Source organism: Promicromonospora vindobonensis, assembly GCF_042685865.1.
GTDB lineage: Bacteria > Actinomycetota > Actinomycetes > Actinomycetales > Cellulomonadaceae > Promicromonospora > Promicromonospora vindobonensis.
This window is the reverse complement of sequence record NZ_JBHUOG010000001.1, coordinates 955738-1013150: the sequence shown is the minus strand read 5'-3', so window position 1 is coordinate 1013150 and position 57413 is coordinate 955738. Positions and strand designations below refer to the sequence as shown.

Below are 57413 nucleotides of genomic sequence, written 5' to 3'. Positions count from 1 at the left end.
GGTGGAACGTCCTGCGGTAGGCGGTCGGGGTCACGCCGAGCGCAGACTGCACGTGGGCCCGTAGGGACTGCGCCGTGCCGAAGCCGCACTCGCGCGCGATCTGCTCCATCGGCAGGTCGGTGGACTCCAGCAGGGTCCTTGCGTGCTCGACCCGTTGCCGGGTGAGCCACTGGCCGGGGCTCTCGCCGGTCTCGTCGCGGAACCGCCGGGTGAACGTCCGCACCGACATGGCGGCGTGCCGCGACAGCTCGGCCAGCGTCAGGGGTTCGGCGAGCCGCTCCGTCGCCCACGCACGGGTCGCCGCGGTGCCCGGTCCGTCCTGGTCGGGCAAAAACCGCTGGATGTACTGCGCCTGCCCGCCCTCGCGGTGCGGTGGCACCACGGTGCGGCGAGCGACGTCCTGCGCGACGGCGGCCCCGTGGTCGCGGCGCACGAGATGCAGGCACAGATCGATCCCCGAGGCGACGCCGGCCGAGGTGAGCACGTCGCCGTCGTCGGTGAACAGGACCTCCGGGTCCAGCCGGACCCGTGGGAACAGCTTCCGGAACCGGTCCGTCGTCGCCCAGTGCGTGGTGGCCGGCCGGTCGTCCAGCAGCCCGGCGGCCGCCAGCGCGAACGCCCCGGTGCAGATCGACACGATCCGCGTACCCGGCCGGATCCTGCGGAACGCCTCCGCGAGCTCCGGCGTGAGCAGTCCCTTCTCGTACACGGGCCCGTACTCGTGCGACGCCGGGACCACCACCGTGTCCGCGTCCTCGACGGCCTCAGGGCCGTGCGTCACCTGGACCGCGACGTCGGAGTCCGACTGCACCAGCCCCGGGCCGCCTGGCGTGCAGGTCACCACCTCGTACAGGGGCGCGAGCGCCGCGTCGCGTGCCGTGCCGAAGATCCGGTGCGGGATGCCCAGCTCGAACGGGATGAACCCGGGCCGGATCAGGACTGCGACGCGGTGGATGCCCATGACCCACATCCTATGGCCTGATCCTAGCGATGTGTGTCCTCCCGGCCACTGGTTCGGGCGGCAGTGCTCGCCCATGCTGGCGCCATGACGCAGACTGCCGCAGTGCCGGCGCCCCAGGGACCGCCCGAGCGCCCGGCTCCCGTAGCCGCCCCGCCGCGCCGCCCCACCCCGCGCATCCACCCGGCCTGGTGGGTGGCCCTGGTCAGCTTCGTGACCATCATGTGCGCCGCCGCGTTCACCGCGGTGCCCGGCCTCTTCGTGGACCCGCTGCATGCGGAGCTCGGCTGGTCGCGCGCGACCATCGGCCTCGCGGTCGGCCTGCAGTCGGTGCTCTACGGGCTGACGGCGCCGTTCGCCGCCGCGCTGATGGACCGGTTCGGCATGCGGCCGGTGGTCACCGTCGCGCTGGTCGTCATCACGGGCGGCGCGCTGTCGACCGTCTGGATGTCGGAGCCCTGGCAGTTCGTGCTCGGCTGGGGGCTCCTCGTCGGCGTCGGCAGCGGCAGCATGGCGCTCGCCTTCACCGCGACGATCACCGGGCGCTGGTTCGTCGCCCGGCGCGGTCTGGTCAGCGGCGTGCTGACGGCGGCGACGGCGTCGGGGCAGCTCGTGTTCCTGCCCCTGCTGGCCTGGATCATCGAGAGCCAGGGGTGGCGTCCGGCGTCGGCCACCGTGGCCATCGCCGCGCTCGCGGCGGTCCCGCTCGTCCTCTTCCTGCTGCGTGACCACCCGGCCGACCTGGGGCTCGCGCCCTACGGCGGCGAGTACACGCCGAAGCCCGCGCCCGTGCACGACGTGGCGCGACGCACCGTCACTGCGCTGTTCGACGCCGCGCGCACCGGCCCGTTCTGGCTGCTGGCCGGCGCGTTCGCGATCTGCGGCGCGACGACGAACGGGCTGGTCCGGACGCACTTCGTGCCGGGTGCGCACGACCACGGCATGCCGATAACGGTCGCGGCGAGCCTGCTCGCGGTGATCGGCGTCGTCGACGTGATCGGCACCATCGGGTCCGGCTGGCTCACCGACCGGTACTCGCCGCGCGTCCTGCTGGGGGTCTACTACACGCTGCGTGGCGTCGCCCTGCTGTTCCTGCCGTCGCTCATGGCGCCGCAGGTCGAGCTGCCGATGGTGTTCTTCATCGTGTTCTACGGGCTGGACTGGGTGGCGACCGTGCCGCCCACCCTCGCCCTGTGCCGCGAGTTCTACGGCGACGACGCACCGATCGTGTTCGGCTGGGTGCTCGCCTCGCACCAGATCGGCGCCGGGGTGGTGGCGTTCGCCGGCGGCCTGGTGCGCGACGTCACCGGCTCGTACGACGCCGTCTGGTACGGCGCCGGCCTGCTCTGTGCGGGGGCCGCGCTCATGTCGCTGATGATCCGGAGACGGCGAGCGTCGGAGGCGCAGTCCCTCTGACGGCCACCGCGCCATCGCGACCCCTACACGCTGCACGCGACACGCCGATGATGCGATGCAGTGTGTAGGAGTCGCAATGCCGGGGGCTCCGTCCGGTTGCGGACGGGTCAGCGTCCCGGGCCGGGACCGCCGTATTCTCGCCGTCATGAGCACCACCCCCGAGCCTCACGAGGCGTCCGAGCTCTCGCCGGCCACCGTCGTCGTCTCCGCCGGGCGTCCCGCCCGCGTCCAGGGCGGGCACATCAACCCGTCCGTGCCGATGAACTCCACGTACGTGTCGCAAGGCGTGGTCACGTCCGGCGAGCTGTCCTACGCGCGCGGCGACAACGACGCCTGGCACCCGTTCGAGGAAGCGCTCGCCACGCTCGAGTGCGGCGGAGGAGAGCCGGGCGAGGCGCTCGTGTTCTCGTCCGGCATGGCGGCGATCGCTGCGGTCTTCGCCCTGGTGCCCGACGGCGGCACGATCGTGCTGCCGCGGCACGCCTATCAGGCGGGCATGGTGCTCGCCGGCCAGATCAGGGACCGGCACGGCGTGACCCTGCGCCACGTCGACATCGCCGACACGGACGCCGTGGTGGCGGCTCTTGACGGCGCTGACCTGCTGCTCGCCGAGTCGCCCACGAACCCGATGCTGGAGGTCGCGGACCTGCCGGCCGTGCTCGGTGCGGCCCGCGCGCGCGGCGTGCGCTCCGTCGTCGACAACACGTTCGCGACGCCGCTTGGCCAGCGGCCGCTGGAGCACGGCGCCGACATCGTGCTGCACTCGGTGACCAAGTACCTGGCCGGCCACTCCGACGTCGTGCTCGGTGCGCTCGTGACGCGGGACGCCGAGCTGTCCGCCACCCTGCGTGAGCACCGCACGCTGCACGGCGCCATCGCCGGGCCGTTCGAGGTGTGGCTCGCCCTGCGGGGCCTGCGCACTCTGGCACTGCGCTTCGAGCGTGCGCAGGCGAACGCCGCAGAGCTGGCCCGACGCCTCGCGGACCACCCGGACGTCGCCGAGGTGCGGCATCCCTCGCTGCCCGGGGACCCCGGGCACGAGCGTGCGACGGCGCAGATGAACGGCTTCGGGGCGATCATCGGTGTCCGGCCGGCCGAGCGGTCGGGGGTCGGGCGCCGTCGAGCGGGCGGACGCCGTCGTGGACGCCGTGCGGCTGTGGCTCCCCGCGACGTCGCTGGGCGGTGTGGAGTCCATGCTGGAGCGCCGCCGCCGCTGGGGCACAGAAGCCGTGACGGTGCCGGAGGACCTGCTGCGCCTGTCGGTCGGCATCGAGGACGTCGAGGACCTCTGGCAGGACCTGGACCGGGCCCTCCGCGCCTGACCCCCTGGTTGTGGGCGCGACCGTTGCGACCTCGCGTCCGATATAGGCGCAATCGTCGCGCTCACAACCAAGGGGGGTCAGTCGAGGGGGCCCAGGAGGGACTGGGCCACCGTGCTGTGGGCTGAGTCGTCGCTGGACGGGTGGAAGATCCCCGCGAGCACGTCCCGGTAGAGGCGGCCTAGCTCGGACGAGTTGAAGTAGGTGGAGCCGCCGGACACCCGCACCGCCTGGTCCACGACGTCCCGGGCTGCCTCCGTGACCCGCACCTTCAGGCCCGCGGTCGCCCGGAACCAGCCGGCGCCCCGGTCCAGCGTGCTGTCCGACGCCGAGGCGTCGAGATCGCGGGTGATCCCGTCGATCTGGAGCCAGACGCTGTCCTGCGTCAGTGCCATGTCGGCGATGCGGCGGCGGACGTCGGGGTCCTGGGAGTACGGCTTGCCGGTCTTCATGGACGTGCGGCGTCCCACCGCCTCGACGGCGAGCTCCAGCGCGCGGTCGGCGATGCCCGCGTACACGGCGGCGAGCAGTACCTCGAACGACGTGAAGATGCCCAGGACGTACGGGTCCAGCGACGGCCCGGGGGGCAGGAGGCGCAGTACCCGGTCGGCGGGCGCGTGGGCGCCGTCGAGCATCGTGGTGCGCGACTGGGAGGCGCGCATGCCGATCGTGTCCCAGTCGTCGAGGATGTCGAACCCGCCGCCGTCGCGCGTGACGAACGCGTGCACCAGTCGCGGTTCGCCGCCGCGGCGCCCGTTGCCGCCCGACGGGTCGAGGCCCAGCACGCCGAGCCGCGTCCACGCGGGGGAGTTGGACGTGAAGATCTTGCGGCCGTGGAACGTGTACCCGCCGTTGCCGTCGGGCCGCGCCTCCGTGCGGGAGCCGAGCAGCACCAGGTCGTTGCCCGGCTCGGAGTAGCCGAAGCCGAACACCTCGCCGGCCGCCGCCTCGGCGAGCAGCCAGTCCAGCGACGAGTCCCCGCGCTCGTGCAGGTAGCGCCCCACGCCCACCCACACGTGGTGCATGTTCACGGCCAGCGCCGTCGCTGGTGCGTGCGCGGACAGCCTGGCCTGCTCGCGCGCCGTCTCGCGCAGCGAGAGGCCCGCGCCGCCGAGCGCGGTGGGCACCATGGTGCCGAGATAGCCGGCGGCCTGCAGGTCGGCGAGGTCCTCGGCGAAGAAGGCGTTGTCGCGGTCGTAGTCGGCGGCTCGTTCGCGAAGGGTGGCGAGCAGCTCGTCGGACAGGAGGTGAGTCACCTCCCGAGGCTAACGCTGCCGGACGGCGTCGTGGGCGGAACGCGCAGGTGACCACGGCCACCGTCGTCGCGCCGGACCGCGCCGGAGCCGGCTGGGCTCACCCCGGGTCCCGCTGCAGCCGGCGCGCCCGCACCGCGGCGTACAGCTCGGCGGCGGCGCGCGGGTCGTTGATGTCGCGGCCCGTCAGGTCGGCGACACGGGCCAGCCGGTTCAGCACCGTGTTCCGGTGGCAGTGCAGTGCTGCGGCAGCCCTGGTGCCCGACCCGCCGTGCTCGAACCATGCCTCGATGGTGCCGAGCAACAGCTCCTCGTCCCGCGCGTCGCGGTCCCGCAGGCCGCTGAGCACCGCGCTGGCGAGCTCGGCCGCGCGTTCGCCGTCGGCCACCAGCAGGGCGTCCAGCGGCCGGTCGCCGTAGCGGGCGAGCCCTACCGCGCCAAGGGGCAGGGAGCGCACGGCGGTGCGGGCCTGGGCGAGGGCGGCCGGCGCGTCGGCAAGGCTCGTGAACGGCCGGCTCGCGCCGGTCGGGGCGTGCACCGCCAGGCAGGCCACGGCGTCGTGCGCGTCCTGGGAGGTGGGTGCGGCCACGAGCGTCAGCCGGGCGCCCTCGTGCGTGAGCCAGCGGGTGACCACCCGGGAGGCGTCCGCGCCGGCGTCCTCCGGTACGGGCGATGCGCCGGGCAACGGTGCAGGGGGCAGGCCGGGCCCCGTGACAGCGACGACGAGCATCACGTCGGTGGGCAGGCCGAGCGCGCGACGTGCGGTGTCGAGGTCGTGCACCGCCCCCGTGAGGACCCCGCGCAGCAGCTCGGTGCGGGCCATGTTCTCGCCGAGGCCCGCCGCGGTCTCCAGGTGGGCCCGCACGGCGACGTTCGACGAGCGGTCGATGGCGAACCAGACCCGCGAGGAGGCCCGGAGCAGAGCCGCGGTGTCGTTCTCGGAGCGCAGCCGGCGGGCGAGCTCCTCCCAGATCCGCAGGCCGGCCAGCCGGTAGGCGTGCTGCAGCAGGTCCAGCGGCATGCCCTCGGCGGCACTGACCCGGCCGGCCTCCCGCGCGGGTTCGAGAGACGAGGTCTCACCGGCGAGCGCGGCGAGGATCTCCGCCACGTTCGCCCGGACGAGCGGCTGGACGGCGGCTGCCGGGAGCCGGGTCTCCTGGTAGGTGGGTTCCGCGTGCAGGATGCCGTCGGCGACCTGCCCGCTCAGTAGGTCGAGGGCATCGCGGAGGTCGTGGCGCCCTTCTCCAACGATGTCCGACATGTGAGGCAGCGTAACCGCGGGGCGCCGACTGTGCACTCAAGGCCAAGATGTAAACCCGGTACTGGGTCTCGCATCAGACCGGTGCGGACCCATAGGCTATTGGAGTCCGGGTCAGCGATGCCCGGACGGTCGGATGCCGAGCGGTCGAAGGAGACAGCTGATGAGCGTGACGGACACGCGAGCCACCACGGAGCGCGAGCTCGACCGGGCGGTCGAGGAGCTCAAGGTCGGTGCGGAGCGGTGGGCGCAGCTGCCCGTCGCGGACAGGGGAGCGCTGTTCCGGAGGGTGCACTCGTCGATAGCCGAGGTCGCCGAGGAGTGGGCGACGACCGCCGCAGAGGCCAAGCACGTCGCGCCGTCCGCCCCGTACGCGGGCGAGGAGTGGATGACCGGCCCGTACGGCGCGCTGGAGAGCGCTGCCACCTACGCGCGGTCGTACGAGGCGCTCGCGGGGGGCGGGTCGCCGCTCGACGGGCTCGCCGTCGGCACGGCACCGGGCGACCGCGTGGCGGTCCGGGTGCTGCCGCGCACCGTCAAGGAGTGGGTGCTGTTCAACGGCTTCAGGGCGGAGGTCTGGATGCCGCCGGGCGCGACCGAGCGGCAGGTGCGCGACGGCGCGGGCCTGGGAGCAGGGAAGGTCGGCGAGTACGGCGGCGTCGGGCTCGTGCTGGGGGCTGGCAACATCTCGTCCATCGCGCCGCTCGACGCCTTCTACGAGCTCGCCGCGCACAACCGCGCCTCGCTCGTGAAGCTCAACCCCACGTTCGGTGCCCTGCTCGGGGTCTACCGCAGGGCGCTCGCGCCCCTCATCGAGGCCGGCGTGGTCCGGGTGGTCACCGGCGACGGCGCCACCGGTGCCTATCTCACGCGGCACAGCGGCATCGACAAGGTACACATCACCGGTTCAGCGGTCACGCACGACGCCATCGTCTGGGGCACCGGCGAGGAGGCAGAACGGCGTCGGGCGGCGGACGACCCGCTGCTGCCGGTGCCGATCACGAGCGAGCTGGGCGGCGTGGCGCCCATGATCGTGGTCCCCGGCCGGTGGAGCGCCGCCGACCTGCGGTTCCAGGCCGAGCACCTGGTCTCCATGCGCCTGCACAACGCGGGCCACAACTGCGTGGCGGGGCAGGTCGTCGTGCTCTCGGCGGACTGGGCGCAGAAGGACGCGTTCCTCGCCGAGCTGCGCCGTGCCCTCGCGACCATGCCGGCCCGCTCGCCCTGGTACCCCGGTACGGACGCCAAGGTCGCGCGCGCCTCCGATGCGCACCCCGGCGCCGAGCACGTGAGCGGGCGCATCCTGGTCGAGGTCGCCCCCGGCGACCCGGCGTGCACCGACGAGTACTTCGCGCCGGTGCTGGCGTGGACGCAGCTGCCTGGCGAGGGTGCCGAGTTCCTGCGCGCCGCCGTCGGCTTCGCCAACGACTCCCTGTACGGGACGCTGGGCGCCAACCTGGTGGTGCGGCCGGAGGACCGCGCGGCGCTGGGCACGGACTTCGACGCCGCGATCGCGGACCTGCGCTACGGCACCATCGCGATCAACGCGTGGACGGGCGTCGGCTTCCTCCTGCCGGGGGCCACGTGGGGCGCGTTCCCCGGGCACACCGTTGCCGACGTCGGCTCAGGGATCGACGTCGTGCACAACGGGCACCTGCTGGCCGACCCTGAGCGCAGCGTCGTGACCGGGCCGTTCCGCCCGTTCCCACGCAGCGTGCTGCACGGCGAGCTCTCCCTCTTCCCGAAGCCGCCGTGGTTCAGCGGGTCCCGCAGCGGGACGGAGACGGGCCGACGGCTGACCCGCTACGCGGCCGCGCCGTCGTGGGGCCGGCTCGTGCCGGTCCTGCTCGCCGCGTTCCGTGCGTGACGGGGCGGTGTGGCTGCACAATGCTTGTGCGCCGGGCCAATGGGGGTCCGGCCGGTCCGGACCGACGGTGGTCCGGCACCTGAACAGTGCGTATCGAACACAGGGAGACCGATGATGGTTGTCCGGAGCCCGCTGCCCGACGTGCAGATCCCGTCCGTCAGCGTCTACGAGTACCTGTTCGGCGATATCGAGCCCGGTGACCTGGACCGCGTGGCGGTGGTCGACGGCGTCAGCGGCACGGAGACGACGTTCCGCTCCCTCCTCGCGCAGATCGACGCCGTCGCCGGCGCCATGGCCGCGCGCGGGTTCGGGGTGGGCGACGTCGTCGCGCTGCACGCCCCCAACGTCCCCGCCTACGTCACCGTGTTCCACGGGTTGCTGCGGGCGGGGGTCACGGTCACGACCATCAACGGCCTGGCCACCGGCCCGGAGATCACCAAGCAGCTGGCCGACTCCGGTGCTCGGCTCATGATCACCGTGTCGGCACTGCTCGAAGCGGGCGAGGCAGGGGCACGGGGCGCCGGCCTCACCGAGGAGCAGATGGTGGTGCTCGACGGCGGCACCGGTGCCGCAGAGGGCTACGCGTCCCTGGCCGACCTGCTGGCAGAGCCGCGCCCGGCTCCCGACGTCTCGTTCGACGCGGCGACCCACCTCGCGGTGCTGCCCTACTCGTCCGGCACGACGGGCCGCCCCAAGGGCGTGATGCTGACGCACACCAACCTCGTCGCGAACGTCGCGCAGTCCCTCGCGATCGGCGTGGGGCCCGACGACGTCGTGCCGTGCGTGCTGCCGTTCTTCCACATCTACGGGATGACCGTGCTGCTCAACCTCGCGCTCAAGACCCGGGCGAAGCTCGTGACGCTGCCACGGTTCGACCTGGCGCAGTACCTCGGGATCATCCAGGAGCAGCGGGCGACGTTCCTCTTCGTCGCGCCGCCCATCGCCCTCGCGCTGGCGAAGCACCCGCTCGTGGACTCCTACGACGTCTCCAGCGTGCGGGCAGTGCTGTCGGGGGCCGCGCCGCTCGACGAGAAGCTCGCGCAGGCAGTGCTCGACCGGCTCGGCGACAGCGTGCGGGTGCTGCAGGGGTACGGCATGACGGAGATGTCGCCGGTCTCGCACTGCATCCCGTTCGACCGCCCGGACATCTCGCCGGGGACCGTCGGGCTGCTCGTCGCCGGCATGGAGGCGAAGATCGTCGACCCGGCGACCGGGGCGGAGATCGAGCAGCCCGACGACGGCGTCTCGGCCCCTGGTGAGCTGCTGTGCCGCGGACCGAACGTGATGGTCGGCTACCTCGGCAACCCCGAGGCGACCGCCGACACGCTGGAGCCGGACGGGTTCATGCACACCGGCGACATCGTCACCGTCGACGCGGGCGGCGTGTTCCGGGTGGTGGACCGGCTCAAGGAGCTCATCAAGTACAAGGGCTACCAGGTCCCGCCGGCGGAGCTGGAGGCGCTCCTGCTCTCCCACCCCAAGATCGCGGACGCCGCGGTGATCGGCGTGCCCGACGACGAGGCCGGCGAGATCCCGAAGGCGTTCGTCGTGACCGCGCAGGGGCAGTCGCTGAGCGAGGGCGAGGTCATCGCGTACGTCGCGGAACAGGTCGCCCCCTACAAGAAGGTGCGGAGCGTGGAGTTCATCGAGGCGGTGCCGAAGTCTGCCTCGGGGAAGATCCTGCGCAAGGACCTCAAGGTGGCCCCGTAGGGCCCTCCACGAACGGGTCTTGCACGGCAGTTCCGGTAGGGTCGGGCGCGATGTCGCACCACACACCTGAACCAGCCTCCGCCGGGGACTCGACGAGCCCCGCACCGACGCCGGACGCTGCCGGCAAGACCCGCGTCGTGATCCTGTTCGGCGGGCGCTCCGGCGAGCACGGGATCTCCGTCGCCACCGCGGGCGGCGTGATGAGCGCCATCGACCGCACGAAGTACGAGGTGGTGCCCATCGGGATCACCCCGAAGGGCCAGTGGGTCATCGCGGCGGACGAGCCCGAGCGCTGGGCCATCACCGACGGCAAGGCGGCGGAGGTTCCGGAGTCCGCCGCCGAGGTGGTGCTCCCGCTGACCGTCGGCGACGCGGCGCTGCGGGTCCTGGAACCCGGCCGGGTGCCGTCGGCGCTCGCCGACGTCGACGTGGTGTTCCCGCTGCTGCACGGCCCGTACGGCGAGGACGGGACTGTCCAGGGCCTGCTCGAGCTCGCCGACGCACGGTACGTCGGCTCCGGCGTGCTCGCGTCCGCCGTCGGCATGGACAAGCACTTCATGAAGATGGTGTTCGCGGGGCAGGGCCTGCCCATCGGCCCGTACGCCGTGATCAAGCCGGGCGACTGGGACCGGCGCCGTGACATCGTCCTGCAGAGCGTCGAGCCCCTCGGGCTGCCCCTCTTCGTCAAGCCTGCCCGCGCCGGGTCCTCGCTCGGCGTGTCCAGGGTGGACTCGCTGGACGACCTCGACGCCGCCGTCGAGGAAGCACGCAGGCACGACCCCAAGGTGATCGTCGAGGCGGGCATCGCCGGCCGGGAGATCGAGTGCGCGGTGCTCGGCGGCCGCGGCGGGGAGCGCCCGCGAGCGTCGCTGCCCGGCGAGATCCTCGTGACCGACGAGACCAAGAACGGCTTCTACGACTACGAGGCCAAGTACTTCGACGAGGCCGCGGTGCAGCTCTCGTGCCCGGCCGACCTGCCGGACCACGTCATCAAGGAGGTCCAGGAGATCGCCGTGCGGACGTTCGAGGCCGTCGGCGCCGAGGGCCTGGCACGCGTTGACGTGTTCGTGACGCCCGAGGACCAGGTGGTGGTCAACGAGATCAACACCATGCCGGGCTTCACGCCGTTCTCGATGTATCCGCGCATGTGGGACGCCTCCGGACTGAGCTACCCGGACCTGATCGACGAACTCATCCAGCTCGCTCTCGAGCGGCCCACCGGCCTGCGCTGATCGCCTGTACTCTGCCTCTCACCACCGGTCTTCCGCATCGATCGTCACCTCGGTCTGCAGGGCCGGAAATGGCATCTGAGGAGGCAGGATGTGGGGCGGGCCGCGCTACAGGTACGCCGCGCGTGACGTGCGGGTCGCGAACGGGACGCTCACCATCGGGCTCACCACCTTCGCCCTGAGCAACGTCATGCGGGTCGAGGTGGTGGGCGTCGCAAAACCCCAGCCCATCGGCGCCTGGGCGAACCAGGTCGCCTACCCGTTCTGCATCATCGCGGTCGTCATCCTGCTGCTCCGCATGGTGGGGGCCGACGCCGTCCCGTGGGAGGCCGCCCTCGCCACAGCCTGTGCAGGCCTCGGGTGGCCGGCGGCGCGCGCGTGGCAGCAGACGCAGTTCTGGAAGCCGGTGTGGAAGTACCCGGTGTTCGCCCTGCAGCTGGTCACCGCGACGCAGCACGTGCACCGCATCTGCGCGCACGACGCCAGGCACCTCGCGGCGCTCGCGGCCCTGCTGGGCGCGGCGATGAAGGACCCGGCGATCTCCTACCACGGGACCATCCAGCTGATCTCGAACGCCGACGCGCTGCACACGATGGAGGCCAGCAGGGACTCGATGGTGCGCTGACCAGCACCGGACCTTGTGCACGGCGCTTTCGTACGCCTACTATTTCGGTATGTCGCGAAATACCGAAGAACCGGGAGACGGGCTCTTCTCCGCCCTTGCCCATGGGGCGAGGCGGGAGATCCTGCGCTACCTGCGCGACAAGGACTACGTCCGGGCCGGTGACATCGGCGCCGCGCTGGGGATCGCTCCGTCGACCCTGTCCGGCCATCTCAAGGTCCTGCGCCAAGCAGGTCTGGTCGAGACCCGGCGTCGCGCGACCGAGGTCCAGTACCGGCTGCAGATGAGCCTGCTGGACGAGGCGATAGTCGCCCTGGCCGGGCTGCGGCGCCCCGGGTCGTCGACGGCGGAGGGCGGCCCGGTGTCAGAGCCGGCCGAGAGCGACACCAGCACAGCGCACCAGACTGCCAACCAGGAGGGCACGCCATGACTGCGACCGGCTCCACCGAAGTGTCTCCGCACGAGAACCCGCCGCCGCCCCCGTGGGTCATGATCCCGTGGCCCGGTGCGGCAGTGGCGCTGGTCGCCGTCGCGATCATGATCGTGGCATCGGTCGTCGCGTGGCCGGAGATGGCGGTCGAGATCGTCACCAGGGAGGCTGACGGCCGCCATGGGGAGAGCGTGGCGCACCGCGCGGTCACTGCCGCCGCCGCGCCGAGCGCCCTGCTCGGGCTCACGGTCCTGTTCTCCGTAGTGCTGCGAGCGGACCATGAGCTGCTCAAGCGCACGCCCGTGGGACTGGACCGTTCGCCCGAACGGGCCCGGCGCGTGCTGAGCTGGACACTCATGGGCCTGTCGGTGGTCCTTGTGGTGCTCCACCTCGGGCTGCTCTCCCTGCACACCGGGGACGCGTATCCGCTCGAGAACGCCGTCGCCGCAGCCGGCGGCCTTCTCCTCGCCTGCCTCGGCGTGGCAGCGCCCCTGTTCGCCCCGGGTGGCAGCTACACCGGCGGGCTCGAGCGGTTCAGGGCCGCGCAGGGCCGGCTGTACCGCGGGGCGGGAATCGCCCTCGTCCTCGCGGGGATCGCGACGGCCGTCGCTGCGGCATTCGACCCCTGGGTGGCGATGGGCATCGCCGTCGTGTCGGTCGGTGCGGTCTTCGTCGTCGTCGGGCTGGTCGCAGCGATCCGGGCGGCGCGGAAACCGTCGGAGTGACGTCGTCGCGGGCGTGGCCCCCAGTGGCCTGCCGTGACCTCGCGGGCTCGGCGGGCCGCCCGGCGGCGCCGGCTCAGCGCACGGTCGGGTGCGGCTCGAGGCCCATCTGGGCCAGCAGCGAGGCGACCAGGTCCTCGTGCAGCGCCACGTGGTCGCCGAACGCGAACTCCTGGTGCCCGTAGACGGCCATGCACTGCAGGCCGTAGACCTGCCGCCAGCTCGTCACCATGAGGTGCGCGACACCGAGCGGCAGGTCGTGACCGCCCACCGCGTCGCGGTACCGGCGGACCTGTTCGGCCAGCTCTGGAGTGATCTCGTCGTCGGCAGGGCGCGGGACGCCCGACGCCGCCAGCTCACGGAAGAGGGGCACGTAGTGGCCCCCGACCATCTCGGCCATGCGGCGCTGGAGGGCGTGGCTGTCGGGCAGCTCCGCGCGGATACCGGACCCGATGACGAGGTCGAACTCCGCCGGGTTGCGGACCGCCCAGTCGAGCGAGGCACGCGTCGAGGCGACCAGTGCTGCGGCGATGTCGCCGGGCTCCTGCCGGCGGACGGCGGCGCTGAGCTCCGCCAGCACCTCCTCGACGATCAGCACGCAGAGCTGCGCGATGACGTCCTGCCGGTTCTCGAAGTGCCGGTACAGCGCGGGTGGCGTGACGCCGACCTCCTTCGCGACGGCGGCCATCGTGAGCTTGCTCAGGCCGTGCTGCCCGGCGAGCTGGTGGCGCGCGGCGGTGAGCACCTCACGGCGCAGCTCGTCGCGCAGGCGCTCCCGCCGCGACTGCACCGGGGCGGGTTCTGTTGCTGCTGGCACTGAGATTGCCGGGCTCACTGGCACTCCTTCGTGGCAGGTACCTGCGTCACGGCGCCGGCGAGGTCGGCGATGAACGACGTCGAGTGGTTCTCGGTGACCGCAGGCGGCACGATCACCTCGACAGCGGGCTCGCGCCCGTACGTGACGAACGACCAGGTGCCGGCGTCGTCGGTCGTGACGATCCAGTCGACGGCGGTCCCGTCGCCCGAGTCGACGTGCTGGCAGTCCGCTGAGGGCCCGACCTGGGCCACGCCGCACCGCATGGTGACCGCGGCGCCCGGCTCGCCCCACGCCGCCGTCGCCTGCGCATCGGTCGGCACCTTCGGCAGATCGCCGCCGAGCTCGTCCGGCACGGCGAGCATCACGTCGGCGCACAGCGGGTCGGCGGCCTCCGGCGCGACCTCCACCCCGATCGTTCGTGCGCACCCGGCCAGTGCCACGACGGCGAGAGCAGCGGCGGTCAGTGCGGTGACGAAACGGGCGGGAAGCACGGAGATACGTTACCCGTCTCGGATAGTGCCCGTCCCCGATGCCCGTTTCCGGGCGGTGTGCGGCTCGCGCGGCGGCTGATCTGCCGCGCCCGGCCGGGCTGGCCCTTAGGGTCTACCAGTGACCCGCGTCCGTGACCTCTCCGAGGAGCAGATCCTCGAACGCATAGTGCCCCTGCTGCCCCGGGGGAGCGCCACGCTGCTCGGTCCCGGCGACGACGCCGCGGTGCTCGCCGCATCCGACGGCCGGTTCGTGGTCTCGACCGACGTGCTGGTCGAGGACCGCCACTTCCGCACCCGCTGGTCCACGGGGTACGACGTCGGACGGCGTGCCGCCGCGCAGAACTTCGCCGACATCGCCGCGATGGGGGCCCGGCCCACCGCACTGGTGACCTCACTGGTCGTGCCTGGTGACACCGAGCTGGACTGGGTGACCGGACTGGCCACCGGCCTGGCCGACGGCTGCGCGCCGGTCGGTGCCGGTGCGGTGGGCGGTGACCTGTCGGGCGGACCGTGCCTGGTGGTGAGCATCACCGTGCACGGCGACCTGGAGGGGCGCCCGCCGGTGCTGCGGTCGGGCGCTCGGCCGGGCGACGTCGTCGCCCACGCCGGGGTTCGCGGGTGGTCGGCCGCCGGGCTGGCGCTCCTGGAGGCGGGCCTGGTCCGTACGCCGCTCTCCCCAGCACCGCTGGAGGTCACCGACGGCGTGCTGCTGGAGGACGCCTGGGAGCGGCTCGTCGCCGCGTACCTGCGGCCGGACCCGCCGCTCGCCGCGGGCGTCGAAGCGGCCAGGGCGGGAGCCACCGCGATGCTCGACCTGTCCGACGGGCTCCTGCGCGACGCCGGGCGGCTCGCCCGTGCGAGCGGTGTACGGCTGGACTTCGACGCAGGGGCGTTCGCGAAGGACCGGGACGCCCTGCACTCGGCGGCACGGGCCGTGGCGGCGGCGACCGGGCTGGGCGACCCCGGCTGGGGGCCGGGGACCTCGGACATCGACGGGCTGACCGGGCGCTGGGTCTGGGCCGGGGGAGAGGACCACGGGCTGCTCGCGACGTTCCCGGCGGGAGCTCGGCTGCCGGCGGGCTGGACCGCCGTCGGCCAGGTGCATGGGTTGGGCGAGGTAGGGGTGGGCGAGGCAGGGGTGGTTGAGGCTGTGGTGGGCGAGCCTGGGCCGGCCGTCACGATCGGTGGCGAGCTGCCCGCGGATCAGCCTGGCTGGGACCACTTCCGCGCATGACAGGTGCCTGAACCCGCGACTTCGGTCGGATGGGATGAGATCGGTCGTTTGATTGACCGATCTCATCCCATCCGACCGAAGTCATCTGGGTGGAAGCCGAGCTCTCTCAGCGCTTGCGGAAGCGGAGCTGCTTGAGCGGGCGGCCGCCGAAGTCGTCGATGCGCTCGGTGCCGTCGTGCTGGAACCCGTGCCGCCGGTAGAAGTGCTGGGCGCGCTCGTTGCCCGCGAAGATCCAGAGACTGACGACGGTGCCAGGTGCCAGACCGTCGAGCGCCGTCCGCATCAGGTCGCGAGCGACACCGGTGCCCCACGCGCGCGGATGCAGGTAGATGGCGTAGATCTCGAGGTCGCCGGGCTCGGCGTCCTCGTCACGGGACGGGCCGACGCTGGTGAAGCCGATGGTCCCCCCTTCGTCCTCGGCGACGAGCACGTTGGTACCCCGGGCGGTCAGGGCAGCAGACCAGTGCCCGGCCCTGTCGGCGACCTCGAGCGAGGCCAGGTAGGAGTCGGGCAGAATCTCTGAGTAAGCACCACGCCAGGAGGCGATGTCGACACGAGCGATGGCTTCTGCGTCGGTCGTCGTTGCTGGGCGGATGGTCACGTCTTCCGGTGCCATCATGACTTCACCTTTCCACCACCGGGTGCTGGGCGCAACTACTTCTTTGGTCCGAGATGAATGTCCGGGAACGCCGAAGACGCCTACCGGGACAAACCCGGCAGGCGTCTTCATCAAGCATTACGGGTCGCGTCAGCGACCCGGCTGCGGCGGCGTCAGGCCGAGACCTTGCGCGTGACCTTGCCGGCCTTGAGGCAGGAGGTGCACACGTTGACGCGCTTGGGAGTCCCGCCCACAATCGCACGGACGCGCTGGATGTTCGGGTTCCAGCGGCGCTTGGTGCGGATGTGAGAGTGCGAAACGCTGTGCCCGAAGCCCGGGCCCTTGCCGCAGACGTCGCAGTTGGCAGCCACGGTGTCTCCTGAATGTCGTGCACGCCTGTGCAGAAACGACAGCACGACGTGAGTGATGGTCAAAAAGGGGGAGCCTGGACGCTTCAGAGCAAGCAGCGCTTCTTAGCGGGCCAGGCAACTTCCACAGAGTACCCGATCGCAGGCCGGGCCCTCAAACCGTAGCCGCGGGGTGGTGCGTCACACCGGGTTGACGCACCCGTGCCGCCTGGTCAGGCCTGTGGACGGCCGCACGCGATCTGCCCGGCCGCTCGGTACGGTGGATCCGTCCGGGCGGGCGCCCGGTCAGTTGTCCAGCCACGTGCAGGAGGGCAGAGCGTGACCGACGTCGACAGCGGCAGCCGGACCACTGGTTCCGGACCGGAGCCGTTCCCGGCCGGCGTCCGTCTCGAGGACCCTGGACTGGTGCGCGCCTGGACCCGCGGCGCGACGGCGGCGCTGCGCCGGGAGCGCGCCGCGATCGACCGCGTCAACGTCTTCCCGGTGGCGGACGCCGACACCGGGACCAACCTCTACCTGACGTTCAGCGAGGGCGACCGGGCGGTTGCCGGAGCGCCCGCAGAGGCGACCGGACCGCAGCTCCTGGCGACGCTGGCCCGGGCGGCCCTGCTGGGCGCCCGCGGCAACTCCGGCGTGATCCTCAGCGAGTGGCTGCGCGGGCTCGCGGTGGCGGCCCGCCGTGGGGCGGGCCCGGCGGACCTGCTCACGCGGGCGGCGACGTCGGCAAGGGCGGCGGTGGCGCAGCCGGCCGACGGCACCATCCTCACGGCGGCGGACGCAGCGGCCGCCGCGGCGCGGGCCGCCGAGCGCTCTCTGGAGACCGGTGAGGGGCCGGGTTCGGTGGCCGCCGCCGGCGCGCTGCCGGTCGTGACAGCTGCCGCCGCTGCCGCGCGCACCGCTGCCAGGGCGAGCCGTGACGAGCTCGACGCCCTGCGCGCCGCGGGCGTGCTCGACGCCGGTGCCCTCGGGCTGGTCCTCGTGCTCGATGCCCTGGTCGTCGCCACGGCCGGGGCAGAGCCCGGGGCAGAACCCGGGGCAGAGCCCGGGGGAGTGTCAGTGGTGGACGGCAGCATGGATGCCGTGAACCTGGACCAGCTGCTCGACGCCGGTGCGCTGCCGCCCGTGACCGACGTGTCCGACGTCTGGCCGCACGGTGCCGAGGGCGGCACGGGCGGCCTCGAGCTGATGTTCGTGCTGACCGCGCCGGCCTCTGCCGCGTCGGAGACGGTGGCGGCCGGGCTGCGGGCCGCGCTCGGGGAGGTCGGCGACTCGGTGGTCGTGGTCGGCGGGGATGCAGGCACGGGGACCGCCGTCTGGCAGGCCCACGTGCACACGGACCACCTCGACCAGGCGCTCACGATCGCGGCTGAGGCGGCACGGGAGGGCTCGCTGGCCCAGGTGCACGTGCGCCACCTCGAGGCCGTGCACCAGCACGAATGGGGGGTCGTCGCCGCGACGTCGGCCCCTGGCCTCGCGGCGGAGCTCGCGCACGCTGGTGCCGTCGTGCTCCTCACGGGCGGGCTCGGCAGCACCGTAGAGCCTCTGGCCGCCGACGACGTCGGTCGTGCCGCCGCGTCGACCGGAGCCCGGCGGGTCCTGCTCCTCGGGGCGTCGGACGCGGGAGTGGGCGGCGCGGCGGAGCTCGGCGTCGACGAGGTGGTCGCCGTGCCGGCACCCACCGACCTGCACGCCGTCGTAGCGCTGGCCGCCCTCGGGACGCTGCTGCCGATCGGGCTGCCGGACGGGTCCGGCGCCGCGCCCGCCGTCGACGCACGCGCGGCAGTGGACGACGCGCTCGCCGCGCTGACCGTGGTGGAGACCCAGGGGGCCGCCGCGCTCGACGCCCTGCGGGACGCGGCAGGCCCAGGGACCACGCTGGCGACCGCGCTGCTCGACGCGGACGTCCCGGACGACCTGCCCGACCGGCTCGCCGCCGTGCTCGCCGAGCGGGCGCCGGAGGCCGAGCTCGTCGTCCTGGCGACCGGGCGACCCGGCGACGGGGTGCACCTGGGTACGGAGGAGGACGCATGACCGAGCGGGTGGACGAGCGCCTGGAGCGCGCCTTCGACAAGCGGACCGCGACCGCCCTGGGCAAGCTCGGGCTGCGTACCGTCGGTGACCTGCTGGGCCACTACCCGCGCCGGTACGCCGACCCCGGCGCGCTCTCGGACATCGCGGCGCTCGAGGTGGGCGAGCACGTGACGATCCTGGCCCGGGTGGAGCAGGCGACCGTCCGGCCCATGCGCAACCGCAAGGGCGCGCTCATGGAGGTGGTGGTGACGGACGGCAACAGCCGCCTGTCCCTCACGTTCTTCGGCAAGCACCGCGGCTCGCTCTTCAACCACGAGAAGCGCCTGGTCCCGGGCGCTAAGGGCCTGTTCACGGGAACCGTCGGCCTGTACAGGGGCGCGCGGCAGCTCACCCACCCGGACTTCACGCTGATGGGAGAGGAATCCGACCTCGACAGCGACGAGGCGCTGCTGGAGCACGCGACCAAGCCCATCCCGATCTACCCTGCGGCCGCAGGTATCCCGAGCTGGAAGATTCAGGGTGCGTTGCGCGTGGTCCTCGACACGCTGACCGACGACGACGTGCCGGACCCGGTGCCCGACGAGGTCCGAGAGCGCCAGGGGATGCCCGGGCGGGCGGCCGCGCTGCGCAGCCTGCACCGGCCGGCCACCTTGAAGGAGGCGTACCGCGCACAGCACCGGATGCGGTTCGAGGAGGCGTTCGTGCTGCAGGCGGCGCTCGCGCAGCGCCGGGCCCGCACCGCAGCGGAGGACGCCACCGCCCGCCAGCCGCTGCCCGCGGGACGCCCGAGCCTCCTCGCCGACTTCGACGCCTCCCTGCCGTTCGTGCTCACCGACGGTCAGCGCGAGGTGGGCGACGAGATAGCCGCAGAGCTCGCCGACCCGCGCCCGATGCACCGGCTGCTGCAGGGTGAGGTCGGCAGCGGAAAGACGGTGGTGGCGCTGCGCGCCATGCTGCAGGTGGTCGACGCCGGCGGCCAGGCCGCGCTGCTCGCGCCCACCGAGGTGCTCGCCGCCCAGCACGCCAGGACCCTGCGCGCCCTGCTGGGCCCGCTGGCCGAGGGCGGCACCCTCTTCGGGGCCGAGCACGCCGGCGCGAGCACCCGGATAGCGCTGCTCACCGGCTCGCTCGGCGCGAAGGCCCGCAAGGCGGCCCTGCTGCAGGCAGCGAGCGGCGAGGCCGGGATCGTGGTCGGCACGCACGCGCTCCTGTCGGAGCAGGTGCAGTTCGCCGACCTGGGCCTCGTCGTGGTGGACGAGCAGCACCGCTTCGGCGTCGAGCAGCGGGACGCCCTGCGAGCCAAGGGGCGGGTGGCACCGCACCTGCTCGTCATGACGGCCACGCCCATCCCGCGCACCGTGGCGATGACGGTCTTCGGCGACCTGGAGACGTCGTCCCTCACCGAGGTGCCGGCCGGGCGCGCAGGCATCACCACCGTCGCCGTCCCCGCCCGCAACACCCGTTGGACCGACCGCACCTGGGCCAGGGTCCGCGAGGAGGTCGACGCGGGCCGCCGTGCCTATGTGGTGTGCGCGCGGATCCACCCGGACGAGGAGACCAAGGCGGTCGCACAGGACTTCGACGACGTACCGGAGTTCCTGGATCCCTCCGGGCCCGACGCCGAGGGGGCCGACCGGCCGCCGCTGCGCGCGGTGCTCGAGGTCGTCGAGGAGCTGCGCTCGCGGCCCGAGCTGTCGGGCATCGAGATCGGCATGCTGCACGGGCAGCTCCCGCCCGACCAGAAGGAGGAGGCCATGGCCCGGTTCGCCTCCGGCGAGTCTCCGGTCCTGGTCTCGACCACGGTGGTCGAGGTCGGTGTCGACGTGCCCGAGGCCACGGCCATGGTGATCTTCGACGCCGACCGGTTCGGCATCTCCCAGCTGCACCAGCTGCGTGGACGGGTGGGGCGCGGTACCGACCCTGGCCTGTGCCTCCTGGTGTCCGACGCCGAGCCGGGCACACCGGCCTTCGCCCGGCTGGAGGCGATGACCCAGACCACTGACGGCTTCAAGCTCGCGAACCTCGACCTGGAGCTGCGCAGCGAGGGTGATGTGCTCGGTGCCGCACAGTCGGGCCGGACCAGCTCCCTGCGCCTGCTGCGGGTGGTCAAGGACGCCGGCCTCATCGAGGAGGCGCGCACCGCGGCTGTCGACGTCGTGCGGGCTTCCCCGGACCTGACGGAGTTCCCGGAGCTGGCGAAGGCGATCCGCGCACAGCTCGACGAGGACCAGGAGGAGTTCCTCGAACGGGCGTGACCGGCTCCCGTGCGCGGCCGTCGAAATTCGGCAGGGTGAAAATCGCTCGGGTGAAAGGGATGACCTACGCCTTACGCCCGAAAGGCACAGCCGATAGGGTCACGGCCCGTGACGGTCGACGCGAAGCATGCGATCCACACCGGCGCGCCGGCGAAGACCGCCTGGCAGCGCGGGAGGCTCCTCGCGCTCGGATCCGTGCTCGTCGCCGCGTTGCTCGTTGCCCACGACTTCGTGCCCAACCGCTGGGGAAACCTCGGCAGCCTCGTCCAGTCGTTCCTGCCCTGGCTCGGCCTGGCGGTGCCGCTCGGGATCCTCGCCGCGCTGCTGCGACGGTCGGCGCTCGCCATCCTCGCCGTGCTGCTGCCGCTCGCCGCCTGGATCTGGGTCTTTCTGCCCCAGCTGCGCCCCGTCGTCCCGGAACCCGGCGACCTGACGGTGGTCCAGCACAACGTCAGCGACACCAACTCCGATGTGGTGGGCACCGCGGAGGTGCTCCTGGCGGCGGAGCCGGACGTCGTGACCCTCACCGAGATCTCCGACGCGACGGCCGAGCAGTACACGCAGGCGTTGAGCGACGTGCTCCCGCACCACGAGACGCAGGGCACCGTCGGTGTCTGGTCCAGGTACCCGCTCAAGGGCGCGACGGCCGTGGACATCCGGCCAGAGGGCATCGACGCCAGCTGGGACCGCTGCCTGCGCGTGGTGATCCAGCGGGAGGGAGCCGCGGTAGCGCTGTTCGCGGCACACCTGCCCTCGGTCCGGTTCGGTAGCGGCGGGTTCGAGACGGAGGTGCGCGACGCGAGCGCGCTGCAGCTCGCGGACGCGGTCAACGCAGAGCAGCACGACACGGTCATCGTCTCGGGAGACCTGAACGGAGTCCTGGCGGACAACGCCATCGCCCCCCTCACCAACCTCGTCACAGCGCCGACCACCGGTTTCGAGTTCACCTACCCCGACGTGTTCCCGGTCGCCCAGATCGATCACGTGCTCGCGCGCGGCGCCACCGTGACGGAGGTGCGCGCCCTGGGCAGCACGGGCAGCGACCACCGACCTGTCATAGCGCACCTGGACACCCCCTGGTCGTGACACGGGGCGCACCACACCGCGACTGCAGAGTTGGCTGCGGCCACCGATGCCGACTGCAGAGTTCGTAGCGCTCAGCAGCTCTCAAACCGCAACCAACTCTGCAGTGACGGAACGGGGCGACGACCAAGTCTGCAGTCGGCCGAGGAGGCGACTCTTGGCGGTCTGCGTGACCGGGTCCCGACTGCTCGGAGGTGACCGGGTCCCGACTGCTCGGAGGTGACCGGGTCCCGACTGCTCGGAGGTGACCGGGTCCCGACTGCTCGGAGGTGACCGGGTCCCGACTGCTCGGAGGTGACCGGGTCCCGACTGGCCGGAGGTGACCGGGTCCCGGCCGCCCGCGTTAGGCTCGCGGGCGTGACCAGGATCGTCGCCGGCTCCCTTGGCGGCCGCACCATCGCGGTGCCGCCCAAGGGCACCCGGCCCACGAGCGACCGCGTCCGTGAGGCGATCTTCTCCCGGCTGACCCACCTCGACGTGCTCGACGGCGCCCGCGTGCTCGACCTCTACGCCGGCTCCGGTGCGCTCGGTCTGGAGGCCGCCAGCCGTGGCGCTGCCGAGGTGACCCTCGTGGACTGCGCGCGCCCCGCCGCCGACGTCGCGCGCAAGAACGTCGCCACGCTCAGGCTGACCACCGTGCGCGTCGTCACCGAGACCGCCGAACGGTTCGCTGCGGCGCTCGCGGGTGCCGGACCGCGTGCGGGCTCCGCCGCGGCTGCCGGCACGACGGCGGCGCTGGACCTCGTCTTTCTCGACCCGCCCTACGACCTCGACGAGACCACGCTCGCCGCCGTCCTGACGCACCTGGCCGCGCCGGGTGTCCTGGCCGACGACGCCGTCGTGGTCGTCGAGCGCTCGATCCGCACCCCCGAGCCGGCCTGGCCGGTCGGCCTCGCCGCGTTCGCGCGCAAGGACTACGGGGAGACGGCGGTGTACTACGCGGAGCCCTCCGGCAGTGCGGAACCGTCGGACAGCGCAGAGCCCTCCGACGGTGCGGAACGATCGGACGGCGCAGGCCCGGCAGACCCGGCGCCGTCGGATAGCGTGGGCGCGTGACCACCGCCGTCTGCCCCGGGTCGTTCGACCCCATCACCCTCGGCCACCTCGACATCGTGCGCCGCACCGCCACGATGTTCGACGACGTGGTGGTCGGCGTCGCCAAGAACCCGGGCAAGTCCGGCCTGCTCGACCTGGAGACCCGTGCGGAGCTCGTGCGCGCGGCCGTGTTCGGCGCCGCCCAGAGCGCACCCGAGCTGACGAGGGTGCGGGTCGCTGTCGTGCCGGGGCTGCTGGTGGACTTCTGCCGGGAGGTCGGGGCGGTCGCCGTCGTGAAGGGTCTGCGCGGTGGCGGTGACTTCGACGCCGAGCAGCCGATGGCCCTCATGAACCGGCACCTGTCCGGCGTGGAGACGATCTTCCTGCCCGGTGACCAGCGGTACGCGCACGTCGCGTCGTCGCTGGTGAAGGACATAGTGCGGCACGGCGGACCGGTCGACGACCTGGTCCCTGCGGGCGTGACGGCGGCCCTGCGGGCCGCGCTGGGACAGCCACCCGCCGGCTCGTGAGGCCTGTCACCCCGCACGGGCGCGCGTCAGACCCCATCCATGTCGTAGGATTGGTTTTTGGCCCGTGGTGCGAGGTATTGCGCCGGGTCACCCCCTTCACCATCCTCATCGGATAGTGCACTGCCACTGCCCTCATCGGAGTCTGTTATTTCCCGCGAACCGAAGTCGCCGCTCGTGCTTGAAACGCACGAGCTGTCTCGGCGTGCCGGATCGATGCGTACGCACAGCGCGACCGTGCAGGCGCCGTCGGACCTCGGCACCGCCGTGATCGGTATCCCGGAGGGCTCCGACCTCGAGCTGGATCTTCGACTCGAGTCCGTGATGGAGGGCGTGCTGGTCTCCGGTACTGTCCGCGGCACGGCCAAGGGCGAGTGCAGCCGTTGCCTCGACGACATCACCCGTGAGCTCACGGTCGACGTCACCGAGCTGTTCGCCTACCCCGAGAAGGCCGCATCGTCGGCCAAGCGTGGGTCGGACGACACGGGGTCGGACCTGGAGGACGACGAGGAGTTTGTCCTCGACGACGACGACATGGCAGACCTGGAGCCTGTGCTTCGGGATTCGGTCGTGACTGCACTACCATTTCAACCGCTGTGCCGGGATGACTGCCCTGGCCTGTGCTCCGAGTGCGGAGCGCGGCTGGCTGACGACCCCGGTCATCAACATGACGTAGTCGACCCTCGTTGGTCGGCGCTTCAGAGCATGCTCGAATCTACGAGCGTGTCGGACGAGACGAAAGAGAGCTAGCCGTGGCTGTTCCGAAGCGCAAGATGTCGCGCAGCAACACCCGTGCGCGTCGCTCGCAGTGGAAGACCACCGCAGCGACCCTCACCACCTGCCCGCAGTGCCAGGGCAACAAGCTGCCGCACACGGCGTGCCCGACGTGCGGCACCTACAAGGGCCGCACGTACCGCGACGCCCTGAAGACCGTTCACGCGGGCTGACGTGGCCAAGGGCGGGACGTCACCGGCGAGGCCGGAACCTACCGCGCTGCTCGAGAAGCTCGGGGTCCATCTGGACCCCGAGCTTCTTGTGCTGGCACTGACCCACCGGTCGTTCGCGCACGAGGCCGGCGGCATCCCCACGAACGAGCGCCTGGAGTTCCTTGGCGACACCGTGCTGGGCCTGGTGGTCACGGAGGCGCTGTTCCGGCGCCACCCCGACCTGTCAGAGGGCGACCTCGCGCGCATGCGGGCAGCGACGGTGTCGCAGCGTGCCCTCGCCGCCATCGCGCGGACCCTCGGGCTCGGCAAGTACGTGCTGCTCGGCAAGGGCGAGATCCGCACGCGCGGCTTCGAGAAGGACTCGATCCTCTCGGACACGGTCGAGGCCCTGATCGGCGCCACCTACCTGTCGCACGGCCTGGAGACGTCGCGGGAGCTGGTGCACCGGCTCGTCGACTCGACGCTCGACGTCGCAGCGGGCCTCGGCGCCGGCCTCGACTGGAAGACGTCGCTGCAGGAGGCCTCGGCCGAGCGCGGTCTGGGCTCGCCCGACTACATCGCGACGTTCGAGGGTCCCGAGCACGCCAGGGTCTTCCACTCGACCGTCGTGATCGACGGCGTCACCTACGGCTCCGGCTCCGGCAGCGCGAAGAAGCACGCCGAGCAGGGTGCGGCAGAGGAGACCTACCGGGCTCTGCTGGAGAAGTTCCCCCTGCCCAAGCCGGAGGGCGACGTCGAGGCGGCCGCCCGGCACGCCACCGGGAGCAGGACCCCGGCCGCCGGTGCCTGAGCTGCCTGAGGTCGAGACCGTCCGGGACGGTCTCGACCGGCTCGTCGTCGGCGCGGTGGTGCGGGACGTCGAGGTGTCCCGTGAGTACAGCGTCCGTCGGCACGACGGCGGTCCGGGCTCGTTCCGCGACCAGCTCGCCGGGCGGCGGCTGAGCGCCGCCGTCCGGCGCGGCAAGTTCCTCTGGCTGCCGCTCGAAGAGCTCGCCACCGCTCCGCCCGGGCCCGCTCTGCTCGCGCCGCCGGCGTTGCCCGAGCCCGGCGTGCCGCCCGAACCCGCTCCGTCGGCCGAGGCTGAGGAGCCTCATCCCGCCGCAGCCCTGCTGGCCCATCTCGGCATGTCGGGGCAGCTGCTGGTCCGGGGCGCGGCGCTCAGCGGTGAACAGGCCCCGAGCGCCGTGCTGGGCGACGAGCCGGGTCGGGCCACGGCCGCGGACGACTGGCGCCACCCTCACCTGCGGGTTCGCCTGCACCTGACCGGTGCGCCCTCCGGGGCGCGGTACCTCGACTTCGTGGACCAGCGCACGTTCGGGCACCTGAGCGTGCAGGACCTGGTGCACGACGGCGCCCCGGCCCAGGGGAGTGGGACTCCGCCGTCGGCCGTCCCTGCCGGGCACGGCTCGGACCTCCCTCTGCTCCCGGAGCCGGTCGCGCACATCGCCCGCGACCTGCTCGACCCGAACCTGGACCTGGACGCCCTCGTGCGGCGGGTGCGCCGCCGTCGGACGCAGGTGAAGCGCGCGCTGCTGGACCAGACGGTCGTGTCCGGCGTGGGCAACATCTACGCGGACGAGGCGCTGTGGCGGGCGCGGGTGCACTGGGCACGCCAGACGGACAAGCTCAGGGCAGCGGACGTGCGCCGGGTGCTGGACTCGGCGGCCGAGGTGATGCGTGAGGCGCTCGCCCAGGGCGGCACCAGCTTCGACGAGCTGTACGTCAACGTGAACGGTCAGTCCGGCTACTTCGACCGGTCGCTCGCCGTGTACGGCCGCGAGAACGAGGAGTGCCGCCGTTGCGGCGGGCTGGTGCGCCGCGACGCGTTCATGAACCGCTCGTCGTTCACTTGCCCCGTCTGCCAGCCCCGCCCCCGCCCCCGTGCCCTGTGAGCTTGTTGTGAGCGCGATCGTTGCGCCTAAAACGGGCGCGTAGCCGCAACCGTCGCGCTCACAACGAAGAGGGGCTAGCGCGGGGTTACGTTGCGGAGGGGGGCGCCCGCCCGCCAGGCCGTGAGCTGTTCGGCCAGGAAGCGCGCCGCGCCGCGCGGCCGCCCGCCCGCCACGTGCGGCGTGAGGATCAGGTTCGGGACGTCCCAGAGCGGGGACTCCGTCGGCAGGGGCTCCGTCTCCATGACGTCGAGCGCCGCGCCCGCGAGCCGCCCGGACCGCAGAGCGTCCGCGAGGGCCTCCTCGTCGACCGTCGCCCCTCGGCCGACGTTGACGAACCGCGCCGACGGCGGCAGCAGGCCCAGCAGCCGGTCACCCAGGATGTGCCGGGTGGCTGGGACGGCCGGCAGCAGGGAGACGAGGAGGTCGGTCTCGGCCAGCAGCGCGTCCAGGCCCTCCGGGCCCACCACCGGGTACCCGGAGCGTTCTCCCGCACGCGAGGCGACGCCGGTGACCTGCGCGCCGAGTGCGGTCAGCAGGGGAGCCAGCCGCAGAGCGATCGACCCGAAGCCCCAGATCGTCACCCGTGCGCCGTCGAGCGTGTACTCCCTGCCGGTGACCGGGTCCGCCTGGGCGAACGCGATCTCCTTCGCCCAGTGGTGCTCCCGCTGCGCGGCCAGCGACTCGTCGATGCGCCGGACCGACGCGAGGATCAGCGCGAGGGTGTGCTCGGTGACGGTGTCGTCGTGCAGCGACTGGCCGGACGAGATGACGACATCGGGGCCGAACCCGGCGCCCAGCGCGACGTCCGGCCCGGCCGAGAGGGTCTGCACCCAGCGCAGGCCGGTCAGCCGACGGGCGGCGTCGGCGAGCACCTTCGGCGGGTTGGACCAGGTGACCAGCACCTCGGCGTCCGCGTGCTCCTCGGGGATCGGGTCGTTCATCGCGTACGTGGCGACGACGTCGGCGCCGCCGGGCGCGAAGGAGGCTCCACCGTCGGGCAGGCGGGACGGGAAGTCGAGGTCGAAGGGCACGTCCGGTACGAGGATCTTCACGCCCGGGACGTTACCCGACCCGGCCCGGCGGACGAGCACGGGGTGTGTCCAGCCGGAAGTCCGGCTGGACACACCCCGTGCTCGGTCTGGAGGGTGCTGCGCGAAGCGGTCAGCCCGTTACGCGGATGAACACCGCGTTGTCCTGCCACATCTCGCCGTACTGCACGGGGGTGCCCTGCTGCTGGGCCTCCACGACCATGCCGTTGCCTGCGTAGAGGGAGACGTGGCCGGGCGTCCATACGATGTCGCCCGGCTGGGCCTCTGCGGCGGAGACCTGGTAGCCGACGGTCGACATGGCGCTCGAGCTGTGCGGGAGGCTGATCCCGAGCTGGCCGTAGACGTACTGGATGAGTCCGGAGCAGTCGAAGCCGCTGGGGGAGGCTCCGCCCCACACGTAGGGCACACCCACGTACTCGAGGGCCAGGTTGACGGCCTGCTGGCCGAGGCCGGACGCGTCGGCGACGGTCTCGACGACGGATTCCGCCTCGGCCGCTGCTTCGGCTTCCGCGGCGGCCGCGGCTGCGGCCTCGGCCTCTGCGGCCGCCTCAGCCTCTGCCTGGGCCTTCGCCTCGGCCTCTGCCTTGGCACGCGCCTCGGCCTCCGCCTTCGCCTTGGCCTCGGCGATGCCGGCCTCGGTCTCGGCGTACGGCGTCACCGACACCCGTCCGCGCTCGGCCCAGAAGTCGGCGTCCTGCGTGACCTTGACCTTGGTGACGAGGTTCTCGGCGAAGCCGGCCCGCGTCGTGGAGTCGACGGTGTTGCTGACCGGCGTCGCGTTGGCGAGCGTGGTCTGGGTGTGCGTCTCGGCGGGCGCGGTGTGGGCGGTCTGGGTGAAGACCGACGCCAGCATGCCGGACGTGACGACCGCGATGGCGCCGGTGCGGGCGGCATTCTCGGCGGCGGTCTGGGTCAGTGCGGTGAAAGGAGTGAGCGCGGGGCCGTCGGCGCGATGCCTGCCCCGGCTGTTGGAACGGTTTGCCTGGTCGTCCGCCCAGTCATGGGTACGGTCGGTGAGTACGGTCACCAGTGATCTCCTCGGACGCCTACGAAGTGAGCTGTCGGGTTCGGATGGGGAGAGCGATCACCCGGCCCCCCACGAGGAGGCTTCACCCCAAGGACACTCACGTGCCCGGCTTACTTGGTTCCCCCGCCCCTGTCACGTCGTAGCTGCTCAGATCCGGTGACAGGGCTCGGCGTCCGGACCAGGACCCCACCGTTACTGGCGAGGTGACATGACCGTACCCGCCCGTCGCGCGAATGTCACGATTAGGTCACATACCAACTTGTGATGGAACCTCCCTGTTAATCACTGCCCCATGGGACTATGACGGGCATGCCCGCTTCCACGCGTTCCCGGTACGACGTCGTCGTCGTCGGCGGAGGTCACAACGGACTCACCGCGGCGGCCTACGCGGCCCGCGGCGGCCGCTCCGTCCTGGTCCTCGAACGAGCGGACCACGTGGGCGGCGCCGCCGTCTCGGCCCGCCCGTTCGCCGGCGTGGACGCGCGGCTGTCGCGCTACTCCTACCTCGTCTCGCTCCTGCCGCGCCGCGTGGTCGAGGAGCTCGGCCTCCCCATCACGCTCAAGCGCCGGCGCTGGTCCTCCTACACGCCGGTGGCCGACGGCGGCCTGCTCGTCGACAGCCAGGACGACGCCGCCACGCGCGCCTCGTTCCGCCGGTTGACCGGTGCGGACGCCGACTTCGAGGCGTGGGGGCGCTTCTACGCCATGACCGCGGAGGTGGCCCGCCTGCTCGCACCGACACTCACCGAACCCTTGCTCCCACGCTCGGTGGTCCGGGACCGGGTGGTCGACGGCGTGGGGGAGGAAGCCTGGCGCGCCCTCTTCGAGGAACCCCTCGGCGACGTGCTGCGCCGCACCTTCGCCGACGACGTCGTGCGCGGCGTCGCGGCCACCGACGGCCTGATCGGCACGTTCGCCGACGTCGACGAGCCGTCCCTGCGACAGAACCGCTGCTTTCTCTACCACGTCATCGGCAACGGGACCGGCGACTGGGACGTCCCGGTGGGTGGCATGGGCGCCGTCTCCGGCGCACTGCGCGACGCCGCAGCGGCCGCCGGCGCGACGATCGTCACCTCGGCGACCGTCACAGCGGTGGACCCCGGCACCTCGGGCGCCGACGTCACCTGGACCGACGCCGACGGGCGCACCAGAGGCGTCACGGCCGGGCACGTGCTCGCCGGCTGCGCCCCGGCGGAGCTGGACCGGCTGCTCGGCGGCGAGCCCGCCGCGTCCGCGTACCCCGAGGGCGCGCAGCTCAAGGTGAACATGCTGCTGACGCGCCTGCCCCGGCTGCGCGACGACGTCGACCCCGTCGCAGCGTTCAGCGGGACCCTGCACGTCAACGAGTCCCTGGCCCAGCTCCAGGCCGCGCACGCCCAGGCCGCCGCGGGACGCATCCCCGACCTGCCGCCGAGCGAGATCTACTGCCACACCCTGACCGACCGGACCATCCTCGGCCCGGCCCTCGCAGGGACCGACGCGCAGACCATCACGCTGTTCGGCCTGCACATGCCGGCGCGGCTGTTCCGCGCCGACCCCGACGGCGCTCGCGACCGGGCGCTCCTGGCCACGCTCGCGTCGCTGAACTCCGTGCTGGCGGAGCCCATCGAGGACGTGCTCGCGCTCGACGCCGACGGTGAGCCCTGCCTCGAGGTGCGCTCCCCGATCGACCTGGAGGGCGACGTCGGGCTGCCGGGCGGGCACATCTTCCACCGCGACCTCAGCTGGCCCTTCGCGGAGTCCGGCGACGACGCCGGGCGCTGGGGCGTCGAGACCGCGCACCCGCGGGTACTGCTGGCAGGAGCAGGAGCGCGCCGGGGTGGGGGAGTGAGCGGGATCCCTGGACGCGCGGCGGCCATGGCGGTGCTCTCGGCCTAGCCGGGCCGGCGGGATCCCGCCCGGTCAGCGGATCTCGACGCGCCGGAGCCGCCACAGACCGGCCGCGAACGGGAGAGCTATCCACAGCACCGCGGTGATGCCGAGCTGCGCCCACTGCTCGCCCGTGACGGTCTCGCCGAGCAGCGCGTACTGGGTGTGCGTGAGGTCGATCCAGGGGGCGGCCGTGCCGTACCACTCCACGCCGGCGGCCAGCTGGCTGGACAGCGAGGGGACGACCAGCGCGAACATCAGGTAGGCCACCAGCGCCACGGACGACCGGCGCAGGATCGCGCCGAGCGTGAACCCGACCGCCACGCCGATCGCCTGGAAGGTGAACAGGTACAGGTGATCGGCCCAGGACAGGTTCCACACCGGCGCCGTGCCCTCGGCCGCCGCGCTCAGGAGGGTCCCGCAGGCCGCCAGCCCGAACGTCAGCGCCGTGGCCACCACCGTCAGCCCGGCGACGCACGCCGCCTTCGCCGCGATCACCCGCCCCCGCCGCGGGACCAGCGTGAAGGTGGTCAGCGCGCCGCGCTGGCTCCACTCGCTCGTGATCGACAGCAGCCCGACCATCGGCACCAGCAGCCCGAGCGGGTAGGCGACAGCGTTGGCCAGGTCGGCGTAGGACACCTGGAAGGGTGCGAACAGGACCAGGACGGCGACGGCGCCGACCGCGACCAGCGCGATGCTCACCAGGAGCCACAGCGCCGACCGGGTGTTGGCGAGCTTGCGCAGCTCCACGTCGACGAGCCGGCGGAACGGGATCTGCGCGGTGTGGTGGAGGGTGCTCACGCTACGGCTCCTGTCGTGGTGGGCGTGTGCGGGGACACCGGCGGGCGAGGCGCCCCGCCGGCGTCGCGCTGGGTCGGCGCGGTCAGGGCGAGGAAGGTCTCCTCGAGTCCCGCGCCGTCCGCCGCCCGCAGCTCGGTCACCGGGATCCCGGCGGAGAAGGCCGCGCGGCCCGCCCCGGCCAGGTCCGCGTCCGTGAGGACCGCGCCGTCGTCGGTCCGGGAGGTCGTCTGGCCGGCGGCCTCGAGCGCGGTGGTGAGCGCGGCGACGTCGTCGGCACGGACCAGGGTGCCGACGCCGGCAAGGAGCTCCGACTTGGGCCCGCCCGCCACCACCCGGCCGCCGCCGATCACCACGATGTCGTCCGCGATGGTCTCGATCTCGGCGAGCAGGTGGGACGAGAGCAGCACGGTGCCGCCGTCGTCCGCGAAGTCGCGCAGCAGGTCACGCATCCAGCGGATGCCCGCGGGGTCGAGCCCGTTGGCCGGCTCGTCGAGGATCAGCACCTGCGGCTCGCCGATCAGCGCCGTCGCGACGCCCAGCCGCTGCCGCATGCCGAGCGAGTAGTTCCCCACCCGCCGCCTGGCCTCCTGGGGGGTGAGGCCCACCCGGTCGAGCGTCTCGCCCACGCGGGCGGCGGGGAGCCCGAGGGTGCGCTGGGCGAGGACCAGCGACTCCCGGCCCGTGCGGCCCGCGTGCTGGGCCGACGCGTCGAGCAGCACCCCCACCTCCCGACCGGGATTGGGCAGGTCCGCGAACCGCCGGCCCAGCACCTCCGCGGTGCCGGACGTCGCCTCGGCGAGACCGGTGAGGATGCGCAGCGTCGTGGACTTGCCCGCGCCGTTCGGCCCGAGGAACCCGGTGACCCGGCCGGGCCGTGCGGTGAAGGAGACGTCGTCGACGGCGGTGAAGTCCCCGTAGCGCTTGGTCAGCGCCGAGATCGTGATCATGGCCCCGACGCTATGGCGCCGGGCGGCGGACCGGCTCCGGGATGCCCCCGGTTCTCACCCTGGTTCGGCGGTGAGCGAGTGAGGGTTGAGCAGGCCGGCCTCCTGCGCGGCCGACCACGCATAATCAGGGTCGTCGCGCAGCAGGTCAGCGTGCGTGCCAGAGGCCCTGACCCCTTCGCCCACCCCGAGCACCACCACCTCGTCGGCCGCCGCCAGCGGCGTGAGGCGGTGCGTCGCCAGCAGCACCGCCCGGCCGGTCGCGCGGGCGTGCGCCGCCAGCGTGCGCACCAGGGCGTCCGCGGTGCGGCCGTCCAGGTGCTCGGCGGGCTCGTCCACGAGCAGGACCCGTGCGGGACTCAGCAGCGCACGAGCGACCAGCAGACGACGACGCTCGCCGCCCGATACCGCGGCCGCGTCCGTACCGACCACCGTGTCGAGCCCGTCGGGGAGCGCGGTCAGCCACGCACCGAGCCCGACGGCGTCGAGCGCGGCCCTGGCCTCTGCGGCCGTGACGTCGCCCCGCGCCACCCGCAGGTTCTCCAGCACCGTGGTGTCGAACAGGTGGCCGTCCTCGGCCACGAACAGCCGGCCGGACTGTGTGCCCGGCATGCTCGGCATGGCCGGTGTGGTCGGCGTGATCGGCGTGATCGGCAGAACGCCAGCTGATCGGTAACTCGGAATGCCGACCTGCTGACGGTCTGCCGACCACGCGGACACCGTTCCACCGACTGGCGGGATCAGCCCGGCGGCGGTCATCAGCAGCGTCGTCTTCCCGACGCCGGACGGCCCGGCCAGTGCCACGACGGAACCAGGGCGCAGCGTGAGGGACACCCCGGCGACGGCGGTACGCGGGCGCCCGGCGGCGTCGGGCCAGCCGGCGGCGACCCTGTCGAGCACGAGCAGCGCGCCGCCCGCTTCCCCGGACCCGCCGGATGCGCCCGCTCCCGCGGACACGCCGGGCGCTCCGGCATCCCCCGACGCGCCCGGCGCCGGGGCGGCCTGCGTGGCCGATCCCGGAGCGGACTCGGGCAGCAGCTCCAGCAGCCGCCGCGCTGCCTCCCTCGACCGGTGGAGCTGGACGGCGGCGGCGGGCAGCCCCGCGGTCGCCTCGAACACCGCGAGCGGCGTCAGCACGACCACGGACAGCGCCTCGACCGACAGCGATCCCGACAGCGCGGCGGGGATCCCGAGGGCGAGCGCGGCGAGCACGGCGAGACCCTGCGCCAGCGCCCCCAGCGCGGCGGCGAGCCCTGAGGTACGTGCGCCGTCGTCGGCGACGGCGGACAGGCGCGCGTCGGCCGCGTCCAGGTCCGCGAGCCGCGCGCCGAACCGGCCGGACACGCGCAGCGGGGCCGATCCCTCGAGCACCTCGAGGGACAGCGCCGCCACCTCGCCCCTGGTCGCTGCACCTCGGGCCTCGGTCCGCGCCGCCGCTCGCGCGGCGAGCCACGGTGTCACGATCCCGGCGAGCGCAAGGCACAGCGCGAGCGCCACGCCCGCCGCCGGCAGCAGCACGCCCAGCAGGATCACGGAACCGAGCGACGTCACCACGGCGACCCCCGCGGGCACGAGCGCGCGAACCACCACGTCGCCGACGTCGTCCACGTCCTGGCCGATCCGGGCCAGGAGCTCTCCGCGCCGCACCGTGACCGGGCGGTCGTCCGCGGCAAGCCGGTCGTACAGGTTGGCCCGGAGGGCCGCCATGCCGCGCAGGGCTACGTCGTGGGAGGCGAGGCGTTCGCAGTAGCGCAGGACCCCGCGCCCGATCCCGAACGCCCGCACCGACACCACGGCCACGGACAGCGTGAGCACCGGCGGCATCTGCGCCGCCCTGGCGACGAGCCAGGCCGCCACCGCCGCGAGCCCGATCGCACAGGCCAGGGCAAGGACGCCGAGCCCGATCGCCCCGGTTACCTTGACCGGCCGGACCTCCAGCAGCGGCAGGATGCGGCGCAGCGGGTCGGAGCGGAGGTCATGGTCCGGGTGCCGCGTCGAGGTGGTCATCGTGCCTCCCGGCCGATCGTGGGACGTCCAGCGCGAGCCGGCTCGGGTCCGCTCCGGTGATCCGCCGCCGGGTCGGGCGCCGAGCGGACGTCGATCACCTGGTCCGCGAGCCCCAGCAGCGACGCCCGGTGTGCGACGACGAGCACGGTGCGGCCGGAGTCCCGCCAGGCGCCGACGGTGTCGAGGACCCCCTGCTCGCCGCGCGCGTCGAGGTGCGCCGTCGGCTCGTCGAGGATCACCAGCGGCTTGGCCGCCGCGTCGTCGAGCAGGGCGGAGGTGAGGGCCACCCGCTGCCGCTGCCCCACGGACAGCCCGACGCCCCCGAGGCCGACGCGCGTGTCCCAGCCGTCGGCCAGGGTCTCGACGACGGCGTCGAGCCCGGTCAGGCGAGCTGCCTCGGCGAGAGCGCGGTCGCTCACGGTGGACGTGCCGTCCAGGACGACCTCGTGCAGCCGGCCCGGGGGGAGCGAGGGTCGCTGCGGAACCCAGGTCAGCGCAGCCCACCAGCTCTCCAGCCCGGAGGCCGGCGGATCAGCCAGGTCGCGGAACGCGCCGCCGGGCGCCACGAGCCCGACCCGGCCGGCATCGGGCGCCAGCAGCCCGAGAGCCACGAGCACGGCGGTCGACTTGCCGGACCCGCTCGGCCCGCGCAGCGCGACCACCCGCCCGCTCCCGGCCACGCCGGACCCGAGCGGAATCCGCGCCGACAACCCGGCGGGAGCAACGACCCCTCGCCCGGCGGCCCGCACGGAGACGTTCTCCAGCACGAGCTCCCCGCCCGCCACGTCCAGCCGGCCGGCACCGGACGCCGCGTCCTCCGACCGGGCGAAACCATCGGGCGCCATCAGCGCGAACGCCCGCGACGCGGCAGCGACCCCGTCGACCGAGGCATGGAACTCCGCCCCCACCCTGCGCAGCGGCAGGTACACCTCGGGCGCCAGCACGAGCACCGCGATCGCCGGCTGCAGCTCCATGGCACCCTCGACGAGCCGCAGCCCCACCCCGACCGCGATGATCGCGACCGAGAGCGTCGTGAGCAGCTCGAGGACCATCGACGAGAGGAACGCGATCCGCAGCGTTCCCATGGTCGCCCTGCGAGAGGCGTCACCGAGCGCGCGCACCCGCTCGCCCGGGCCGAACGACCGCCCGAAGGCCCGCAGCGTCGGGAGCCCGGCGACGAGGTCGAGCACCTGGGCGCCCAGTCGTTCCACGGTGGCCAGGCGACGTTCGGACGTCCCCGCCGTCAGCCGTCCGACGAGCACCATGAACACGGGCACGAGCGGCAGGGTCACGACAAGGATCACCGCCGAGACCCAGTCCAGCCCCAGCACGACGCCGACCAGGGCGGGCGTGAGCAGCGCCGTCAGCACGAGCTGCGGCACGTAGCGCACGAGGTACGGCTCGAGCGCGTCGAGCCCGCGCGTCGCGAGGGTCGCGACCTCGGCCTCAGGGCTCGCGCCGGTTCCGCTGCCCGACGCCGGGGCGGCCCCGCCGACCGGCATCGTCCCGCCGGCCGCCGGTCCGTCCGGAGCTGTTCCGGCCGCCGTCCCGACCGCCCGCGGGCCGCGCAGCGCCCAGGCCTCGACCACCGCGCGGCGGAGCTCGGCGATCGTCCGGGCGGCGGCGCGCAGCGCGTACCGTTCCTGCGCCCATGCGACGCCCGCCCGCCCCGCCATGACGAGCGCCACCCCGGCGAATTGCCAGGTCAGTGTCGGTCCGGACGGGATGTCTCCACGCACCACCGGTGCCAGCATGGCCGCGATCAGCAGGGCCTGCGCGACGATGAGCGCCGCGGCGGTCACACCCAGCCCGACCGTCAGAGCCACGTACCAGCGGGCCGCGCGGACCTGCTGCAGCAGCCGGGGGTCGATGGGCTTCATCCGTTCATGCTCCCGTCGTGCCTCAGAACGCCGCGTCCTTGATCTTCTTCCAGGTCAGGCCGGCCGGTGCGGGGATGTGGTCAACGGTCAGCCGGCGCCGGAAGACCCAGTACGTCCACCCCTGGTAGAGGATCACCACGGGCGTCAGCGCCACGGCCACCCACGTCAGGACGGTCAGCGTGTACGGCGTCGATGCCGCCTCGGCGATGCTGAGCGAGCTGCCCCCATCCAGGCCCGGCATCACGTCGGGGAACATGGACCCGAAGATCAGCACCACCGCGGCGACGATCGTCACGGCGGAGAGCCCGAACGCGTAGCCCTCGCGTCCGGCACGGTTGGTCCGCAGGACGCCGACCAGGGCAAGGGCGCCGGCGATCACGACCACCCAGGTCCAGGCGGGCGAGAACATGACCTGCGTCCAGAGGGCCCACACCCCGGCAACGGCCAGCGCGACGAGCGTCAGCACCCCGGCGAACCGGCGAGCCCGCGCCCGGATCGGACCGTCGGTCTTGAGCGCCACGAACACTGTGCCGTGCAGCAGGAACAGCACGAGCGTCGTCAGGCCGCCGAGCAGCGCGAACGGGTTGAGCAGGGCCGCGAGCCCGCCCACGTACTGGTGTCCGTCGTCGAGCTGGACGCCGCGGACCAGGTTCGCGAACATCACGCCCCACAGGATCGCCGGCACCCAGGAACCCACCTGGATCGCGATGTCGCAGCGACGCGCCCAGACGGCGTCGGAGATCTTGCCGCGGTACTCGAAGGCGACGCCGCGCACGATGAGCGCCACCAGGATGGCGAGCAGCGGCAGGTAGAAGCCGGAGAACAGGGTGGCGTACCACTCGGGGAACGCCGCGAAGGTGGCGCCCGCCGCCGTGATCAGCCACACCTCGTTGCCGTCCCAGACCGGGCCGATGCTGTTGACCAGCACCCGTCGCTCCTTCTCCCGGTGCGCGGCGTCCCCGCGGGGCAGCAGCGACATCAGCATCCCGACGCCGAAGTCGAAGCCCTCGAGCACGAAGTACCCGGTCCACAGAATCGCGATGATGACGAACCACACGATGGCGAGGTCCACGGTCACGTCCTTATCTCTCTGGCAGGTCGGTCAGTTCTGGTGGTGGAGGCCTGCTGGATCAGTAGGCGAAGGAGAGCGGACGGTCGGTCTCGTCGTCGCCGGCGGCCTCCGGGGACTCGTCGCGCACCGTCGAAGGCACTCCTTCGACCGCGTACCGATGGATGAGCCGGTACCAGATCACGCCGAGCACGCCGTAGAGCAGGGTGAACACGATCATCGACGTCAGGATCATGGCGGGGCTGACGACGGTGGAGACGCCCTGCATCGTCAGCAGCCTGATCTGGTCGATCCCGGTCGGGTTCGGGGCGACCACCCAGGGCTGGCGTCCCACCTCCGTGAAGATCCAGCCGAACGACGAGGCGAGGAACGGTGTGGGGATGGCGGCGATCGCAATGCGGGCGAACCAGGGGTTGCCACTGACCCGGCCGCCGCGGGTGAACCACAGGGCGGCCAGCGCGAGCAGCGCGGAACCGGCGGCGAAGCCGATCATGAGCCGGAAGCTCCAGTAGGTGACGGCGAGGTTGGGGGTGTACGAGATGGGGTTTCCCGCCTCGTCCGTCTCGCCGAACCGCTCGGCGTACTCCGTCTGCACGTCGTCGACCCCTGGCAGGTAGCTGTCCTCGCCGGAGAACTTGCCCGTGCCGAGGTAGCTTGACAGGCCGGGCACCTCGAGGATGTGGCGCACGCCCTCGCACGAGTTGGACAGGTCACCGATGGTGAGGATCGAGAAGGCGGCCGCCTCCTCGCCGGTGCACAGCGCCTCTGCCGACGCCATCTTGCCGGGCTGCTGCTCGAACATCAGCTTGCCCTGGACGTCGCCCGTCAGCGCGACACCCGCGCCGGAGACCAGCATCACCACGGTGCCGAGGACCACCGCGGGGCGGTAGACGTTCCGGGCGAGCTCGACCGACTCGGGCCGCCTGGTCCTGACCAGGCGCACCATCCACCAGGCGGCGATCCCCGCCACGAACGTCCCGGCCGTCAGGAAGGCTGCTGCCACCGCGTGCGGGAACGCCGCCCACAGCGTGTTGTTGGCCAGGATCGCCCAGATCGACTCCATCTCGGCACGGCCGGTCTCGGGGTTGTACCGGGCGCCCACGGGATGCTGCATCCACGAGTTGGCGGCCAGGATGAAGAAGGCCGACAGGTTCACCGCGACGGCGACCGCCCAGATGCAGGCCAGGTGCACCCGCTTGTTCAGGCGGTCCCAGCCGAAGATCCACAGCCCGAGGAACGTGGACTCGATGAAGAACGCGGCGAGGGCCTCCATGGCGAGCGGCGCACCGAAGACGTCGCCGACGAACCGGGAGTACTCGCTCCAGTTCATCCCGAACTGGAACTCCTGCACGATGCCGGTGACGACGCCGAGCGCGAAGTTGATCAGGAAGAGCTTGCCGAAGAACTTGGTGAGCCTGAGCCATCGTTCGTTCCCCGTGCGGACCCAGGCCGTCTGCATGACGGCCACCAGGGGTGCGAGGCCGATCGTGAGCGGCACGAAGATGAAGTGATAGACGGTAGTGATGCCGAACTGCCAGCGTGCCAGGTCGAGAGCTTCCACTCCGGGCTCCTGAGGTCTCTCCGAACGGCTCCGCCCTCGGGGGAGCGGGGCCTGATCCAGCAGGCCGCGTGCTGCCGCGGGGCTCGTCCGTCGCTTGTGAATGTCTTCACAAGGCACCTTACACGCAGCCCGACCTCGTTCTGCCCGTCTGCCGATAGGGCATATGCCACAGCTCGGGCTCAGGTCCTGCTTGTCTGCTGCCCGGGCCGGCGCTGCACCTCCGGCCACGAAGCAGTCTCTGAACGTGGAATGCGTACCGACCGGTTTGAGTGGTCCCACGTAGTGCCGTGGTCGGTCTGGCCGCTTGGAGCGATTCCCGGTCCGGAAGCGCAAGGGCCGCCCGGCGATGCGCCACCAGTGGCCTGATCGAGGGGTGCCCGAGAAGGGCGGTGTCCGTGACCAACCAACAGTTCACAGACGCGCTGTGTGCGATACTGGACGAACCCGCGTGGGCCCACATCCCCTGCGCGGCCTGCAGAGTCCAACACTGCCCGCGATCCGCACGCGGTGCCGCTGTCACGACAGAACGTGGCCGCAGGCGTCCGCGAAGACCGTGGGAACAGGGCCGCAGCCGAGACTTCCGCCCGGTGTGTCGCTTCGCCGCGATGCATAGCCGGACGACCGACCGCCTGGCGGTCCGCATGGTGTGGAGCGGACGCCGGCTACAGGAGCACCTCACGTGACGCCTTCCAGCACCACCGGTTCGACCATCGGGTCACAGGATGATCACGACGCACCTGAGGCGAACGCCCAGGTCACTACTGGTGGGGAGGCCGCGACGGACGCGCCGCCGGCCAAGCGCCCGCGTCGTCGGGCCACCAGGTCGGTCGTCTCGACGGCCGCCGTCGAGCCCATCGTCGTCGGGTCGTCCGACACCCCCGAGCCCCCGGCCGAGTCCCAGCCCGTGACCACGGGCGGCACCGCTGTCGTGGCGACCTCCGCGGCCGCCGAGCCGGCCGCCAAGCGCCCGCGCCGCCGTGCCACGCGTGGCGTGTCCTCGCCCACGGCGCCCGCCCCCGCACCGGCCGAGCCGACGACGGCAGAGCCGGTCGCCGTCGAGCCGGCTCCCGAGGCCGAGCCGGTCCGGAACGAGACAGAGATCACTGCCGGGGCCACGGCAGGGACTGCCGCTGCGGCGCCGGTCGAAGAGCCAGAGGCCGCCGGAACGCCCGAGCCTGCCGTGGAGCCCGAAGCCGCTGCCGAGGAGCCCGTCGAGGAGCCCGTCGAGGAGCCCGCGCCGGCCATCGAGCTGCCGGAGCCCGTCGCGACGCGCGCGGACGCGCCGGCCCACGAGGTCGCGAGCCTCGACGACATCGTCCTGCCCGGCGACCCTGCCCCGGAGCCCGAGAAGACGGCTCCCAAGCGGCGCAGCCGCAAGAAGGTAGAGCCGGTGGCCGAGCCCGGCGCGGAGACGGTCGCCGAGCCCGCAGCGGACGCAGCTCCCAAGCGCGCCCGGTCGCGGCGCAAGCCGGTCGCGGTAGAGCCCGTGGCCGAGGCGGCACCGGTCGAGGAGACCCCTGCCGCACCCGTCGCCGAGGCTCCTGCCGAGCAGGCCCCCGCTGCCGAGGTGCCGGTGGAGACTCCGGCCACCGAGGCTCCGGTCGAGCCCGCCCCGAGGACCCGGGCGCGCCGCAGCCGGCGTCCCGCGGCGGAGCCGACCCCGGCGCCCGCTGTGGAGGCGCCCGCTGCCCAGGCGCCCGCTGCCCAGGCGCCCGCCGCACAGCCGCCCGCTGCCGAGGCCCCCGCCGCCGAAGCACCGGCACAGCCGGCGGCGTCGCCCGCCGGTACCACGTCGGGGACGCGTGTTCCGCGCCTTGCCACGACCGCGCTGCTCTTCCAGGCGCCGGACGAGTCGGCGGCACGCCGCTCGCGGCGCGCGCAGGCCCCCGCCGGACCACCGCGTCCGCAGGACCTGACGCCGCAGTTCGCCCGTCCGGTCGCTCGCCCCGTCGAGCCGGCCCCCGAGGCGCCCGCGCCGCGCGCGGCCGAGCCCGTCATCGAGCGGCCCGCTGAGGTTGCGACGGAGGCCGAGCAGAGGCAGGAGCCCCAGGCTGCTGCCGAGGCGCCGGCCGAGCCGAGGGCGCGCCGGTCCGGATCTCGTCGCGCCGTGCGCCGCACGGGACCGAGCACCGAGCCGGCCGTCCGGCCCGAGGCCCAGGACGTCACGCAGGACGCGGCGGCCGAGCCGGCGGACGACGTCGCCGCCGAGACGCCGGCCCGTGCGGAGAGGGCCCCGGCCGTGCCGGAGTTCGTCGCAGCCGAGCTGAGCGAGGACGACGCCGCTGCCGTCGACGAGGTCGGCGCCATCGAGGAGGAGCTCGCCGCTGAGGGCGTAGCGCTCGAGGAGCTGGCCCCGGCGGACTTCGAGGAGTACGACGACGAGGAGGTGCGCCCGTCGCGCCGCCGTCGTCGTCGGGGTGGACGGGGCCGCCGCGGTGGCCGCGCGAACCGCTCGGACGACGGGGACGACTCGGCGGACGAGGATCAGGACGACGACGCCGAGGAGGACGCAGAAGCGTCCGCCGAGGACGACGGCGACCGGGACTCGGCGCAGGACACCGGTGACGGCGAGGGTGAGGACGAGGGCGGCAGCCGCCGTCGTCGCCGTCGCCGCAGGGGCACGCGGGGTGAGCGCGCCGAGGCGGCCGCCGTCCGCTCGGGCCGTTCCGACGAGGTCACCGCGCTCAAGGGCTCGACGCGCCTCGAGGCGAAGCGTCAGCGCCGCCGCGAGGGCCGGGACCACGGCCGTCGCCGCCAGATCATCACCGAGGCCGAGTTCCTGGCCCGCCGGGAGTCGGTGGCGCGGTCGATGATCGTGCGCGAGAAGGACGGCCGCACGCAGATCGCGGTGCTGGAGGACGGCGTGCTCGTGGAGCACTACGTCTCGCAGCAGTCGCAGGCGTCGATGGCCGGCAACGTGTACCTGGGCCGGGTCCAGAACGTGCTGCCCTCCATGGAGGCCGCGTTCGTCGACGTCGGCAAGGGCCGCAACGCCGTGCTGTACGCGGGCGAGGTCAACTGGGACGCCGCGGGGCTCGAGGGCCAGCCGCGCCGTATCGAGCAGGCGCTGAAGTCGGGCGACTCGGTGCTGGTGCAGGTCACCAAGGACCCGATCGGGCACAAGGGCGCACGCCTCACGAGCCAGGTCACGCTCGCCGGCCGGTACCTGGTGTTCGTGCCGGGTGGTGGCATGACCGGGATCAGCCGCAAGCTGCCCGACACCGAGCGGTCGCGCCTCAAGAAGATCCTCCGCGAGGTGGTCCCCGAGGGCGCCGGCGTCATCGTGCGCACCGCCGCCGAGGGGGCGAGCGAGGACGAGCTGCGCGCCGACGTCGAGCGCCTGCAGGGACAGTGGGACGCCATCCAGGCCAAGGCCAAGAAGGCGAACGCCCCTGCGCTGCTCCAGGGTGAGCCGGACATGGCCATCCGCGTGGTCCGCGACATCTTCAACGACGACTTCTCGTCGCTGGTGGTGCAGGGCTCCGGTGCGTGGGACGAGATCGCTGCCTACGTCGAGGAGCTCGCGCCCGACCTGCGCGAGCGCGTGTCCAAGTGGGCCGAGAACACGGACGTGTTCCACGTGCACCGCGTGGACGAGCAGCTCGCCAAGGGCATGGACCGCAAGGTCTGGCTGCCCTCGGGCGGTTCGCTGGTCATCGACCGCACCGAGGCGATGACCGTGGTGGACGTCAACACCGGTAAGTTCACCGGCGTCGGCGGCACCCTCGAGGAGACGGTCACGAGGAACAACCTCGAGGCGGCAGAGGAGATCGTGCGGCAGCTCCGCCTGCGCGACATCGGCGGCATCATCGTCATCGACTTCATCGACATGGTGCTCGAGTCCAACCGTGACCTCGTGCTGCGCCGTCTGGTCGAGTGCCTCGGCCGGGATCGCACCAAGCACCAGGTGGCGGAGGTGACGTCGCTCGGTCTGGTCCAGATGACGCGCAAGCGTGTCGGCCAGGGCCTCGTCGAGGCGTTCTCCGAGACGTGCGAGCACTGCAAGGGCCGTGGGTTCATCGTGCACGAGGAGCCCATCGAGAAGTCGGGCAACGGCATGGGTTCCGGCAGCGCGCCGGCGCCGTCCGACGAGGGCGCGCGCACTGCGCGTTCGCGCCGCAAGCGCGGCAAGGACAAGGTCGCTCCGGTGGCGGAGCAGGCCGCGCCGATAGCCAGCCTGCCCGAGGAGCGGTCCGAGGCGCGCGAGGCCGTCAAGGCCACGCTCGCCACGATCGCCGCTGCCGCGCAGCACGCGCACGAGCCGAAGGACCCCGCACAGGACGGCCCGGTCACCCTGGACCAGATCCAGCTCCCGACGGGCGGCACGGCCGCCTCGTCGACGTCGGTGGGCTCCGAGGCGCCCGACTCGTCGGCCGACGCCGCGCAGCCGGCGACCGATGCGCCGGAGGGGGGCTCCGGCACTGGGCAGCCGGAACCGCCCAAAGGAGCCGGCGACGAGGTCGCCTGAGCAGAAGAAGGGATTCTGGGCGAGGCTGTTCGGCCTCTGACCTGATCCGCACGAGGGTCGCCACCGCAAGGTGGCGGCCCTCGTTTTGTCATGCCAGGACTCTCGACACCGAATCGTGCTTGCGGGTCGACCACGTTCTGTGGTTCATTAGTAGAGTAATGAACCATAGAAGCAACGAACCACGAGACTCGGAGATCGAGATGACTACGACCGTCGCACGGCCGGCCACCACCAGGCTGGGGTATGTCGACAACCTGCGGGTCCTGCTGACCGTGCTCGTCCTGGCGCACCACAGCGCTCTGACCTACGGCGCGCTCCCGCTCTGGTACTGGACCGAGCCGAGCACCAGCCCGTCCGGCGTGGCGCTGATGCTGCTGGTGGTCGTGAACCAGTTCTATTTCATGGGCTTCTTCTTCCTGCTCTCCGGGCTGTTCGTGCCGGGGTCCGTCGACCGCAAGGGCCCGGGCGCCTTCGCACGGGACCGCTTGCTCCGGCTCGGGCTTCCCATGGTGGCGTTCTGGCTGGTGGCGCGGCCCGTGCTGCACCTGCCGGAGTGGCCGGCGCGCAGCGCCGAGGGGGAGTCCCTTGTGCACTTCTGGTTCACCGTGGGCGACGCCGGACCGATGTGGTTCCTCGAGGTGCTCCTGGTGATGTCACTCGCGTACGCGGCGTTCCGTGCGCTGCGCACCCGGCTCGCCGCCCGCTCCGGCGCGGTCCGCGTCGGGCAGCCGGTGGCAGCCGACGCACAGCCCCGTCCGGTCCGTTTCCGGGCGATCGTGGGCCTCGTGGCCCTGCTGACGGCCGCGACGTTCCTCTGGCGGTTCCTGGTGCCGGCAGGGACCTACTGGCAGTTCGTCGGCCTACCCTCGCCGGCCTACCTGCCGCAGTACGTGATCCTCTTCGTGGTCGGGCTGCTGGCCGCACGCCGGGGATGGCTCGCCGCGCTCACCGTGCGACAGGGCTGGGTGGCGCTGGTCGTGGCGCTCGTCGGCCTGGTCCTGGCGCTCGGCACCAGTGCACTCGTGGCCGCGCCCGGTGCCGGCGCTCTCGCCCAGCTGGTTGCATCCCTCGCCGAGAACGTCTTCGCCGTGAGCATCATCCTGGCGCTGCTCGTGCTGTTCCGGGAGCGGTTCTCCGGGCAGCCCCCGTGGGCCCGGATGGCTGCACGAAACGCGTTCGCGGTGTACGTGATCCACCCGCTGGTGCTCGTCGGTGTCGCGATGCTCCTCGCACCGCTGGCCGCGCCGGCCGGCGTGAAGTTCCTGATCCTGCTCGCGCTCTCGGTGCCGCTGTGCTGGGGGTTCGCCCACCTGCTGCGGCGGGTCCCAGGGGTGGCACGGGTGCTGTAGCCGGCCGGCGTGCCCCGCCTCGCGGCGCGCCCCGCCCCGCTGCGGGGCTCTCGCCCCGCGGCCCTGCGCCGCTGCGGCGCCGCGCCGCTGCGCCGCTGCGGCGCCCTCCGCGTCCAGGAGCGGGTCGGGCGTCAGGCCCGCTTGGAGAGCCGCGTGTAGAAGTCCCCGATGGTCTGCGAGAAGAGCTCGGGGAACTGACGGTTCCACGGGTGTCCGGCGCGCGGGACGATGCGCAGCTCCGCGTTCGGCATCGCGGCGGCGATCTCGCGCGCCGCGGGGACGTTGGCGATGTCGCGGCTGCCGCACAGGACGAGGGTCGGCGCCTCGATGCTCCCGAGGCGCCCCCGGAAGTTCACGTCCGCTATCACCTGAAGGGCACCGAGCCACTGTGCCTTCGTCATGGCCATCTTCTGGGCCGTGCGCTCGGGGAACATCCGGACGATCGTCCGTTGGACCGACATGAGGGCGGGGTGCGGGCGCACCTGGCTGCCCGAGAGCACGAGGGAGGCGACCCGCTCGGGATGATCGAGCGCGATCTGGGTGGCCGTCATGGCGCCGAGCGAGAGGCCGCAGACGTGCACGCGTTCGAGGCCGCGCTCGTCGAGCAGGTCGCGAAGCGCCTCGGACGCACCTGCGAACGTGAACGCGCCCGGCGTCGCTGCGTGGTCGAGCCCCGGGATCTCGGGGGCCAGGCCGGTGAACCCGGCCGGCAGCGCGCCCAGCTGCGCCTCCCACGGGTCGACGCCGGCGCCCAGCCCGGGGAGGAAGAGCACGGTCTCGATGGTGGTGGTCATGTGCGGCAACGTATCGGAATGCTTGACTGGCAGCCATGAAACAAGACGGTCTGGGTGCCGGGCGCCTCGAAGTGATCGCGGGCCCCATGTTCGCGGGCAAGTCCGAGGAGCTGCTGCGCCAGGTGCGCCGCGCCAGGGTCGCCCACCGCGGGGTGCTGGTGGTGAGCCATGCGCTGGACGCCCGCCGGGGCGTCGGCAGGGTGAGCTCGCATGCCGGACAGGGCGTGCAGTCCCACACGGTGTCGGATGCGGCGGACATCCCCGCCCTGCTCGAATCCGGTACGGGAGCCCTCCGGAGCACGGGCGCGGGGGCCGGTGCCGAGATCGAGCTCGTCGCCATCGACGAGGCCCAGTTCTTCGGCGTCGGACTCGTGCCGGTGGCCGCGGACCTCGCTGGTCGCGGGCTGGTGGTGATCGTGGCAGGGCTGTCGGTCACGTTCGACGGGCAGCCCTTCTCGCCGTTGCCGGAGCTCATGGCGCTCGCCGAGTCGGTGCAGAAGCTCACGGCCGTGTGCTCCGTGTGCGGAGCGGACGCCGCGTTCCACGTCCGGGTCCCCGGCGCAGCACCGGTGCCGGACGCCGGTGGTGCCGGCGCGGGCGGCGCGCTCGTGCCGGTGGCCGCGCACGTGGGCGGGGCCGAGTCGTACGAGGCGCGCTGCCGGAGGCACAAGGACGTGTAGTCGGCAGAACGTCAGGTGATCGGTAGTCCCGAGCTACCGATCACCTGACGTTCTGCCGACCACGTGGCCCTGGTGTGCTGTCACACGTTGCGGAGCGACTTGTACTGCGGGCAGTCGAACGGGTCGCGTGCCGCGAGCCCCACCCGGTTCAGGTACTCGACGACGATCATGTACGACTGCGCAAGGCTCGTCTCGGTGTAGGGGATGCCGAGGTTCGCGCAGTGCTCCCGGACGATCTCGGCGGTCCGGATGAGGTGCGGCCGCGGCATGCTCGGGAACAGGTGGTGCTCGATCTGGAAGTTGAGCCCGCCCATGAGGATGTTCATGAACCATCCGCCGCGGATGTTGCGCGAGGTCAGCACCTGCTTCGAGAGGAAGTCGAGGCGGCTGTCGGCGGGGATGATGGCCATGCCCTTGTGGTTGGGGGCGAACGAGGCGCCCATGTAGACGCCGAACACGGCCATCTGCACGCCGAAGAACGCGAAGGCCATCCCGGGCGGCAGGACCACGAACAGGATCGCGATGTAGACGCTGAGGCGGACAGTGATGAGGACCAGCTCGCGGACGCGGGCGCGCAGGGTCTCGGGCGTTCCCTTGAACAGCGACTGGATCGACGTGAAGTGCAGGTTCAGGCCCTCGAGCGTGAGCAGGGGGAAGAAGAGCCAGCCCTGGTAGCGGTTGATCCACCGCTTGAGCCCACGGTGCTGGCGGACGCCGTCCTCGGTGAACGCGATCGTGTCGTTCGCGATGTCCGGGTCCTTGTCGACCTTGTTCGGGTTCGCGTGGTGCCGCGTGTGCTTGTTCATCCACCACGAGTAGCTGATGCCGACCACCACGTTGGCGAGGAGGCGCCCGACGCGGTCGTTACGGGGGCCAGACTCGAAGACCTGGCGGTGCGACGCCTCGTGTGCAACGAAGGCGAACTGCGTCAGCACCAGGCCGAGTGCGCCTGCCATGAGGAGCTGGAGCCAGGAGTCGCCCAGCAGGACGAACCCGGTGATGATCCCGCCGAGCGCGACGGTGAGCGCGGCGAGGGTCCAGGCGTAGTAGTGGTGAGCCCGGTGGAGCAGACCGGCGTCGCGCACTGTGCGTGCGAGCGACGAATAGGTGCTGGTCACCGGCTGCGCGTCGGGGTCGCGGGGCTTCGTCGGGCGAAAGCCCTCGCGGACGTTGGGGGCAGCTTGGGCCATGTGGTCCTCACTTGCTCGGTTTCGACTTCCCAGCCGCGGATCGGACGATTTCGCCCATGGTGCAGATACCCCGAGCCTACGGGACCGTAGGTTACGGTCGCGAGGGGCAGATGTGGATGGCTCGCGAAGGGTTTTAGACGGTGCGTTGACCTGTTCTTGTCATTGCCGGGCCATTTTGATGGGGAAAGTCCCAATTGACTGGAGCGTGAATCCATGGCCGGCAGCCGCCCGCTGCGCCCGTGCCCTGGTTCGCGCGCGTCGCACGGCGATCTTCACGCCATGGTGTGCGGGGATTCACTCCGCCACGTCTTCGATGAGCGGGACGAACCGGTACCCGCCGTGGTCGGTCGCGCGGGTCCTGCCGTCCGGCAGGCGTTCGATGAGCAGCAGCGTCGTCCGGATCGGGATGACCATACGGCCGCCGTACCCGACCTGGTCCACCAGTGCGCGGGGGAGCGCGGGGGCCGACGCCGACACGAGGATCCGGTCCCAGCCGTTCGGCCGGGGGTGGCCGAGCACACCGGGCGTGGCCTGCTCGATGCTCGCCCACGGCATCCCGGTTCGTCCGACGTTGGCAGCGCCCCAGCCGGCCAGCCGGCTGTCCCGCTCCACGCCGAGCACCGAGCCGTGCGGCCCGACCAGGTAGGCGAGCAGGGCAGTGGTCCAGCCGGAACCCGCGCCGACGTCGAGCACGCGTGCACCCACCGGAACGCGCAGCAGGCGAAGCATCGCGGCCACCGTCGCAGGCTGCGACGACGTCTGCCCGCGTCCGATCGGCAGCGGCCGGTCCTGGTGCGCGAGCGGCCGCTGGGACCGCGGCAGGAACTCGCGACGAGGGACCGCGCGCATGGCGCGCGCGATGTCGTCGTGCTCGGCTGCCAGTTCAGAGACCATCGGGATCACCCGGTTCCAGGGTAGGCACAGGCGTATCCAGGTCGCCAGGTGCCTACCCCGGGTAACTCGTTCCGGGCGGCCGGCCTCAGCGCGAGCCGACGGGCTCCGGTTCCCCGGCCTCCGCCGCCGGGTCGGCCGACCCGTTGGTGGGCACCTCGGCCTGCTCCGGGCGGTACCACTCGGTCAGTGCAGGGTCCTCGGAGTCCAGCCACGCGCCGGCGCCCTTGTCGGCGCCCTCGGTGCGTACGACGCCGACCACGAAGTCGTCGCCGTAGTCCTCGATGCCCGTGCGCACACCCTGCACGATCGCCTCGCGGGCGTAGCGCCTGCGCAGGGTCAGCGGGTCCCGGGCGAGGTCCTTCGCCCATGCGACCATCACCAGCATCACGACCAGCGCGAACGGCAGCGCGGTGATGATGACGAGGCTCTGCAGCCCGTTCAGCGCGACGGAGCCACCGCCGACGAGCAGCACTCCGGCGATCGCCGCCAGCGCGATGCCCCAGACGATCGTGACCCAGGTGCTCGGTGTCGGGTTGCCGCGCTGCGACAGGCTCGCCATGACCAGGGAGCCGGAGTCGGCGCTGGTCACGAAGAAGATGACGATCGAGACCATCGCGACGATCGACGTGAAGGTGCCGGCGGGAAGCTGGTGCAGCATCGCGAACAGCATGTCCTGTGGCGACTCGGCGGAGCTCAGCGCTCCGGTGGCCTGCTCCATCCACATGGAGGTGCCGCCAAGGATGGTGAACCACACGAGGCAGACGACGCTCGGCGTCACGATCACCGTGGTGACGAACTCCCGCAGCGTACGGCCGCGGCTGATCCGGGCGATGAACAGCCCGACGAACGGCGTCCACGACACCCACCACGCCCAGTAGTAGGTGGTCCAGCTGTCCATGAACGGCTGGGCGTCGGGTGCGCTGGCGGCGGTCTGCGCCATGAGGCGGAACGCGTCGCCGACGAACGTCATCAGCGTGCCCTGGAACAGGTTCAGCAGGAACGCCGTCGGGCCGACCACGAAGACGAAGATGCCGAGCAGCCCCGCCACCACCATGTTGATGTTCGACAGGGCGCGGATACCGCGCTTGACGCCCGACACCGCCGAGACGATGAACGCGATGGACAGCACGGCGATGATGCCGATGATCGCGCCGTTCCCGAGCGGGCCGACCCCGGTGACGATCTCGACGCCGCGCCCGATCTGGAGCGCGCCGATGCCGAGGGACACCGCGACGCCGAACAGCGTCACGATGATCGCGAACGAGTCGACGACGGCCCCGAGCCAGCCCTTGGTGCGCTCACCGAAGATCGGCTCGAGCAGCGACGAGATCAGCGGGGTGCGCCCCTTGCGGTAGGCGCCGTAGGCGACCGCGCCACCGACGAGCGCGTAGTAGGCCCACGCCATGGGGCCCCAGTGGAACAGGGTCTGGACGATCGCCGCGTGCATCGCGGGGTTGCTGCCAGGGTCGAGGTTCTCGTACGCCGGCGGCAGGTCGAGGAAGTACGTCATCGGCTCGTAGGGGCCGTAGAAGAGCAGACCGATGCCGACGCCTGCCGAGAACAGCATCGCGACCCACGAGACCGCGGAGAACTCGGGCTTCTCGTTGTCCTGCCCGAGCCGGATGTTGCGGTAGCGGCCGAAGCCCAGCCACATCATGAAGCCGAAGACGGCCGCCGTGAGCAGGCCGAACATCCAGCCGAACGAGCCGGAGACCCAGGCGAGCCCTGCGCTCGACGCGGCAGCGAGGCTCTCGGGCGCTGCTGCGCCCCAGGCGATCACGCCGGCGACGAGAACCGCGGCGAACGCGAACACTCCCCAGTTGGTGCCGAAGTTGCTGCGGGTGCGCTCGACGCCCAGGCCGGGCAGCAGGGCGGGATGGTCTGTGGGTTTGGCGTTGTTCTTGCGGCTCGCCATCGGAGGTTCCTCTCGGTACGGCGAAGAATGCTCGGTCAAAAAACAGTCATGTACATTAGCAGGTGGGCTGTCAGCGCTTTGTTCTGCATAGAGAAACTCGTGGTCCTGAGAATAATTGCGGGACCAAGAATTGGCTGTCTGCCGCGGCTCCGGGGCGGTTTCGGGGTGGCGTGCGCCCCCGGGCGCAGGGGTGGTCGCCCCGCGATGGTGGGCAAGGCCACGTGGCTACCGGTTTGAACCCGTCGGGAGCGTCGCGTAACCTAGTGCTTCGGTGTGCTGTCTGCGCACCCGTCCTGCGTGCCCATGGCGCATCGCACTCGACCGCCGCGGCGGAGCGAGTCACAGCAAAGCCGGTGGATTCCGTCGTGCGCGCACGCCAAGACTAGAGAGATGAGTTGAACGTGGTGTACGCGATCGTCAAGGCCGGTGGCCGTCAGGAGAAGGTGTCCGTCGGGAGCATCGTCGTCATGGACCGTGTCCAGGCGACCCCCGGTGAGACCCTTGAGCTCCCGGCACTCCTGCTCGTGGATGGGGAGAAGGTGACCACCGACGCGAAGAAGCTGGCGAAGGTCAAGGTCACCGCTGAGGTCGTGCGGGACGAGAAGGGTCCCAAGATCACGATCCTCAAGTACAAGAACAAGACCGGCTACCGCAAGCGTCAGGGTCACCGTCAGTCGCTGACCCGGCTCAAGGTCACCGGCATCAAGTGACTTCCGCTGCGGGTCTCCTCTGACGAGTGAGCCCGCGCGTGATCGCAGATACTTCTTCTTCTCCTTCGTCCCGAAAGAACAGGTCCAGCAGATGGCACACAAGAAGGGCGCGAGCTCCTCGCGCAACGGTCGTGACTCCAACGCCCAGCGCCTCGGCGTGAAGCGCTTCGGTGGCCAGGTCGTGAAGGCCGGCGAGATCATCGTCCGCCAGCGCGGCACCCACTTCCACCCCGGCGTCAACGTGGGTCGCGGCAAGGACGACACTCTGTTCGCCCTCACCCCCGGCGCCGTTCAGTTCGGTGCGCGTCGTGGCCGCAAGGTCATCGACATCGTGACGGTCGACGCCTGAGCCGTAGCTCAACCGCAGACTCAAGCGTGCGAAACGCTGCCTGAGCTCCTGCATCCGCGTAAGGGAGCGCACCGGTGACGGTGCGCTCCCTTCGCCTTTTTTCGCGAGCGGCCCGTCCCGGGCGGCTCCACCCAGCAGTACTTGAGAGGATCGAGACATGGCCAGCTTCGTAGACCGGGTGGTGCTTCACGCCGCCGGGGGTAACGGCGGGAACGGCTGCGCCTCGATCCGCCGCGAGAAGTTCAAGCCCCTCGCCGGGCCCGACGGCGGGAACGGCGGTGACGGCGGGACGGTCAAGCTCGTCGTCGACGCGAGCACCACCACCCTGCTCGAGTACCACCACTCGCCGCACCGTCGGGCGACGTCGGGTACCCAGGGGATGGGCGGCGACAAGGACGGCAGCAAGGGCGGCGACCTGATCCTGACCGTGCCGGACGGCACCGTGGTGAAGGACCTGGACGGCAACGTCCTGGCAGACCTCGTGGGTGAGGGCGCCGAGTACGTCGTCGCAGCGGGCGGCAAGGGCGGCCTGGGCAACCGGGCGCTGTCGTCGCAGACGCGCAAGGCCCCTGGCTTCGCGCTGCTCGGCGAGGAAGGCGACACCGCCGAGATCGAGCTCGAGGTCAAGACGATCGCCGACGTCGCGCTCGTGGGCTTCCCGAGCGCAGGCAAGTCGTCGCTGATCGCCGCGATCTCTGCCGCTCGGCCCAAGATTGCCGACTACCCGTTCACCACCCTGGTGCCGAACCTTGGCGTGGTGCAGGCCGGCCAGTCGCGGTTCACCGTCGCGGACGTCCCGGGCCTGATCCCCGGTGCGAGCGAGGGCAAGGGCCTTGGCCTGGAGTTCCTGCGGCACATCGAGCGCACGGCGATGATCGTGCACGTGCTCGACTGCGCCACCCTGGAGCCCGGTCGTGATCCGATCAGCGACCTCGACGTGATCGAGGAAGAGCTCGCCAACTACGCCGGGGACATCGGCATCGAGGGCGGCCGGGTGCCGCTCAACGAGCGCCCCCGCCTGGTGGTGCTCAACAAGATCGACGTGCCAGAGGCCCGCGAGCTCGCGGAGTTCGTGAAGTCCGACCTCGAGCAGCGCGGGCTGCGCGTCTTCGAGATCTCGACCGCCAGCCACGAGGGGCTGCGCGAGCTGAAGTTCGCGCTGGCCGAGACGGTGGAAAAGGCACGCGCCGCGGCGCCCGCGCCTGCGCCCGCTCCGGTCGTGCTGCGCCCGCGCGCCGTGGACGAGGCGCGGTTCACCGTGCGCCGCCTCGGTGGCGACGAGACCGGCTACTGGTTCGAGGTGCGCGGCACCAAGCCCGAGCGCTGGGTGAAGCAGACCGACTTCAACAACGACGAGGCGGTCGGCTTCCTCGCCGACCGGCTCGCGAAGATCGGCATCGAGGACGGTCTGTTCAAGGCCGGCGCCGTCGCCGGCGACGAGGTGCGCATCGGCGACCCGAAGAACGCCGTCGTCTTCGACTGGGAGCCCACGCTGCAGACCGGACCGGAGTTGCTCGGCGGCCGTGGTACCGACCTGCGGCTCGAGCAGAGCGAGCGGCCCACGCGCGGTGACAAGCGCCGGGAGTTCAACGAGCGCATGGACGCGAAGACCGAGGCCCGGCGCGAGCTGTGGACCGAGCGCGAGGCCGGCCACTGGACGGACCCAGAGGGCGACTGAGCCCCCGGCCGCCCCGACGTGCCGGACGCCCAGGTCACCCAGGTGGCCTGGGCGTCCGGCGCGTCGGGAGGGGCCGGCAGGTCGGCGTGTGCCCGGCCCGTGAAATGACCGCGCGCCCGAGGGCGCGCTCCAGAGAAGATGAGGGCGTGAACTCCCTCGGCCCTTCGGGCGAAACCCAGGACGCTCAGCGCCTCCAGAGCGCCCGGTCCGCTGTCGCGAACGCTCAGCGCGTGGTGGTGAAGATCGGCTCGTCGTCGCTGACCGGCCCGGACGGGCACCTCGACGTCGGGGCGCTGCGCGGGGTCGTCGAGGTCCTCGCGGCCCGGCAGGCCGGCGGCACCCAGATCGTGCTCGTCACCTCGGGTGCCATCTCGGCAGGGATCGGGCCGCTCGGGCTCGGGACGAGGCCGCGCGACCTCGCCACGATGCAGGCGGCGGCGTCGGTGGGTCAGGGCCAGCTCGCCGGCCGGTACCAGGAGGAGTTCGCGACGTTCGGCATCCAGATCGGGCAGATCCTGCTGACCGCCGAGGACACCGTCCGTCGCGCCCGCTACCGCAACGCGCAGCGTGCGCTGGAGCGGCTGCTCGCGCTCGGCGTCGTTCCGGTCATCAACGAGAACGACGCCGTCACCACGGACGAGCTGAAGTTCGGCGACAACGACCGCCTCGCGGCCCTCGTGTCGCATCTCGTGCGGGCGGACGCCCTGCTGCTCCTGACCGACGTCGACGGCCTGCACGACGCCCCGCCGTCGCGCCCCGGAGCCCGCCGGATCCCGCTGGTCGAGGACCTCGCCGAGATCGCAGGAGTCGAGGTGACCGCGCGCGGCAGCGCCGTCGGCACGGGCGGCATGGTCACCAAGCTGGAGTCGGTGCGGATCGCCACCGGCGCCGGCGTGCCCACCGTCCTCACGCTGGCGGGGAACGCGGCCGCCGCGCTCGCAGGGGACGACGTGGGCACGTACTTCGCCGCCACCGGCCGCCGCACGTCGGCACGTCGGCTGTGGATAGCGCACGCCGCCCGCACCGAGGGCCGTCTCCACCTGGACGACGGCGCCGCGCGTGCCGTCCTCGGTGGCCGCGCCTCGCTGCTGCCCGCAGGGATCACCCGGGCAGAGGGCCAGTTCGACGCAGGCGATCCGGTGGAGCTCGTGGGTCCGGACGGCACGGTCGTCGCCAGAGGGCTTGTCGCCTTCGACGCGAGCGACCTGCCCGCCCTGCTCGGCCGCTCCACCTACGCGCTGCGCGAGGAGCTGGGGGAGGGCTACGACCGGGTCGTGGTGCACAGGGACGACCTGGTGCTCGACCGGCCGACGGGCTGACCGGACCGGTTCGAGCTCGGACGGTCGCACGCGGCACGGCCGTCCTGGTGAGTGTCCGCACCACGGATTCGCCCTCGGCCATCGCCCACGTCCGACGTACTCTCGACGCATGACGACAGTGAGCCAGGACGAGACGACCCGTGCAGGAGGCGAGACCGCCGGAGCCGCCGCACCGCCGCCGGGCACCGCGGACGTCACCACCGCGGTGCGCGACGTCGCCCGACGCGCCAAGGTCGCCGCGCGCACCCTGGCCACGGCGAACCGCATGACGAAGGACGCAGCGCTCGGGGCGATCGCGGACGCGCTGGTCACGGCGGCGGACCGGATCGTGGCGGCGAACGCGGAGGACCTGGAGCGCGGGCGCGTCAACGGCATGTCGGACGGTCTCCTGGACCGGCTCGCTCTCACCCCCGAGCGGATCGCGCAGATCGCCGACGCGCTGCGCGACGTCTCGGGGCTCCCCGACCCGGTCGGCGAGGTGGTGCGCGGGCAGACGCTGCCCAACGGTCTGCGCCTGCGCCAGATCCGGGTGCCCATGGGCGTGGTCGGCATGATCTACGAGGCCCGTCCCAACGTCACGGTCGACGCCGCCGGCCTGGCCCTGAAGTCCGGTAACGCGGTGATCCTGCGCGGCGGCAGCGCCGCGGCGTCGTCGAACGCGGTGATCGTCGCGGTGATGCGGGAGGCCCTCGAGGGTCGCGGCCTCCCGGCCGACCTGGTCCAGTCGATCGACGCGTACGGCCGCGCGGGCGGCGTGGCGCTCATGCGCGCCCGCGGCCTCGTGGACGTGCTGATTCCCCGCGGTGGTGCCGATCTCATCCAGACGGTGGTGCGCGAGTCGCTCGTGCCCGTCATCGAGACGGGGGTCGGCAACGTGCACGTCTACGTGGACGCGACGGCCGACGTCGCCATGGCCGTCGCGATCGTGATGAACGCGAAGACCCAGCGGGTCGGTGTGTGCAACGCCGCCGAGACGCTCCTCGTGCACGAGGACGCCGCCGCGTCGTTCCTGCCGGTGGCGCTCGCAGCGCTGTCCGACGCCGGCGTGGTGCTGCACGGTGATCCGGGAGCCATGTCCTTTGCCCCCGGCGGCGCCGACATGGTTCGCGCGACGGACGAGGACTGGGCAACGGAGTACCTGGCCCTGGAGCTCGGCGTGCGGGTGGTGCCGTCGCTGGACGCCGCCATCGAGCACATCCGCACCTGGTCCTCCGGGCACACGGAGGCGATCGTCACGAAGGACATCGCGGCGGCGGACCGGTTCGTCGCCGAGGTCGACTCGGCTGCGGTGATGGTGAACGCGTCGACCCGGTTCACCGACGGCGGCGAGCTCGGCCTCGGTGCGGAGATCGGCATCTCCACGCAAAAGCTGCATGCGCGCGGCCCCATGGGACTGACCGAGCTCACCACCACCAAGTGGGTCGTCACGGGCGACGGGCACGTCAAGCCTTGAGGGGTTGCAGGCGTCCTGGAGACCTCCCCAGGATCTCCTTGCGACCCGGTGGCGCTATGTTCCTGCTGCAATTCGTCCGTGAGAGACTAAAGCCGACCTGAGCACGTCCAACGAGGAGGAACACCCGTGCTGCACAACGCTGTCCTGGCCGCCGAGGCTGCCGCGGAGCACGCCAACGAGCCGATCGCTCCGATCGTCCTCGGCCTGATCGCATTTGGTGCGCTCATGGCCGCCCTCCTCGTCACGTTTGCGTTCCGCAACGTCGGCAACCGGCACTGATCCGCCAGACGGGAGCCTGACGACCAGATGAGCGCACCCACCGTATGAGTGCCCCCACTGGGACCAGGCCGCGCATCGGGGTGATGGGCGGCACGTTCGATCCCATCCACCACGGACACCTCGTTGCCGCGAGCGAGGCGGTTGCCCACCTGGGGCTGGACGAAGTCGTCTTTGTCCCCACCGGCAGGCCGGGTTTCAAGCAGAAGCAACGGGTCACCCCCGCGGAGCACCGCTATCTCATGACGGTGATCGCCACGGCGTCGAACCCGCGCTTCACGGTGAGCCGCGTCGACATCGACCGAGCTGGCCTCACCTACACGGTGGACACCCTCCGGGATCTGCGCGACCAGCGCCCGGAGGCGGACCTCTATTTCATCTCGGGTGCGGATGCCATCCAGCAGATTCTTCGGTGGAAGGATGCCGAGAAGCTCTGGGACATGGCACACTTCGTCGCTGTCACACGGCCAGGGCACATGCTCTCCGTGGACGGGCTGCCTCGGGACGGTGTGACGACGCTCGAGGTTCCTGCGCTAGCTATCTCCTCGACCGACTGTCGTCGTCGGGCCGAGGAGGGGTTGCCGGTCTGGTATCTGGTGCCTGACGGCGTGGTCCAGTACATCGCCAAGCACGGACTGTATCGAGGTCTTCACGATGAGTGACAACAAGGGTCGTCCCATGACGCGCCGCGAGATCCGCGAGCGTGAGGCTGCCGCTGCGGCCGCCGCCGGCGGTGCCGGTAGCGGTGGTTCTGGCGCCTACCCGCCGCAGGGCGGGCAGCAGCCTCCGCACCGTGGCGCGCCCGCGCCCGCACCCGAGGGCGGCTGGTCGCCGCAGAACCCGCCGGTCGCTCGGCCCCCGCAGGCGACGGGTGGCTCGCGTGGGGTGGACGCCACCGGTCGCCTGACGCCCGTGCAGCAGCCTGGCGGCAACCCCCCGCCGCCGTACGGCTCCGGTGGCCCCGGCCCTGCTGGGCCCGGGCAGGGTCGGCCCGGCGCCGCCCCGTCCGGTCCGGCCGGCCGCGGTGCCCCGCCGTCCGGCCCTGGTGGTCGTGTGCCTGGTCCCGGTGCGCCTGGTCCTGGTGCGCCCGGTCCTGGTGCGCCCGGACAACAGGGCCCCGGCCCGGGCGGACCGGGCCAGCAAGCTCCCGGCCCGCAGAGCGGCCAGGGCCCGCAGGGTGGCCCGCCCAGCCCGTTCGGTTCCCGTCAGTCCCCGGCCCCGGTGCCGCCGGCCCCCCAGCAGGGCCGGCCCGGGCGGTTCGGTGGACAGGGTGCTCCGCAGGGCCCCGGTCCCGGCATGCCTGGCGGTCCGGGTGCACCCGGCCGGCCCGGCGATCCCGGCCAGACCTCGCAGTGGAATGCAGCCCCGCCCGCGCCGACACAGGCGCCGTCGGGTCCGCCGTCACCGTTCGGTACCCGGTCCGGCGCCCCCGCTGCGCCCGGTGCGCCGGCCGGGCTCGGCCAGCAGCGACCGGGTGGACCAGGGCAGCCGGCCGGTGGTCCGCCCAGCGGGCTGTCGGGTGGCGCCCCTGCCCCCGCCCTCCCCTGGGAGGCAGGCGCACAGGGGGCTCCGCAGTCGCTCCCGCCGGGCGGTGGCCCCGCGGCTCCTGCTTCTCCGTTTCCCGGGCGCCCCGGTGCGGGCGGACCCGGTGGCGGCCAGATGGGCGGTCCGGGGGCACAGCAGCCGGGTCCCGGTGGCCAGTTCGGCCCCGGTCCCGCCGCCCCGTCCCGCTCGTCCCGCCGTGATGCGGACGAGGAGTGGGACGAGGAGGAGGACGAGGGCCCGCAGTACACCTGGCTGCACTACATCATCCTGGTGGTCGTCGCGTTCGTGCTGGGCCTCCTGATCTGGAAGCTCGTGCTCGAGGGCGACAGCGCCGGGTTCGAGACGGACCAGGCCGCCGCGCTGCTGGGCACACTGCCGGGCGGGTTGCCCGGCTTCATAGGAGGTGGTGCGGCATGACCGCGACAGACCGGGCTACAGAGCTTGCAATCCTTGCGGCACGCGCCGCGAGCAGCGTCAAGGCGCAGGAGATCATCGCGCTCGACGTGAGCGAGCAGCTGGTGCTG

Annotated in this window: 50 protein-coding genes and 1 riboswitch (2 of these 51 only partly in view); of the genes, 31 read left to right on the top strand and 19 right to left on the bottom strand. The window is 72.4% G+C overall.

The window, feature by feature from the left end:
• Positions 1 to 961 carry the 5' portion of a GlxA family transcriptional regulator gene (locus tag ACFS27_RS04820; protein ID WP_377180706.1) on the bottom strand. Its footprint begins 11 nt before the window's first position, so only the first 961 of its 972 coding nucleotides appear in the window; its start codon is at positions 959 to 961; the stop codon falls past the left edge of the window.
• Positions 962 to 1045: 84 nt separating this feature from the next.
• Between ACFS27_RS04820 and ACFS27_RS04815 the strand changes: the two genes are divergently transcribed.
• Positions 1046 to 2374 (top strand): MFS transporter, encoded by a 1329-nt coding sequence (locus tag ACFS27_RS04815; protein WP_377180705.1) that lies wholly within the window; start codon positions 1046 to 1048, stop codon positions 2372 to 2374.
• Positions 2375 to 2519: 145 nt separating this feature from the next.
• Entirely contained in the window at positions 2520 to 3821 is a 1302-nt protein-coding gene (locus ACFS27_RS04810; protein WP_449301512.1) for a trans-sulfuration enzyme family protein, read from the top strand.
• On the opposite strand, the gene ACFS27_RS04800 is transcribed toward ACFS27_RS04810, so the two are convergent.
• Both ACFS27_RS04800 and ACFS27_RS04795 read right to left on the bottom strand, forming a co-directional pair.
• Positions 3774 to 4949, bottom strand: coding sequence for an acyl-CoA dehydrogenase family protein (locus tag ACFS27_RS04800; protein WP_377180704.1), 1176 nt, complete (start codon positions 4947 to 4949; stop codon positions 3774 to 3776). The genes ACFS27_RS04810 and ACFS27_RS04800 overlap by 48 nt on opposite strands.
• A 97-nt stretch (positions 4950 to 5046) precedes the next feature.
• On the bottom strand, positions 5047 to 6207 hold the full coding sequence (locus tag ACFS27_RS04795; protein ID WP_377180703.1) for a PucR family transcriptional regulator: 1161 nt from the start codon (positions 6205 to 6207) through the stop codon (positions 5047 to 5049).
• 160 nt (positions 6208 to 6367) lie between these two features.
• On the opposite strand from ACFS27_RS04795, the gene ACFS27_RS04790 reads away from it, so the two are divergent.
• The 6 genes from ACFS27_RS04790 to ACFS27_RS04765 all read left to right on the top strand — a co-directional run bounded on the left by ACFS27_RS04790 (position 6368) and on the right by ACFS27_RS04765 (position 12787).
• On the top strand, positions 6368 to 8071 hold the full coding sequence (locus tag ACFS27_RS04790; RefSeq protein WP_377180702.1) for an aldehyde dehydrogenase family protein: 1704 nt from the start codon (positions 6368 to 6370) through the stop codon (positions 8069 to 8071).
• Between the two features lie 114 nt (positions 8072 to 8185).
• Positions 8186 to 9781, top strand: coding sequence for an AMP-binding protein (locus ACFS27_RS04785; protein WP_377183593.1), 1596 nt, complete (start codon positions 8186 to 8188; stop codon positions 9779 to 9781).
• A gap of 50 nt (positions 9782 to 9831) precedes the next feature.
• Entirely contained in the window at positions 9832 to 11013 is a 1182-nt protein-coding gene (locus tag ACFS27_RS04780; RefSeq protein ID WP_377180701.1) for a D-alanine--D-alanine ligase family protein, read from the top strand.
• Positions 11014 to 11101: 88 nt separating this feature from the next.
• Complete coding sequence (locus ACFS27_RS04775; protein WP_377180700.1) at positions 11102 to 11635, top strand: hypothetical protein; 534 nt, start codon at positions 11102 to 11104, stop codon at positions 11633 to 11635.
• Positions 11636 to 11684: 49 nt separating this feature from the next.
• A complete protein-coding gene (locus ACFS27_RS04770) occupies positions 11685 to 12062 on the top strand; it encodes an ArsR/SmtB family transcription factor (RefSeq protein ID WP_377180699.1) in 378 nt (125 codons plus the stop codon).
• Positions 12059 to 12787, top strand: a complete 729-nt coding sequence (locus ACFS27_RS04765; protein ID WP_377180698.1) for a hypothetical protein — start codon at positions 12059 to 12061, stop codon at positions 12785 to 12787. The genes ACFS27_RS04770 and ACFS27_RS04765 overlap by 4 nt, the downstream gene beginning before the upstream one ends.
• A 73-nt stretch (positions 12788 to 12860) precedes the next feature.
• Here the strand turns inward: ACFS27_RS04765 and ACFS27_RS04760 are convergent, their stop codons facing one another.
• Complete coding sequence (locus tag ACFS27_RS04760; protein WP_377180697.1) at positions 12861 to 13619, bottom strand: TetR/AcrR family transcriptional regulator; 759 nt, start codon at positions 13617 to 13619, stop codon at positions 12861 to 12863.
• Positions 13616 to 14092 (bottom strand): DUF3515 family protein, encoded by a 477-nt coding sequence (locus ACFS27_RS04755; RefSeq protein ID WP_377180696.1) that lies wholly within the window; start codon positions 14090 to 14092, stop codon positions 13616 to 13618. Before ACFS27_RS04755 ends, ACFS27_RS04760 begins: the two co-directional genes overlap by 4 nt.
• Positions 14093 to 14210: 118 nt before the next feature.
• Here ACFS27_RS04755 and ACFS27_RS04750 point away from each other — a divergent pair, with 118 nt between their 5' ends.
• Positions 14211 to 15326: a thiamine-phosphate kinase gene (locus tag ACFS27_RS04750; protein ID WP_377180695.1), complete on the top strand. Its 1116-nt coding sequence runs from the start codon at positions 14211 to 14213 to the stop codon at positions 15324 to 15326.
• A gap of 106 nt (positions 15327 to 15432) precedes the next feature.
• Here ACFS27_RS04750 and ACFS27_RS04745 read toward each other — a convergent pair whose 3' ends face one another.
• Together ACFS27_RS04745 and rpmB are read right to left on the bottom strand one after the other, a co-directional pair.
• Positions 15433 to 15945, bottom strand: coding sequence for a GNAT family N-acetyltransferase (locus ACFS27_RS04745; protein WP_377180694.1), 513 nt, complete (start codon positions 15943 to 15945; stop codon positions 15433 to 15435).
• A gap of 152 nt (positions 15946 to 16097) precedes the next feature.
• Positions 16098 to 16295: a 50S ribosomal protein L28 gene (rpmB, locus tag ACFS27_RS04740; protein WP_119143026.1), complete on the bottom strand. Its 198-nt coding sequence runs from the start codon at positions 16293 to 16295 to the stop codon at positions 16098 to 16100.
• Between the two features lie 315 nt (positions 16296 to 16610).
• Between rpmB and ACFS27_RS04735 the strand changes: the two genes are divergently transcribed.
• From ACFS27_RS04735 to mutM, 9 genes are all read left to right on the top strand, one after another.
• Entirely contained in the window at positions 16611 to 18323 is a 1713-nt protein-coding gene (locus ACFS27_RS04735; RefSeq protein ID WP_377180693.1) for a DAK2 domain-containing protein, read from the top strand.
• Positions 18320 to 20578 carry an ATP-dependent DNA helicase RecG gene (locus ACFS27_RS04730; RefSeq protein ID WP_377180692.1) on the top strand — a complete coding sequence of 753 codons (2259 nt, stop codon included), beginning with the start codon at positions 18320 to 18322 and terminating at the stop codon, positions 20576 to 20578. The genes ACFS27_RS04735 and ACFS27_RS04730 overlap by 4 nt, the downstream gene beginning before the upstream one ends.
• A 108-nt stretch (positions 20579 to 20686) precedes the next feature.
• On the top strand, positions 20687 to 21664 hold the full coding sequence (locus ACFS27_RS04725; RefSeq protein WP_377180691.1) for an endonuclease/exonuclease/phosphatase family protein: 978 nt from the start codon (positions 20687 to 20689) through the stop codon (positions 21662 to 21664).
• A gap of 354 nt (positions 21665 to 22018) precedes the next feature.
• Positions 22019 to 22717 carry a 16S rRNA (guanine(966)-N(2))-methyltransferase RsmD gene (rsmD, locus tag ACFS27_RS04720; protein ID WP_377180690.1) on the top strand — a complete coding sequence of 233 codons (699 nt, stop codon included), beginning with the start codon at positions 22019 to 22021 and terminating at the stop codon, positions 22715 to 22717.
• A complete protein-coding gene (gene coaD / locus ACFS27_RS04715; RefSeq protein ID WP_377180689.1) occupies positions 22714 to 23226 on the top strand; it encodes a pantetheine-phosphate adenylyltransferase in 513 nt (170 codons plus the stop codon). Before rsmD ends, coaD begins: the two co-directional genes overlap by 4 nt.
• Before the next feature lie 174 nt (positions 23227 to 23400).
• Positions 23401 to 23973: a YceD family protein gene (locus ACFS27_RS04710; RefSeq protein WP_377180688.1), complete on the top strand. Its 573-nt coding sequence runs from the start codon at positions 23401 to 23403 to the stop codon at positions 23971 to 23973.
• A gap of 2 nt (positions 23974 to 23975) precedes the next feature.
• Complete coding sequence (rpmF, locus tag ACFS27_RS04705; RefSeq protein WP_108495103.1) at positions 23976 to 24170, top strand: 50S ribosomal protein L32; 195 nt, start codon at positions 23976 to 23978, stop codon at positions 24168 to 24170.
• Between the two features lies 1 nt (position 24171).
• Positions 24172 to 24960 (top strand): ribonuclease III, encoded by a 789-nt coding sequence (gene rnc / locus ACFS27_RS04700; RefSeq protein WP_377180687.1) that lies wholly within the window; start codon positions 24172 to 24174, stop codon positions 24958 to 24960.
• Positions 24953 to 26062 carry a bifunctional DNA-formamidopyrimidine glycosylase/DNA-(apurinic or apyrimidinic site) lyase gene (mutM, locus tag ACFS27_RS04695; RefSeq protein WP_377180686.1) on the top strand — a complete coding sequence of 370 codons (1110 nt, stop codon included), beginning with the start codon at positions 24953 to 24955 and terminating at the stop codon, positions 26060 to 26062. The genes rnc and mutM overlap by 8 nt, the downstream gene beginning before the upstream one ends.
• A 74-nt stretch (positions 26063 to 26136) precedes the next feature.
• Here the strand turns inward: mutM and ACFS27_RS04690 are convergent, their stop codons facing one another.
• Positions 26137 to 27114 carry an NAD(P)-dependent oxidoreductase gene (locus ACFS27_RS04690; RefSeq protein WP_377180685.1) on the bottom strand — a complete coding sequence of 326 codons (978 nt, stop codon included), beginning with the start codon at positions 27112 to 27114 and terminating at the stop codon, positions 26137 to 26139.
• Between the two features lie 109 nt (positions 27115 to 27223).
• The gene (locus tag ACFS27_RS04685) at positions 27224 to 28138 is read right to left on the bottom strand and encodes a C40 family peptidase (protein WP_377180684.1); all 915 of its coding nucleotides are present in this window, start codon (positions 28136 to 28138) and stop codon (positions 27224 to 27226) included.
• Position 28139: 1 nt separating this feature from the next.
• A riboswitch (cyclic di-AMP (ydaO/yuaA leader) is annotated at positions 28140 to 28307 on the bottom strand.
• A gap of 140 nt (positions 28308 to 28447) precedes the next feature.
• On the opposite strand from ACFS27_RS04685, the gene ACFS27_RS04680 reads away from it, so the two are divergent.
• Entirely contained in the window at positions 28448 to 30016 is a 1569-nt protein-coding gene (locus ACFS27_RS04680) for a phytoene desaturase family protein (RefSeq protein ID WP_377180683.1), read from the top strand.
• A gap of 24 nt (positions 30017 to 30040) precedes the next feature.
• On the opposite strand, the gene ACFS27_RS04675 is transcribed toward ACFS27_RS04680, so the two are convergent.
• Genes ACFS27_RS04675 through ACFS27_RS04650 form a run of 6 tightly spaced genes read right to left on the bottom strand, consistent with a single transcriptional unit; the run spans position 30041 to position 38269 of the window.
• Positions 30041 to 30808 carry an ABC transporter permease gene (locus ACFS27_RS04675; RefSeq protein ID WP_377180682.1) on the bottom strand — a complete coding sequence of 256 codons (768 nt, stop codon included), beginning with the start codon at positions 30806 to 30808 and terminating at the stop codon, positions 30041 to 30043.
• Positions 30805 to 31755, bottom strand: a complete 951-nt coding sequence (locus tag ACFS27_RS04670; protein ID WP_377180681.1) for an ABC transporter ATP-binding protein — start codon at positions 31753 to 31755, stop codon at positions 30805 to 30807. Before ACFS27_RS04670 ends, ACFS27_RS04675 begins: the two co-directional genes overlap by 4 nt.
• A 54-nt stretch (positions 31756 to 31809) precedes the next feature.
• Positions 31810 to 33759 (bottom strand): thiol reductant ABC exporter subunit CydC, encoded by a 1950-nt coding sequence (gene cydC / locus ACFS27_RS04665; protein ID WP_377180680.1) that lies wholly within the window; start codon positions 33757 to 33759, stop codon positions 31810 to 31812.
• Positions 33756 to 35639, bottom strand: a complete 1884-nt coding sequence (cydD, locus tag ACFS27_RS04660) for a thiol reductant ABC exporter subunit CydD (RefSeq protein WP_377180678.1) — start codon at positions 35637 to 35639, stop codon at positions 33756 to 33758. Before cydD ends, cydC begins: the two co-directional genes overlap by 4 nt.
• Before the next feature lie 22 nt (positions 35640 to 35661).
• Positions 35662 to 36711, bottom strand: a complete 1050-nt coding sequence (gene cydB / locus ACFS27_RS04655) for a cytochrome d ubiquinol oxidase subunit II (protein WP_377180677.1) — start codon at positions 36709 to 36711, stop codon at positions 35662 to 35664.
• A gap of 58 nt (positions 36712 to 36769) precedes the next feature.
• Positions 36770 to 38269 (bottom strand): cytochrome ubiquinol oxidase subunit I, encoded by a 1500-nt coding sequence (locus ACFS27_RS04650; RefSeq protein ID WP_377180676.1) that lies wholly within the window; start codon positions 38267 to 38269, stop codon positions 36770 to 36772.
• A gap of 679 nt (positions 38270 to 38948) precedes the next feature.
• Between ACFS27_RS04650 and ACFS27_RS04645 the strand changes: the two genes are divergently transcribed.
• Together ACFS27_RS04645 and ACFS27_RS04640 are read left to right on the top strand one after the other, a co-directional pair.
• Positions 38949 to 42737, top strand: coding sequence for an Rne/Rng family ribonuclease (locus ACFS27_RS04645; protein WP_377180675.1), 3789 nt, complete (start codon positions 38949 to 38951; stop codon positions 42735 to 42737).
• A 200-nt stretch (positions 42738 to 42937) separates the two neighbouring features.
• Positions 42938 to 44086, top strand: a complete 1149-nt coding sequence (locus tag ACFS27_RS04640; protein ID WP_377180674.1) for an acyltransferase family protein — start codon at positions 42938 to 42940, stop codon at positions 44084 to 44086.
• Positions 44087 to 44217: 131 nt separating this feature from the next.
• Here the strand turns inward: ACFS27_RS04640 and ACFS27_RS04635 are convergent, their stop codons facing one another.
• Entirely contained in the window at positions 44218 to 44880 is a 663-nt protein-coding gene (locus ACFS27_RS04635; RefSeq protein ID WP_377180673.1) for an alpha/beta fold hydrolase, read from the bottom strand.
• 35 nt (positions 44881 to 44915) lie between these two features.
• Here ACFS27_RS04635 and ACFS27_RS04630 point away from each other — a divergent pair, with 35 nt between their 5' ends.
• Positions 44916 to 45560: a thymidine kinase gene (locus tag ACFS27_RS04630; protein ID WP_377180672.1), complete on the top strand. Its 645-nt coding sequence runs from the start codon at positions 44916 to 44918 to the stop codon at positions 45558 to 45560.
• Between the two features lie 80 nt (positions 45561 to 45640).
• On the opposite strand, the gene ACFS27_RS04625 is transcribed toward ACFS27_RS04630, so the two are convergent.
• The 3 genes from ACFS27_RS04625 to ACFS27_RS04615 form a co-directional block, all read right to left on the bottom strand.
• Positions 45641 to 46750, bottom strand: a complete 1110-nt coding sequence (locus ACFS27_RS04625; protein WP_377180671.1) for a fatty acid desaturase family protein — start codon at positions 46748 to 46750, stop codon at positions 45641 to 45643.
• A gap of 294 nt (positions 46751 to 47044) precedes the next feature.
• Positions 47045 to 47644: a protein-L-isoaspartate O-methyltransferase family protein gene (locus tag ACFS27_RS04620; RefSeq protein ID WP_377180670.1), complete on the bottom strand. Its 600-nt coding sequence runs from the start codon at positions 47642 to 47644 to the stop codon at positions 47045 to 47047.
• A gap of 85 nt (positions 47645 to 47729) precedes the next feature.
• Positions 47730 to 49559, bottom strand: a complete 1830-nt coding sequence (locus ACFS27_RS04615; RefSeq protein WP_377180669.1) for a BCCT family transporter — start codon at positions 49557 to 49559, stop codon at positions 47730 to 47732.
• 401 nt (positions 49560 to 49960) lie between these two features.
• On the opposite strand from ACFS27_RS04615, the gene rplU reads away from it, so the two are divergent.
• From rplU to rsfS, 9 genes are all read left to right on the top strand, one after another.
• Positions 49961 to 50269, top strand: coding sequence for a 50S ribosomal protein L21 (gene rplU / locus ACFS27_RS04610; protein WP_357462616.1), 309 nt, complete (start codon positions 49961 to 49963; stop codon positions 50267 to 50269).
• A 91-nt stretch (positions 50270 to 50360) separates the two neighbouring features.
• Positions 50361 to 50618, top strand: coding sequence for a 50S ribosomal protein L27 (gene rpmA / locus ACFS27_RS04605; RefSeq protein WP_357462613.1), 258 nt, complete (start codon positions 50361 to 50363; stop codon positions 50616 to 50618).
• A gap of 157 nt (positions 50619 to 50775) precedes the next feature.
• A complete protein-coding gene (gene obgE, locus ACFS27_RS04600) occupies positions 50776 to 52296 on the top strand; it encodes a GTPase ObgE (protein WP_377180668.1) in 1521 nt (506 codons plus the stop codon).
• A gap of 146 nt (positions 52297 to 52442) precedes the next feature.
• The gene (proB, locus tag ACFS27_RS04595; RefSeq protein ID WP_377180667.1) at positions 52443 to 53615 is read left to right on the top strand and encodes a glutamate 5-kinase; all 1173 of its coding nucleotides are present in this window, start codon (positions 52443 to 52445) and stop codon (positions 53613 to 53615) included.
• Between the two features lie 109 nt (positions 53616 to 53724).
• Entirely contained in the window at positions 53725 to 55068 is a 1344-nt protein-coding gene (locus tag ACFS27_RS04590; protein WP_377180666.1) for a glutamate-5-semialdehyde dehydrogenase, read from the top strand.
• A gap of 126 nt (positions 55069 to 55194) precedes the next feature.
• On the top strand, positions 55195 to 55347 hold the full coding sequence (locus ACFS27_RS04585; RefSeq protein ID WP_377180665.1) for a hypothetical protein: 153 nt from the start codon (positions 55195 to 55197) through the stop codon (positions 55345 to 55347).
• A 44-nt stretch (positions 55348 to 55391) separates the two neighbouring features.
• On the top strand, positions 55392 to 56006 hold the full coding sequence (gene nadD / locus ACFS27_RS04580; protein WP_357462598.1) for a nicotinate-nucleotide adenylyltransferase: 615 nt from the start codon (positions 55392 to 55394) through the stop codon (positions 56004 to 56006).
• Complete coding sequence (locus tag ACFS27_RS04575) at positions 55999 to 57306, top strand: hypothetical protein (RefSeq protein ID WP_377180664.1); 1308 nt, start codon at positions 55999 to 56001, stop codon at positions 57304 to 57306. Before nadD ends, ACFS27_RS04575 begins: the two co-directional genes overlap by 8 nt.
• Positions 57303 to 57413 carry the 5' portion of a ribosome silencing factor gene (gene rsfS, locus ACFS27_RS04570; protein WP_377180663.1) on the top strand. Its footprint extends 327 nt past the window's final position, so the window shows 111 of its 438 coding nt (coding positions 1-111); the start codon lies at positions 57303 to 57305; the stop codon falls past the right edge of the window. The genes ACFS27_RS04575 and rsfS overlap by 4 nt, the downstream gene beginning before the upstream one ends.

Coding starts and splice junctions, on each gene's coding strand:
- ACFS27_RS04815 (WP_377180705.1), top strand. CDS start 1,046: ATGACGCAGACTGCCGCAGTGCCGGCGCCCCAGGGACCGCCCGAGCGC.
- ACFS27_RS04810 (WP_449301512.1), top strand. CDS start 2,520: ATGAGCACCACCCCCGAGCCTCACGAGGCGTCCGAGCTCTCGCCGGCC.
- ACFS27_RS04795 (WP_377180703.1), bottom strand. CDS start 6,207: ATGTCGGACATCGTTGGAGAAGGGCGCCACGACCTCCGCGATGCCCTC.
- ACFS27_RS04790 (WP_377180702.1), top strand. CDS start 6,368: ATGAGCGTGACGGACACGCGAGCCACCACGGAGCGCGAGCTCGACCGG.
- ACFS27_RS04785 (WP_377183593.1), top strand. CDS start 8,186: ATGGTTGTCCGGAGCCCGCTGCCCGACGTGCAGATCCCGTCCGTCAGC.
- ACFS27_RS04780 (WP_377180701.1), top strand. CDS start 9,832: ATGTCGCACCACACACCTGAACCAGCCTCCGCCGGGGACTCGACGAGC.
- ACFS27_RS04775 (WP_377180700.1), top strand. CDS start 11,102: ATGTGGGGCGGGCCGCGCTACAGGTACGCCGCGCGTGACGTGCGGGTC.
- ACFS27_RS04770 (WP_377180699.1), top strand. CDS start 11,685: ATGTCGCGAAATACCGAAGAACCGGGAGACGGGCTCTTCTCCGCCCTT.
- ACFS27_RS04765 (WP_377180698.1), top strand. CDS start 12,059: ATGACTGCGACCGGCTCCACCGAAGTGTCTCCGCACGAGAACCCGCCG.
- ACFS27_RS04745 (WP_377180694.1), bottom strand. CDS start 15,945: ATGATGGCACCGGAAGACGTGACCATCCGCCCAGCAACGACGACCGAC.
- ACFS27_RS04730 (WP_377180692.1), top strand. CDS start 18,320: ATGACCGAGCGGGTGGACGAGCGCCTGGAGCGCGCCTTCGACAAGCGG.
- ACFS27_RS04680 (WP_377180683.1), top strand. CDS start 28,448: ATGCCCGCTTCCACGCGTTCCCGGTACGACGTCGTCGTCGTCGGCGGA.
- ACFS27_RS04670 (WP_377180681.1), bottom strand. CDS start 31,755: ATGATCACGATCTCGGCGCTGACCAAGCGCTACGGGGACTTCACCGCC.
- cydC (WP_377180680.1), bottom strand. CDS start 33,759: ATGACCACCTCGACGCGGCACCCGGACCATGACCTCCGCTCCGACCCG.
- cydD (WP_377180678.1), bottom strand. CDS start 35,639: ATGAAGCCCATCGACCCCCGGCTGCTGCAGCAGGTCCGCGCGGCCCGC.
- ACFS27_RS04640 (WP_377180674.1), top strand. CDS start 42,938: ATGACTACGACCGTCGCACGGCCGGCCACCACCAGGCTGGGGTATGTC.
- ACFS27_RS04635 (WP_377180673.1), bottom strand. CDS start 44,880: ATGACCACCACCATCGAGACCGTGCTCTTCCTCCCCGGGCTGGGCGCC.
- ACFS27_RS04630 (WP_377180672.1), top strand. CDS start 44,916: ATGAAACAAGACGGTCTGGGTGCCGGGCGCCTCGAAGTGATCGCGGGC.
- ACFS27_RS04625 (WP_377180671.1), bottom strand. CDS start 46,750: ATGGCCCAAGCTGCCCCCAACGTCCGCGAGGGCTTTCGCCCGACGAAG.
- ACFS27_RS04620 (WP_377180670.1), bottom strand. CDS start 47,644: ATGGTCTCTGAACTGGCAGCCGAGCACGACGACATCGCGCGCGCCATG.
- ACFS27_RS04615 (WP_377180669.1), bottom strand. CDS start 49,559: ATGGCGAGCCGCAAGAACAACGCCAAACCCACAGACCATCCCGCCCTG.
- rpmA (WP_357462613.1), top strand. CDS start 50,361: ATGGCACACAAGAAGGGCGCGAGCTCCTCGCGCAACGGTCGTGACTCC.
- obgE (WP_377180668.1), top strand. CDS start 50,776: ATGGCCAGCTTCGTAGACCGGGTGGTGCTTCACGCCGCCGGGGGTAAC.
- ACFS27_RS04590 (WP_377180666.1), top strand. CDS start 53,725: ATGACGACAGTGAGCCAGGACGAGACGACCCGTGCAGGAGGCGAGACC.
- nadD (WP_357462598.1), top strand. CDS start 55,392: ATGAGTGCCCCCACTGGGACCAGGCCGCGCATCGGGGTGATGGGCGGC.
- ACFS27_RS04575 (WP_377180664.1), top strand. CDS start 55,999: ATGAGTGACAACAAGGGTCGTCCCATGACGCGCCGCGAGATCCGCGAG.